This window comes from Salipaludibacillus sp. CF4.18 (genome assembly GCF_051262595.1).
GTDB lineage: Bacteria > Bacillota > Bacilli > Bacillales > Salisediminibacteriaceae > Salipaludibacillus > Salipaludibacillus neizhouensis.
Map to the genome: position 1 here is coordinate 1 of NZ_JBIMEV010000018.1, position 57,671 is coordinate 57,671.

Below are 57,671 nucleotides of genomic sequence, written 5' to 3' on the forward strand. Positions count from 1 at the left end.
CCCATTATTTGGATAAGAAAAACGGCATAGCTGTCTTCTATCCTTGTTTACTTGATAACAAAAAAACATGCACCCGCTAATGCGAGTGCATGTCAATGAAAAATAAAATTAATTTACTTTTACCCAACCGTTTTTAATGGCATCTACAACCGCTTGTGTACGGTCATTCATACTCATTTTTTGTAAAATGTTACTTACATGGTTTTTAACTGTTTTCTCACTAATATAAAGAGCTTCTCCGATTGACCGGTTACTTTTCCCGTCAGTCATCAGTTGAAGAACTTCACACTCACGTCGCGTTAATAAATGCAGTGGACGACGGTATTCTACTTCTCTAAAGCCAATTTCTGTTTCTGGACCATTATCTGATGCAAGACGACGGTATTCATTGATCAGGTTATGTGTCACTTTAGGATGAATGTACGCTCCACCGTCTCCAACAACCTTGACGGCTTCTATGAGCGCTTCTGTATCCATTTCTTTCAGTAGATAACCAGATGCACCTGTTTTCAGTACAGCAGTTACATACGTTTCATCATCATGAATGGAAAGGATAAGGACCTTAACGTTCGGAAATGTTTCAACAAGACTTTTCGTTGCTTCCATTCCGTTAACATTCGGCATGTTAATATCCATTAGAACGACATCTGGCTGATTTTGGCGCACTAAATCAACAACGTCTGAGCCGTCGCTTCCTTCCGCAACAACCTCAAAGTTCTCTTCCATAGAAAGGATTCGTTTTACTCCCTCCCTGAACAACTGGTGATCGTCAATCAAAACAATTTTTAATTTATGTTCGTTTTCCATGTTAATATCCTCCTAAAATTTATTAGTTATATAATGTCTATGATGTATTGTGTCTGTTGTAAAGTGCATTCTAGAGGTGATAAGGAAATGCTACATTTTCCTTTAGAAAAGTATGTCTAAACTAAGCAATTGCGCAAATCTCTCATGCATTTCTTCCCGACAAAAAACGGAAATACATAGTTCTTTTATACTAAAAAAATCACACTATTGCAAGAGGTATCTGAACAATAATTAACGTACCTACATTAGGTTTAGAGTCAATATTCAACTTTCCTTCTAACATATGAACTCGTTCCTTCATCCCAATAAGGCCAAAACTGCCTTCTTTTTTCGTGATAATATCGAATCCTTTACCATCATCTTTAATAACCATTGTAATTCTCTCAGCCTTCATTTCTAGCTTTACAACAATGTTCGTTGGGTCTGCATGTTTACAGGCATTTTGAACGGCTTCTTGTATAAACCGAAAAATAGCAACTTCCATATGAGTAGGGAATCGTTGTTCTTTTCCCATCGTTTTAAACGTTATTGAAATTCCTGTACGTTGCTCAACATTCCTTAAGTATTTAGCCAGTGTCGGCAGAAGTCCTAAATCATCTAGCGTCATGGGACGTAAATCATAAATGATTCTGCGGACTTCACTTAATGAATCCTTCACCATCACACGCAAATCACGAATTTCTATTCGAGCTTGTTCTATCCCTTCATTGTCTAATACTCGCTCAACAATTTCCGAACGCAGCATAACATTGGCCATTGATTGAGCAGGACCATCATGAATCTCACGGGATAGTTTTTTTCGTTCTTCTTCTTGTGCATGAATAATTTTCAAACCAAATTGCTGCATTTCTTCTGCATCAGCTACCATTTCAGAAACTTGCTGCAAATCACCCGTTAAATAGTTAATAACTACATTAATTTGATTTATTAGGTGATCTGCTCTTTCCATTGTTTCTCCCAATTTCATGAGCCGTCGTTCGATATGATTGCGACGTTCTCTCAGTTGCTTTTCTTCTTGTTGGTGAACAGCTAATTGAACTTGGAAGTCATTAGCTTGTTCGTAAGCTTCTTTTACTTCGACATCGGAATAATTGGAAAAATGTTTGCTCACTTCGGCTAGCCGGTTCCTAGCGAAACGGGAATGGAGCTCTGTTTTTTCCGATTTCTCTATCATGTGAATGACGTTTTTTTGAATATCTACTAGTTCTCTTTTCAAGGACTCATACTCTGTCCTTGAGTCTTCGCCAATTTCAAAAATATCGATTTTGCTTTGACCAACTGTTTCCATCATTTTATCTAGTATTGTTTCAATCGGTTGAACGGAATTCAATCCAAACCCTCGCTTTCTTCAGCTCTGAATCAAAGGAATCATCTATCTATTAAAAGTTTCTTCATTTTAGTAGACGAGCTCATGGCAAGTGAAAAAAGTTGTTTTTGAGCGGTATGCTCTAATGACTAATCGTACGGTTCGTTTGCTTTATGGGGGTAATCCGACAATTGGTTCACTCATTCCCCATAATTTTCTTTTGATGTATTTCCTCATCCTAACAACATGCCCTTTTTCTCACAAGAGTAGCTATTCTGATAAATAAATAATATATAGTTCTCATATACCACTTATTCGGATATGATACGATGATAGAAAGATGTCTACTTCAAGTTTTAGGCTGCGACGCTTGACATCCCCTAGTATTACATCATACCCTAATTTTATTAACTATCATCATATTTTGCCTATTTTTATATAATTTTAAACAATTTGTGAGTCTTACTACACATTTGCTTACCTGGGAGAGATTAAACATGCTACCGTCTTATTATACTGTAAAAGGCTATGGGGAACATGAATTAACCATTCAAAAGTCACGATTTATTGCTTATGTGCAAAGAGTTACCTCTGAGGACGAGGCTCGGAATTTCATAGACTCCATTAAAAAAAAGCATAGGGATGCGAATCATAACTGTTCCTGCTATATGATCGGAGAACAGGATTTAATCCAAAAGGCGAACGATGATGGAGAACCGTCTGGAACAGCAGGAGTACCTATGCTGGAAGTATTAAAACAGCGTAAGTTAAAAGACACAGTCGTTGTCGTTACACGGTACTTCGGAGGCATTAAACTCGGTGCCGGCGGTCTCATTCGCGCTTATGGATCTGCCACGAGTGAAGGCATTAATACAACCGGAGTTGTAGAAAGACAATTAATGAGCATTTACTCAAGTACGTTCGATTACACGTTGCTTGGTAAGGTGGAAAACGAAATCCGCTCCTCCCAATTCAAATTGAAAAAGATCGATTACCTAGAACAAGTCGCGTTAGAAGCCTTTGTAAAAGACGGTGACGAAGAGTCATTTCAAGAGTGGATGCAAAACCTAACAAATGGACAAGCCACCATTCAACAAGTCGGCCAAAGTTATATGGAAAAACAGGTTTGACATTAACAAACAACAAGCATGAAAACAAAGACGCTGACTCCTGCAGGAAGACAACTTCTGGTGGAAAACTTTTTTCTAGCGAAGGCTGAAGTGTTTACCCTGCGGAAAGCGTCCGCCCTAGAGCAAATTCGAGCAACCACTTCTAAGAAAAACACGTGTAGCGTCTTTTATTAAATATAGCGTGCTCTTCCACAGGAGTCTCGCGGATTTTCTCGCCTATGCTCTCGTTTTCGATGTGCTACTTTTGTAGGTGCTACGCCGGTAGCACCTACCTTTTTTTTCGACTTCTAAACTCTCTTATTCTCGCCTATGCTTTCGTTTTCGACGTGCTACTTTTGTAGGTGCTACGCCGGTAGCACCTACCTTTTTTTCGACTTCTAAACTCTTTTATTCTCGCTTATGCTCTCGTTTTTGACGTGCTACTTTTGTAGGTGCTACTCCAGTAGCACCTACCTCTTTTTTCGACTTTCAAACTCTTTTATTCTCGCTTATGCTCTCGTTTTCAACGTGCTACTTTTGTAGGTGCTAATTTTATAAATTCTTATCTATCCAAAAAGACGTCTCATTCCTTCACTAAGGAAAAATGAGACGTCTTTTTATGTACTAATCGAGTCACTATCAAACACTCATTAAATATGAAAAGAATCTTCCATAACCAATAGCTTCTTTTCACCAATCCCAGGGACTGCAAGCAACTCTTTTTTATCTTGAAAGTCTCCGTTGAGATTACGATAGTCAAGTATTTTAGAGCCCAAATCAGCGCCAACGCCAGGAAGTTTTAAAAGTTCCTCAAGGTTTGCGTGATTAATCGAAACACTAGCAACCTCGTCTAGGAAACTTTCTTCAGAAACACGCAAATCAGAGGGAGCTGACTTTTTCAAAAAAACTGCTTCCTCGCCGCTGTTAGGTTCGACTTCATCGTTTATCAACGGTCTTATTTTATCCAGTTCGTCTTGCTCAACAGCTACCTCCAACTGCAGCTGATTCTTTAAAAATGGAATAATCACTTTCCAAACCAAGAAACCTGTAACCAAAATTACAAACATCCTTTTAAACATGCCTTCCCCTCCAATCCATTTCATTTTTGGGGTCAGACCCCCCATTTTTTTACAAATGACTCAAAACCTATCCTAATATTGTTAAGATCAGCGTAATGGTAACGACGCTTAATAAGGTTGTGATCAGGGTGGTACTGGATACTAGTTTTGGTTCTGCATCAAACTCTACTGCAAACATGACGATTGTTGCTGCGGATGGCATCGCAGCAGAGACGATAAGAACGTCTGCCAGCAATGGGTCCATCGGCATCATCAAGGTTATTCCGTAAGCAATGATCGGTGAAATAACTAGTCTTACGATAACCCCGTAGGAAACCTTTCCCCATGCGGAATTTCCCCATTCAATTCTTGCTAACTGCATACCTAAAATCAACATGACAATTGGAATGGCAGCTTGGGAGATTAATTCAACCGGCTGCATGATGGTGCTCGGCATCGGTATATCAAAAACTTTTAGTGGTATCACTAAGAGCATGGAATATGTCACAGGCATTTTCATGAGAACTTTTAAAGCAGTTCTCATCCCAGATACTCCTCTGGCAGCATAGTAAATACCAAAGAAATTCATAATCACCGCTTGTAAAACCATGAACGAAATCGCAAAGGCAAATCCCGCCTCCCCATATGCAAAGAGGATAATTGGTGCCCCATAGTTACCAGAATTCATAAATGCCGTCGAGAGAATAAGACCACTTTCCGTGCTAGATGAATATTTCATTTTCCATGAATATACTTTTGTAATAATAATTAGTGCGAAAAGTAAGATCAACGCAAAAGCAATCATATAAGCATACTGAATATTCATTTCTGCATAATAGAACGTTTCAAATACAAGTGCGGGCGTCAAAATATAGATTGCTACTGTTGAGACTGGTTTAATGTCCACCTTACGCCACTTTTGCACCACAAAACCTGCAACAAACACAAGCAGCACAGGCAGCACAACCGTAATAAAAATTGTCATATCATCGCTTCCTAATTTCTGGGGGGTCAGACCTCCCATTATTTTCCTTTTATTTATTTTCAATAAATAGAAGGATTTTTGAGTTTTGTGTCGAATGCTATCTTTTAGAGCAATGACATTACTCTATTACTCGTTTTTATTTGTTATTTTACGACCGAATAAATGTTTTTCCCCAGTTTGACCTTCGTCTTACCCTTTAATTTGATTAACTTCCAAATGACTTACCATCTTTATCCCATTTCAGCAAGTGAAAGGTGTGAAATATGTATGGGTAGAAAACCGAGAATTTGGTACCCAGGTGCAACATATCATATTACAAGTAGAGGTAATCGTCGAAGTGCGATATTTTATGATGACGCTGATCGCCTTAAGTATCTCGCTCTTCTCTCAGAAGTACATCAGGAATTCCCGTTTAAAATTCATGCATACTGCCTGATGACCAATCACATTCATCTTCTTATGGAAACTACAGATTACCATAGTAAAAAAATTATGAAACGACTGCATTCCCTGTATGCTATCTATTTTAACAAACGTCACGACCTTAGTGGACATGTTTTTAGTGGAAGGTATCATGCGCGCCTTATTCGTAACACCAATTATTTTTTGGAAGTCAGTAAATACATTCATTTAAACCCATATATGGCAAATATCGTTGATTCTCCAGAGAAATATTATTGGAGCAGTTATAAAAATTATCTTGCTAAAACGAATCATTCGTTTTTAACCACCACAAAGGTTCTCCAGTTTTTCTCGGAAGATTCAGTGGTTCTCTATAAAGAATTTGTGGAAAAAGATCTTGATAACCATGTGAATCGAGATTTTTTAACAGAGTTTTATGATGACTATTTAAAGGAAGCCGCGAAAAAAAGTTTAGCGACAATTTCTGAAGAAAATACTAACCTCATCGTTGCTGAAAGTTTTTACACCGAAAATGACAAAAAAGAAACTCCTTTACTAGAATAACATTTCAAGGGGGTATTGCCCACCGAATTCAGGCATCTAGAGCGAATTCGAGCACCTATATTCAAAGAAAAACAACAATTTCTCTAAGACTAAGAGTTTTTCAAAAATAAAAGCGACGGAGGTTATTCCGTCGCTTTTACTCATAGAAAACTATTAATCTATCGGTTACTTAAGAATTACTAGGTGTATCCGTGTTCGTAACTTCCGAATTTGTGGATGCTTCACCACTTTGGTTTTGAGCCGATAGTTACTCTGTTAATTCATCCATGCTTTGTTTTACATTTCCTTTTCCAGAGAAATTCTCTAATAAATCTTGGACGTCAATCCCTGATGCTGCCTTAAGGTTCTCCGGTAGTGTTGCCATCAAATCTGTCACATAACTGGACATTTTTCCGGCTCCACCTCCACCATCTTTACTGCTTCCACCAGTATCAACAACGGTCACACTATCAATCGCACTAAGAGGTGCAGCAATTTCTCGCGCGTAAGCTGGCAGCATTTCAAGAATCATGCTGAGTTTCGCTGCATCGCCGTATTTATCGAATGCCTCTGCAAGCATTTTCTTCGCTTCTGCTTCGGCTTCACCTTTTTTAAGAATAACCGTTGCTTCCGCTTCACCACGGTTACGAATAACACTTGCGTCCGCTTCCCCGCGTAAACGTTCAGAATCCGCTTGAGCTCGTGCTTCTGTTTCAATTTGATATTGGGAAGCTTCAGCCGCACGCATTTGCTGCACTTTATTCGCCTCTGCTTTTTGCTCTTGCTCATAGCGATCGGCATCCGCTTTTTTACGAACTTCTGCATCGTATTGTTTCTCACGACGCTTAATTTCGCGCTCTTCCAGCTCGATCTGCTTATCACGTTCAATGATTTTGATTTGCATTTCTTCGCCTGTTACTTGCTGCTTGGATTTTGCAGTTTGAAGGTCATAAGCTTGATCGGCTTCCGCTTTTGCTTGATCTTGTTCACGAGTATATGTTGCAATCTTTAATTGCTTTTCTTTCTCAGAATTCGCAATTTCTGTATCACGCACTAATTCCTGCGCTTTCGCTTCTTGTTCCGCTCGTGCGTTCTCAATTCGCGCTTCTTTCTTTCGTTCCGCTTCTGCGACTGCGGCATTTCGCTTCACTTCAGCAATTCGCGGTTTACCAAGTGAGTCTAAATAGCCTTCTGTATCTGTTACTTCCTGAAGCGTAAATGACTTGATTTCCAACCCCATTTTATTAAAGTCGCGAGACGCTACCGATTGTACTTCTTGGTTAAAACGCTCCCGGTTATTATTAATATCTTCTACACTCATCGAACCAAGAATAGAACGTAAATGGCCTCGAAGCACATCCTGGACTTCTTCTTCAAATTCTTCCGTTGATTTACCTAAGTATTGTTCAGCCGCTGTTGCAATCTCTTCCATCGTTGACCCGACTTTGATAATCGCCACACCATCAACAGAAACCGGTACCCCTTGCTCTGTATAAGCACCTGTCGTAACAATATTCAAGCTGTAGTTCGCTAAACTGAATTTTGCATATTGCTGGAAGACCGGTACGACAAAGGCCCCGCCCCCACGCAAAATTTTCATCTTTTTACCATCGGAATCATCGGAAATATTTTTTCCTTTTCCTAAATAACTACCAGTAACCAGCAGGGCTTCGTTCGGCCCGGAAGTTTGGTATCGGGTAAAATAAACACCTATTAATACGAGAAATACAAATGCAACAACAATACCAATAATAACTGCAGAACTTAAAAACTCCATACATCCATCCCCTTTTTATCTTATAGTAGTCCACGCTTTCCTCTTTTTAAAAGTGCCCGAGTTTGAACCGAATTTCACTTTTTTTATAAAACTAGATACTTTGTTTCTTCCCTCAATTCCTCTTCATTCATAATGCTTGGAAACGAGAAACACACCTTCGTCATCAATATCAATGACAAGAATTTTTGTTCCTTCAGGCAAATGCTCACCATCGAAGCTTTTTGCCGGCTTACTCATCGTTCCATGCGTTCTCGGAATGACAATTTCTCCAAACCCATCAATCGGAATGGTTGTATATACTTCACCTATAGTTCCTTTCAATTCTTGAACAGAGTATGAAATATTTTTTTCCGACCGCTTCACGGGAATGACAATGAAAAAATTGACGAGTACGATAACAATAAGCGATATGACTGCATTTATCACAATGATCGTACCACTGTTCATGAATGTCACCGTCTCCAACACGTACCCTAGTCCACCAAATAAAGTGATATAACCTATTAACGTAATCGGGTTAATCACCCCATCGCCTGAAAGATTGAACAGCCCTTCGAGTATATCTCCCACGAACAGAAAGAGAACCGTTAGGATCACACCTAAAATAAGTACATACAAATACAGTGTTTCGATCGGGAAACCAAATACCTCCATACTACTCACCTAATTCCTTTTGCTTGAGTGATTTCTTAAGTTCTTCTAACCGTTCTTCCACATTAGTAACACCATGTTTTCCAGAAGTTTCATTAGCTGGTGTCGGACTCTCAGGCAGTTCATCACCTGAGTTTAGTGGCATTTCTTGCTCAGGATTTTCAATGTGTGGATGATCGGATAAAGAAGAAACTCTTTTCTCAGAACGCGTGGGATGTTCTAGAAAGAAATCTCTTTTCTCGTGCACTTTTAGTTCCTCTACTTCATGTACGGTTGGGGGTCGCGGTTGGTTCCGCTTCGTTTGTAAATGAAGCTTTTTTTCCTGTAATCGATGATAATTCGCAGTTTGCACATCCATGTGCTGAAGGAGCTCATTTTTATGTATTTGAGTTTGGGCTAATAACGTCTCCATTTCAGCTGCATGGTGCCGTAGCTCTTCTTTTTTTAACAACGCAAGCTTTGCAGAGTTTTCATCATCCTGTTGTAAAAACTCAAGCGCATCTGCTTCTCTTTGACCAACCTCCAGATGAGCTTCTTCCACTCTTCGTTTCAACCGTTTTTCACTCGCAATCTGTCTATTCAGCGATTCTCGCATGTGAGATAACTCTCGATCCATGTCCTTTAACAATTCATCGGCAATTGATACCGGATCTTGGTCTTCATGCTTTTCTACATCTACACCCTTGGCAAAATAATGTTTCACAGTTCTAAACAACCGAAGCATCCCCTACTCCCCCTTCCTCACACCACCCGACACACCTAATTATACAGAAAAAGTGTCATAAATAACCCTAATATGGAAAATTTTTGCGGGTCTGTCCCCCCATAAATTCCCAACAGGAGGTAATTGGCGACAGTCATGTTACCTAAGTGTTCCGAGCGTCACTATTAGACCCGTACGCCTACACTCACACTATACGCCTCTTCTGAGTGGCACTATCTTATCCTATAGCGACACTCGCACACGGATGCCCTTTTCCGAGAGTCGCCTTTATCATTTAGTATCACAGCCGTCATACGCCCCAAACAATCCTAACTCAAACAAAAAAAACAAGTGAAAGCCGGATAAACGATTCGGCTTTCGCTTGTTTTAAATATGATAAAGACTATTATTTTAAAATGTCGTGATCTACATATCGTTCTCCGTTGATGTCGCTAATCACATTAATTGCGACCGAGGCTCCATGACCAGCCGTGATGATCGTGTGAACACTTTGACCAGCACATGTTCCAGCTGCCCATATGCCGCTCACGTTTGTTTTACCTTGCTCATCAACTTTAACCACTTTCTTCACTCGTGGCTCTGTACCTTCTTTTGTGTCAATGCCAGAAGCTTCTGCTAATTCGACAATCATTCCCGTTGCCAAAATAACATGGCCTGCTTCATAGCTACCATTTTCTGTTTCTATTTTTACGTTGCCTTTCTCACCGGAAAGGTTAGAAACTTTATCCTTGACCACTTCTCCGCCAAAACTTTTCACTTGGTTTAATCCTGTTTCCACAAGATCCGGTCCAGTAATTTCACTTACCCCATAGTGATTTTTAAGCCATGCTTTTTTAGTAATACTTTGATCACTATCAATGACCAACGTTTTCTTCCCAGCCTTAGCAGCAAAAAGTGCGGCACTAGCTCCAGCAGGTCCTGCTCCAATTACCACGATATCATAAGCCATTTTTCATCATCCTTTCGTAATTCTTATCTCATTTTTATACTGCCTTCCGAAAAACGAGAATTCCACTGAAACGCACTGCAAAAATGGAAAATATTTGCGGGTCTGACCCCCCATTATTTGGAAGGCTCCCTCGATTAAAACAACTTCCCGTGTTTGTAAAGAAGGCTGAACAATCTTTTGGCGGCATGAAGATAACATGTTTTCCGAATTCCTTCGAGTTCTCGATAAAAGTACGAGGAGAATACTTTTTCACAACTCGCTGCCATGTGCTGATACATCTCATCTAAAGCTTCTTCTTTTGTATATAATTGGGTAATTCTATCCTGCTTCCACTCGAGGTAAGATACTGTCACACCACCAGCGTTTGCCAAAATATCAGGAATAACTACTTTTCCTTTTTGATGAAGATGAGTATCCGCAGCTACATTGATCGGGGCATTGGCTCCCTCAACCAAAATATCAGCCTTTATTTCTTTCATGTTTCCTTCCATGATTTGATCCTCGATCGCTGCTAAAACCAGCACATCCATTTCCATCGTCAGGATTGCATCTCTTTCTAATATTGCTGCTTTAACACCAACGCTTTCCAATGCTTCTTTTGTCCTTGGAAGGTGACCATTTTCTTCTTGATAGGAAACTAAATTCACGATTTCCAGTCCATCCGCATTAAACAGCGTCACCTGGTGATCACTGACCGAAATGACGTTATGATGTAACTTCTTATCCGTATACGCCTCCAATGCAGCAACCGAACCGACATTACCAAACCCCTGAATCGCAATCGAAATTTTCTCGCCACGGTCACTCTTTGTATACAAGTTTTTCAATTTCTCAAACTGAAGTTTGTGAATGTTTTTTCCATCATGCAAAAAGTCATCCGGTTGTTTTCTCGCCCACTCATTCACGAGCCAAGTGTAACTGTAATAGGTTCCTTTACCCGTCGCTTCTCTCCGACCTTGAGCTCCGCCGTTTTCAATGCTTTTCCCTGTAAAAGCACCCATGTAGTTTTCGCCTGGATGAATCGTTTTGTACTCGCCGACCATCCAATCCATCACTTGTTCGTTCGTCCCCATATCAGGGGCAGGAATGTCATGTGTCGGTCCAATATCCGGAGCAAATCTTTGCACATATTTTTTCGATATCAAATTTAACTCTCTCTCAGAGTAATCACTTGGATTAACGACAACTCCGCCTTTTGCACCTCCGTAAGGAAGATCATGCAGTGCGTTTTTCAACGTCATCAAGACAGCGAGATTTTCAACTTCCTCTTCGTTTACTAGCTCACTGTACCTGATCCCCCCTTTATAAAAACCAGCGATATCATTGTGCTGAATTCGATAGGCGGGAATCCGAACAATTCTTCCATCATCCTTCGAAACCCGTATGTAACTTTTAATCACCTTATCGGTCGTAGTCAAAATCTCTTTACCGGACTCAAAGGCATTTTCCCGAGCTTCCGCCGTCATCTTCGGAAGAAAAGTCGCATCTTCCTTTAACTCATTCATTACCTGTCCAATCGTCCGTTGTGTTTGTACTAAAGACATGCACGCACCACTCCTTATATTTTTTTAAGAAAAACGCAAAGCGTCTTTTGTTAAATACAGCGTTATCTTTCGCCACCATCATTTAAGTGTCAAGGGTGGGTTTCCCTTTACACGCGTGGCGTAAAGATAGCTCCCAACTAATGAAACCCTTTTCAAAATACAGCCTGTTTTTCTATACCCGAACAAAGCTTATGTAAATCAGCCTATATGAAAAGGGTACCGAAGATTTATCAAAATGACAAATAGTCCGATACCCAATTTTATACAATAACCACTATTTTCATTCTAAAAATACAACTCAAAAGAGCAAAGGATGGCGACTTACGCGAAAAAGGAAGCAATTTCTGTTGATTTATTTCCCCATATGTTAGTCACCAGTTCCCTCACCTTCTCCCATTTCCTATTCCTTCCAATCCCATTCCTCTAGAATCGCTTTTTTACGTGGTCCCCATCCATCTCCAGCTTCATCAATAAACTCTTCATGGATATAAAAGAACTCATTATCAAAACTTCCTAACGTTAACATTCCAGATTTCCCCTCTGAGTAATGGTAGTAAGCAATCGCCCACTCGGCGATATCCACCTCAATCTCATCGCTTGGAAATTCCTCAACTCCACCAAGTGGTTCCAGTTTGGCCTTCACCAGCTCTAGAGCCTCTTCCTCTGAAATCCCATCATCGAAAAACACGATTTCCATCATCATGACATCAGAATTCTCAGGCGAAAATTTGACTCCCGAACCATAGGCAACATCCATCCTTTCAGAGATAAAATTATCCGGAATATACGTCGTAAAAGGAAAATCCTCTTCATTAACTAATTGATACGTATTCGTTTCTTCCATCCCTTCAGGGTATGTCACAATCTCTATCGTTTTAGGGCGTTCCTCTTCATCTGGTGTCACTGGTTGCTCTTCTAGAGGTGAAGGTACGTTAGCTCCAGAAGTGAAAGTATCCTGAAAAATCTCAGTATTCACGATTAGCAGCATCATTATAGCAGCTGCTAATCCCGTGACGCCCATTCCTTTTACCCAGTTTTTCCTCTGAGCTTTTTGATGTCTATTGGAAGCTTTATTCCTGGCAAACTCGATTCCTTCCATAGCTTTAGAAAGACTATCTCGTTTCACACGTTCACTAGGATTTACCTTCGTTTTAGTCATCGCTTTTTTGATCTCATCGTCACTTAGGCTCTCTTTCCTATTATTGTTCTCATCGCCGTTAAATTTTCGCTTCACTATCCATCCACCTCATTTCTAACACGCTCTGCAATTTTTTCCTCGCTCTTTTTTGCAGTGACTTTACTGCAAACGTCGTTTTACCCATGATATTTGCTGTTTCCTTTGTCGTAAATCCTTCCATTAACCTTAAATGGAGCACCGTCCGGTAATCAGGTGATAACCGATTTAATTCTTGTGCAATCTGATCCATCATGCCGTTTTGTATGACTTGCTCCTCTGAAGATTTCACTCTGTCTGTAAAACTCTCTAGTTCCCGCTGCTCCATTGCCATCGTTTTTCTATGTTTGTCCCGCTTCCTGTAATAGTCAATCACAGTATTCCGACTTATCGAAAAAAGCCACGTTTTAAAACTCGACTTGCCTTCGAATTCCCCTAGATTTCTAGCCATTTTAAAGAAAACGTCCTGAATAATCTCTTCTGAATCATGATAATCACTAGTTTGCATATAAATATATTGAAATAATTGCTGAAAATATCTTGCATGTAATGTTTCCAAGGCACCGTCATCGCCATCTAACACCAACTCCACTAAATTTTCATCTTCCACACTAATCACCTCTCATTCGTTCTTATTTTAGACGCAAAAAACGAAAAAAGGTGTCACCTCATTTCACTTTTTATTTTCTTTTAGGGGTCAGACCCCCCATAATTTGGAAGATACAATACTATACAACACGATCAATGACGGGTTGTTCGGTTGGAGACAGTACTTTCTGCCCTTCCTGCAATGGAGCCTGTGGTTGACCTTCCTCCAAGTAATGAATATGCCATTTCGCCAACACATACAAAGCCCAGATTTTCCGGGCATGATCTTTTTTACCAGTTTGGTGCTCACGAACTAGCCTTTCTACATAATCTGCATGAATATATTTACTTATCCCACTCGATTGAATAAGAGACAAACACATATCTCCACGAGGCCCTTGTAACCACTTCCTTAAAGGAACCGGAAAGCCTAGTTTTGCTCGGTTCAGAACATGGTCAGGTACAACACCGTCCATCGCCTCTCTGAAAATTCGCTTCGTCGTCTTATTATCAACCCTGCTACTAGCAGGGATTTTCCGAGCTACATCAAACAACTCCCGATCAAGGAACGGCACCCTTAACTCCAATGAATGAGCCATGGACATTTTATCTCCTTTAGCAAGAATGTTCCCAGGCAGCCAAAGATTCATATCTATGAATTGCATACGAGTGACATCATCTAGCCCTTCTACTTCCGCGTAATATTGCTTTGTCCACTCGAATGCGTTATGGAAGGAATCATTTCTCTCTCGTAAAACATCGTATATATCCTCAGTAAAAAGTTTCGCATTGCCGATGAATCGATCCTCTAATGACGTTAGACCCCGGAGGAGAAAGTTTTTCCCGTAAAAAGATGGTGCATGCTGGACCACAGATCGTACCCTGGTTTTTAAAGCTGAAGGCATCCACTGAAAATGACGCAGCGCTTCTGGCTATTGATAGATTCTATAGCCACCAAATAGTTCGTCCGCACCTTCGCCGGATAAGACAACTTTTACATGTTTAGACGCCATTTTCGATAGTAAAAATAATGGAACCGCTGCCGGATCTGCCACTGGGTCATCCTGATACCAGACAACTTCTGATACCGCACCAAAAAACTCCGATTCACTCACAATCGATTCATGATGATCTGTTCCAAGTATCTCCGCCGTCCGCCTCGCAACGTCACACTCATTTTGTTTCCCTTCAAATCCAATCGAAAAGGTTTTAAGCGGTCCATGCTTTCGCATGAGAGATGCGAATGGCTGTTGAATCAATTCCACTGGACAGAAAACACCCAGTCGGGACGTCGCTTTGCATATGTAGCTGTACCGATTCTTCCATGGTCTCGAGAATGTTTTTGCGCATTTCTTTCTCTGATTGTTCCTCTTCTTCAAATGTTGGTTGCCAATACCGTTCTACTTTAACCTCGTTTCCTTGCACAATAAGACGGTGAGCCGGCAGAAGTTTGGAAACTCCTTTTATCATCGTCCTTGGATCAGGCACATACTGAAACGTTAGATAGTGCAACATACTTTGTGGATCCAACTCTTTTAAACTTCCCATTTCCTGGGCAATACTTTTTAGTTCCGAGGAGCATACAATCTTCTCGTCATTATAAAAATAGTAAAATGGCTTTATACCAAAATGATCCCGGGCCGCAAACAAGGTCTCTGTTTTCATATCCCAAATCATAAATGCAAACATTCCCCTTAAATGATCCACGCAATCCACGCCATATTCCTCAAATAGATGCAGGATCGTTTCCGCGTCCCCATTTGTTTTAAATTGATGTCCTCGAGTCTGTAATTCTTCTCTTAACTCTTTGTAATTATAAATCTCTCCATTACATATTAAAACTAATGTTTCATCTTCGTTTGTTATTGGTTGCTTCGCATGTTCCACGTCAATAATTGATAACCTACGAAAGCCCAATCCGACATTTCCCCCACCCAAATATCTTCCTCACCCGGACCCCGGTGAACCATTTGATTTCCCATGTTATGAAGCGAAGCCCGACAAACTTCCTGTTCATTAAAAAACATCATTCCATTAATTCCACACATGCTGTGAAGCCCCCTCAATTGTTTTATCTGCCTATCTACGCAATTCTCATTCGTCATGATCGTAGACGTAAACAAAAACAAAAGGAGTCACATAAGAAAAACGGCACAGCCGTCTTTTATTTAAATACAGCGTATTTTATGGGGTCAGCCCCCCCATTATTTGGAAAATACTCAACATAAGAAAACGCAAAAAACCGATGACCAAGGTTTAGTCATCAGTTTTATTGATAGAGTATTAAGTTTGTCTAAGCTTTAATTTATTAGCAATATAAACCTTTTTAGATATTTTGCGATTCTCATCTATTTTTTCCAAAAGAAGATCAACAGCTGTTTCACCCATTAACTCCGTATAAATCTTCACAGAAGTCAAAGACGGATACACATACTTGGACACAGTAATATCGTTGATTCCAATTAAACTTACTCTGTCGGGAACAGCAATCCCTGCTTCAAGAAGCGCCCTCAAGCATCCAATCGCAATCGGGTCGTTCGCCGCATAAAAAGCCTTGGGCAAATCATCTCCTAATTCTTCAATCGCCTTTTTCATTAAGCGATACCCTTCTTCGACTGAAAAATTACCGACATAAATAAATCGTTCATCCAGCAGGTCCTTTTCCATCATATAAAAACGATAGTATTTTTCTCTTGGATCCTGGATAGGTGAGATCGTGTCTTTGAACGTCTCATAGCCACCTATAAAACCAATTTCCGTGTGTCCTTTATTAATATAATAGTCAACAATTAACCTGGTGATCCGTTCGAAATCTACAACCACTGAATCGGAGGATCCCTCATCAGGATTCGAGTCAACAAAGACAATTTTTTTGGTAATTGCCTTCAGCTGCTTCACTTGTTGATCATTAAATCTTCCTACAGCAATGATGCCATCAATATCCGAATCTATGTTTGCGTAGTCATCTTCGACATATTTTAGTAGCTTGACATTCATAGCCTCTGCTCGTTTCTCAATCCCAAACCTGATGGCCATGTAGTAAATATCATCTAACTCTTCTTTTTCAGTGACCCAATGAAGGAAAGCAATTTTTCTTACTTGCGTTTTTCTCCCTCTGCCTTTTTGATAAGAGAGTTCCTCGGCTACTTCGAAAATTTTCTTTTTCGTTGCTACGGTTACCGATAGAGACTGGTCATAATTTAGTACACGGGATACGGTCGAAGCAGAAACGCCTACTTTTAGTGCAATATCTTTAATAGTAGCCATTTCTTCAAGAGTCTCCTTTCTCACATCTTAACTTTCTCTCACTAAATTTTATGGTACTTATTCCCTAAAAGCAAGTTACAGCTTCGAATCACCTTGAATAATTTTGCATTCAAAGGGTGCCAGTGGAGTATTCCTGAAAGTCGCATCTTCTCCAGAATGGTTCATCACCATAAAATAATATTGACCGTCTTCTGTCACACGCGGCATAACTTCTACCTGTTTTTCACTCGCTATTTTACTTATCTTTTGGGAGTCAGCTATTTCTTCCGCTATTTCATTTAATAACGTTGCCTCTATTCCTCCACCCACATAGTAGGCTTTCCCGTCGCCAAACTTATTCACCGTTACAGCAGAGTAGTTACTGTAGAACGTATCCGTGTATTTGTATAAAGACGTTGCCTGCACAGGACGGATCATCTCTCTCCATACCTTGCCAGTTCCTGTATTATTATCGTTTGAAACGACAGAGAACGTTTGACCCTCATGCAAGGATTCCACTTCCTCAATTTCAATCCCGAGAAGTTCAGCTAATGGTCCAGGCAGTTTTTCACCAAAACGAACATTATTTTCTCGATCCTTAAAGCCAGCCCGATAAGAGAAAACAACTGTTCCACCTTGTTTGACAAACGTTTCAATACGTTGCGTCAACTCATCATCCATCACTTTCATTACTGGAAGGAGTAAAACCTTGTAGCTTGAAAAATCGACATCGGCTCTAATCACATCAATTGGCGTGTTCAGCTTATAAAACGGTTCATACAAACGAACAACTTCTTCCGTGAAATTAAACTGTGAGCTTTCACGCTGGATTCTCCAAGACCAAACGCTGTCAAAATCATATAAAACCGCAATATCCGCTTTAATCGGCGAGTCCACCATCGTTTCATAGGCTGAAATATCCTTGAAAAATGCTTGAACCTCGTTGAATTTTCTAGTTTCCTGATTATTCGCATCAATGATCCCTAAACAATTTTGCTCTGCACCATGAGTCATACCTCTCCATCTGAAGTAAAGCATATTATTCGTTCCGTGAGCGAATGCATGATAAGACCATAGTTTTGCTTGATTAGGACGTGGTAGATAGCCTATGACGTCGTGTCCCTGTGCCCCCATTAATTGCTCTACAATCCAAAAGTTTTCCCCTTTTAATCCTCGAACAAAATCTAATGTCATAGAAAGCATCGCTGGTGAGACCGGTTCTTTTAACCCTCCCCAAACAGGATAGTTGTCATAAGAAACAAAATCTAAATCCCGGGAAAATTCATTATGATCAAACCACTTATCAAAGAATCCACCCGGAAGATTGGTTGTCACTGTTTGGTGACTTCCTTTCTGTTTCCTAACCATCTCGATATGTTTTTGCGCAAACTGATTCAATGAATGTGAGCGAAATCGCGCCCAGTCCAAACGCATGGAAGGGTTATGTTCTGTGATTGTCTGCGTTGGAAGAGGAATTTCAGCAAATTCACTATAGGTTTGCCCCCAAAATATCGTCCCCCATTGCTGATTCAACTCGTCAATAGATGCATATTTCGCTGCCAAATATTGTTGGAACGCATGTAAACAGTTTTCACAATAGCAATCGTCACTTCCTTCATGTCCAAGCTCATTATCAATTTGCCATGAAAAAATTTGATCCTCTTTTTGATAATGTTGCACGAGCTTTTCAACGATTCGTAACGAATAATTCATATATACGTCGGAGTTATAGCAGTATTGTCTGCGACCACCGAAAGCCAAACGGTTTCCCTCTTTTGTTCTATTAAAAATACTTGGTTCCCTTTTAGCTAACCATGCAGGAAAAGTTGCTGTCGGCGTTCCAAACATCACCTGTAATCCGTACTCTTTACATTTCTTAATCACATGATCAAAAAATGAAAAATCAAACGTTCCCGGTGATTTTTCCATCATAGCCCAGGCAAACTCACCAATTCGAACAGTATTCACGCCCATTTTCAACATTCTCGTTAAATCCTCATCTATCATCTCGATATCCCAATGCTCCGGGTAATAATCTACTCCTAAATGCATCCTTATAACCTCCATCACTTTCAGATCAACAACCAATTGGTCCATTACAAATGGATATTTAACTTTAGCCAGAGGAAACCTTTCCCCCTGCCTTTAGAAAAACGCGTAGCGTCTTTTTTTCTATTTTGTTGCCTTATTGTCATTTATTTTCAGCCTTCAAATAAAACACATCTGACTGAAAATCGCCATGACGTTCCGCAAACGCGTGATTAGCACCATTAAACTCCGTCTTCAACGGCACACCCCGGTTCATCAGTTCATCCCCAAAATAACTTTCTTCGGCAACCGCTTTTTCCTCAGTAACATTCAAAGCTGTCACAGCATAAGACGTTGATTCCTTCAAATGCGATAACCTTAACGTCTGGTTTTTCGGCGGATTAGGAATCGCAAGCACTTTGTAATACCCAACGAGTGCTTCCGAACGATCTTCGTTCACAATCATCCAGGCTGTCTCATTACCCTCAAATGGACTTTTAATACGAATAAACTCACCCTTACGAATTAATTGACGATACTCTTTAAAAAATCTAATTTGGTTTTTGACAATCTTTTTCTCTTCCTCACTTAGCTGCAGAGGATCCAATTCATACCCGAACGTCCCAAAGTAAGCAACATTTCCCCGAGTAGTTAATGAGGCCGATCTGCTAGTTTGATGATTCGGAGCTGCGGAAACGTGGGACCCCATACTGTTGATAGGGTACACAAGAGAAGTCCCATACTGAATTTTCAACCGTTCGACAGCATCTGTATCATCACTCGTCCAAGCTTGTGGCGCGTAATAAAGCATGCCTGGATCGAACCTGCCTCCACCACCTGCACAAGACTCAAACAATACATGCGGGTAGGCACTAGTTAATCGGTCATACAATTTATAGACCCCTAAAATATAACGGTGATAAAACTCTCCTTGTTGACTAATAGCAAGCGAAGAAGAGTATGCTTCGGTGATATTTCGATTCATGTCCCACTTTATATACGTCAATTTAGTATCTTCTATAATAGAAGCCATTCTCTCGAAAATATAGTCAACGACTTCTTCCCGACTAAAATCCAGTATAAGCTGATTCCTGCCGTATGATGGAACTCTTTCAGGTGTTTGTATAATCCAATCGGGGTGAGTTTTCATTAATTCACTTTCCTTGCTCACCATTTCCGGCTCAAACCATAATCCAAATTCAAGTCCCATTTCCCTGATTTTCTGTGCTAACGAATGTAACCCATTAGGGAGCTTCCGCTTATCTACAAACCAATCTCCAAGAGAACTAGTGTCATCATCCCGTCTACCAAACCAGCCATCATCTAAAACAAACAATTCAATGCCTAACGTCTGACCTTCTTGAGCAATATCTAAAAGTTTTGTTTCATTAAAATCAAAGTATGTCGCTTCCCAATTGTTTAACATCACTGGTCTGTCACGATCCTGCCAATAGCCTTTTATCAAATGCTTGCGATACAAGTCGTGAAAGGCAGCGCTCATTCCATTTAATCCTCTATCAGAGTAAACCATCACTACTTCAGGTGTTTGGAAAACACTTTTAGGCTTCAACTCCCATTTGAAGTTAAATGGATGAATTCCCATCGTCACTCGTGCGACGTCATAATGGTCTACCTCGACCTGTGCCAGAAAATTACTACTGTACACAAGATTAAACCCCATGACTTCCCCACTTACTTCCGTTGCCGATGGATCCGTTAAAGCAAGAAAAGGATTTTGCGCATGAGAGCTGGCCCCGCGTAAACTAGAGACAGCTTGGATCCCACTTTCTAACTTCCGCTTCTTCACATGGCGTTCTCTCGACCATGCACCTGAAAGCTGAACCATTTCATAATTGCTTTCAGGCAGGTCAAGACTAAGGCTCATCAGTCGCTTCACGTCTACTTTCTCTTTCCCCTTATTCTCCAGCTCCGTTGACCTTGTGATAACTGGTTTTCCTGTAAAAATAGTGTACGAAAGCCTTAACTCCGTTTGTATCTTCTCATCCCAGAGTGTCACAACAAGTGTTTGTGCCTCTTCCTCTTTTGTGACGTACGTAGAAGGCAAACCTTGTAAAGGCTTTTTACCAGAATAAATCTCATACGATTGATAGTTAAAATCACTGATGGTCGAACCATCTCTATTTTCCAAACTTATTGCCGGCTCACGGAAATCTGTCGTTCCAAAGGATGGATACTCCTGATTACTCGTTTCCAAACTAAAAGCAGGATCATCTGCGAACGGATGAGCAGTATTAGGAGTCGGCACGTGATACGGCTGCATATGAGAAAAACTTTTTTTATGTGTCAATGCTTTCCCATAATACAAATGACCAAGTTGACCATTTTTCATCACGTGAAAAATATAGCTCACGTGTCCATTTGATAAATGAAACTCTTTGCTGTCGTTGTTGACTTGAATCATGACGCCACCCCTAACCTAAATCAGCCTGTTTAACAAACGATATGTCTTTTGATGCAGAACCTTCTAGTTCTAAAATTTGAACCGTATTTGCTCCTTTTTTCAATAAAGGACCTGGTAAATATAGTGTTTTTTGCGGACCGATTTCCCAGTACCTTCCTAAATTAAAACCATTCACAAATACATTGCCTTTTTTCCAGCCTTCGAGCTTTACAAAGGTATCACCAGGTTCATTCACATGTAATACACCTTCGAAAAACTGTGGGAAACGCTGATCTTCTTTTTTAGAAAAATCAAGCTCAAAGTCTTCTAACTCGATGGCATACATTTCCCAATCAAACATAAATTGATTGTTAATCCACAAGTTTTCCTCGATTCCCTTTCGATCTTTCAAGTGTTTCCCATAGTTAACCCGTCCCATGTTTTCAACAAATATCTCAAGTGTATTCGTCTCTTCAGGAAAATCAAAACTTATCTCTTTTTCAGCGTCGTTACGATAGTAGGTTTTTACATATTCTCCGTTAATGTAAATAAAACCTCGATCTCTCATCGGCTCTAAATCAATCTTATACGTTCCCTTACCAGAGATGATTGTTCGATAAAGTACATAACCATACGACTGATCTAACCCCTCCATACTAAGAGGCGTTTTATGTTTGACATATCTACCGACAGTCGATAACGTATCAAACAGACTCACAGATTTACTCATCGTAATACTTGACTCCTTCAATAAAACAGGAGAAGCTGACTTTTCAGCAGGTACCGATTGTCCCTTAAAGCCATGTAGTACCTTTTGTACTTCCCGGTATTTATCAGTGATTTCACCAGATTCCGTTAACAAGGAATCGTAATCGTAGCTAGTAATTGTTGGATCATACGTTTCGTATCGATTGGCGCCATTGTAAAAATGAAAGTTTGTGCCTCCATGGAACATAAAGAAATTCATGGACCCACCAGCATACAACATTTCCTGAAGGACGTCTGCCGTGTTATCGGCCGTTCGCGTGTGATGATCGTTTCCCCAACTATCAAACCAACCAATCCAAAATTCAGCACAAAATTTCGGGCTTCCCGGCTTAAATTCGTCCAGCAATCCATACGCTTCTTTTACTTTAGATCCAAAATTTAATGTCGTTAAAACATCAGGCAAGGATCCGTCCTTAATCATATCCGGTCCATCGGACGTAAATAACAGGACATCAATTCCTTTTTCAAGATACAACTGCTTATTTTCCTCAAGATATTCTTTGTCGTTCCCATATGCTCCATATTCATTTTCGATTTGCATCGCAATTACCGGACCACCATTGGAAATTTGTAAAGGTGCCAGTTTTGGCAACAGCATATCAAAATAGTCTTTGAGGTGTCTCATATAATCTTCATTGACACAACGGACTTCCATGTTTTTATCCTTCAAGAGCCAGGCAGGCAAACCACCAAACTCCCATTCTGCACAAATGTATGGCGATGGCCTTACGATCACATACAATCCTTTTTCAGCTGCTAATTGAATAAATCTTTCAACGTCTGCCATTCCTTCAAAACGGAAGTCCCCCTTTTTAGGCTCATGGAAGTTCCATGGAATATACGTTTCTACTGTGTTAAATCCACATTGTTTCAATTTATCTAACCGGTCCTCCCAGTACTCAGGTACTACTCGAAAGTAATGAATACTACCTGATAGTATACGGAAGGGCTCTCCGTGGAGCATAAATTGCTCGCCTTTTGTTGTTAACATCGTGTTATACATCCTTTCTACTTCACCGCACTGCCAAGCATTCCAGAAATAAAATGTTTTTGCAGTACTAAGAAGAAAATCATAATTGGAATTGTTGCGATGGAAATACCCATCATCATTTGCCCATAATCCGTATAGGAAACCCCACTAAGTGTGGAAAGTGCTACAGGGAACGTGTACATATCAGCTGTTCTGATCGCAACTAGCGGCCACATAAAGTTATTCCATTGGTACATGAACAAAAAGATAGATGTTGCAGCAAGGGCTGGTTTCATCGATGGAAGAACAATTTTCATGAATATTTTAAACTCCCCAGCTCCATCTAATCTTGCTGACTCCAATAACTCTGATGGAAATGCTAAGAAATTCTGTCTCATTAAAAAGATTGCAAATGGATAACAAAGCTGTGGTGCAATAAGTGCAAAGTACGTATTTAATAAATTATAATTCGCCATCATTTGAAACAAAGGGATGAGTGTTGCCTGATATGGAATCATCATCGAAAGAAGAAAGATTGTAAAAATTACGTTTCTGCCTTTGAACTCAAACTTAGCAAATGCATACGCTGCTGTAGCACTGACAACTAACGCTAAAACAACATAGAGCCCTGAGACGAATAAGGAATTGAATAAAACTCTTCCTATGCCAACTGTCTCATCCAAATTCATTAAATTTGTCATGAATTGGTCGCCAGGTATTAATGTTGGCGGACTCGTAAACATTTTATCCGAACTATTCGTAGAGCCAACGAGCATCCAATAGAACGGAAAAACAGAAATCACTAAAAAGATCGAAAGAAGAAGGTACATGCCAATTTTTCCAAATGTCTTTTTTGTTTTTATGGACTGTCTCATTATTTATCACCCGTAAATTTAAATTGGACGTAGGATAAGATAGCAACTAACATAACAACTACGTATGCTATCGCACTACCATAACTGAAATCAAAGTACTCAAATCCGTTTTCATAAATATACAAACCTAGTGTCATGGTCGCATTTCCTGGACCCCCGCTTGTTAAGTTAAACGGTTCATCAAACAATTGCAAAGTTCCAATTGTTGATAAGATACCTGCGAATAGAATAATAGGTTTTAAACTAGGAACTGTAATAGAAAAGAACTGGCGGATTTTCCCTGCACCATCAATCGATGCGGCTTCGTACATTTCCTCAGGTATATTCTGTAATGCAGCAAGGAAAATGATCATATTATATCCTGTCCATCTCCAAGTCATAGCCATCACAATCGAAAACTTGGCCCAAAATGAATCGGAAAGCCATGGAATCGCATCAATACCAACATAGCTTAATATTTCATTAAAGAGACCATTATTTTGAAGCATGATAGAGAATAGTAACGAGTATGCTACTAACGATGTCACTGCCGGTAAAAAGAAAGAAACTCTGAAAAACCCTTTTAAGCGCAGCAACTGACTATTTAATACGGATGCCAAAATCATAGCAAGAATAAGCATGATTGGCACTTGGAATATAAAAATAAAAAAAGTATTACTTAATGCCGTCCAAAAGATTGAATCTCCCATCAGGCGAGTATAGTTATCAAGTCCAGCAAAAGTATACGTACCACCCTCGTAGGTTTGAAAGCTTAAATAGAGAGAAGCAAGTATTGGATATAAAGTAAAAATCGCAAATAATATCACTGCTGGAGCTATAAAGAAGTAAGGTACGCGTTTTGTTTGATCCACCATTATTAACCCAGCTTTCTCATCAACCAAATGATGTTAGTAATAGAAAAAATATGCCTAAGCTTGCAAAATTGCATGTATTTTTTATGAAAGGCGAGTCAAGTGACCACAATACATGATCACTGACTCACCTAAATAACCCTATTTCTATTTAATTCTGTTTTCCAATCGCTCTTGGGCATTTTGAAGTGCTTCTTCAACGTCCATACCACCGACAACTTCTGCTTGAGCTGTTTCTGCTTCATCTCGAGCAATCGCATAGTCTCCAGTGTAATTTGCAAAAGGAATATCATTCATCATACCTGCAAACATCTCCCAGATTGGTTGATCCGCAAAGTATGGATGAGGCTCCGTGAAGACTTCATTTTCATAGATCGTATTTAAAGATGGGAATAATCCACCTTCCATTGCAGCTAACTGTACCTCTTCGGAAGTAGAAAAGAATTCCATGAATTCATACGCTAAATCCGGATTTTCAGTATTAGCTGAAATCATGTAATTACTTCCACCTAAGTTTGCAGCACGATTACCGCCTTCTTCCATTGCTGGTAATGGCATAACTCCCCATTTCCCTTCTAACTCTGGTGCTTGCGCTATTAATGAACCAGTAAGCCACGCACCTGTAGGAGCAGTTGCAACGTCTCCGTTTGCTAATCCACCAAGCCATGCATCCCATCCAACAAGGTTTTCATTTAGTCCTTCTTCGTCCAGTCGCGCCACAACATCCATTGCCTTGACTGATTCCTCGGAATTCAAATTGATATTGTTTTCCTCATCAAAGTAGAAAGTTCCTTGCTGGTTTAACATAATACGATATGTTCCATCATCATTGTTTACATCAATACCTGTTATCGCAACATCTAGTTCGTCACGCAATGTATGACCTGCCTCGATGAAGTCATCCCATGTTTCAATGCTGTCTACATCAATTCCTGCTTCTTCAAACAAATCAACTCTATAGAATACTCCAGCAGGGCCCGCATCAAATGGAACACCATACATGTCACCATCTAAAGATAATAGTTCTGTTTTGAATTCCGGAAATTTTTCTCCGTGTTCTTCTTCAAAACCATACTCTGATAAATTCATAAATGAATCAGGGAAAGAATTCAAGTACCCTTGCAAGCGATCGTCTTCCACAAGCATGATATCTGGTAATCCTTCTCCGTTAGCTTGTAATCCAGTCGTAATTTGCTGATAAACATCTGGTGTACCTGTTTCAACAATATCTAATTCGAATCCGGGATTTTCTTCTGCAAATAATTCCGCCGCTTCCTCTAGGACGGGAATATTGATATTCCATGCCCAGGCTGTTAACGTTTGAGTTTCTTCCCCTCCACCGTTATCTCCTGCAGCATTATTACCTCCGTTATTGCCGCCATCATTTCCACTACAGCCCGCTAATGCAAGTGCTGTAACACCTAAAAACAAACCAATTTTCTTCATTTTTTAATTGCCCCTTTCTAAATTTAACGGGTAAATGTAAACCCTTTCTTTATAATATACTCGTTAGTAAAGCAAGTCAATACATTTTAGTAAATTGTTTACTAAATACTTTTTCTGGAGTTTTACTTCAGAGAAAAGCACGGTTTTTGCTTGTTATAACCTTGTCACAAATATATCTTTAGATAGTATAACCACAGATGCTAAATTGAAATAGAAAGAGCACCGAAAAGGTCAATGATGACTTCCAGCGCTCTTCCTTATTGGCATCTAGTTTTTCTATTTCTAACCTTATCTAATAACAAGTCGATCAAAAGGTATCCGACCCTTGTTTTTGCGAAATTCTCCTGGAGGTATTCCGACAGTTTTTCGAAAGGCTTTGTTGAAATAATTATCATTTGCATAGCCAACATTGACTGCAATATCCTTCATTGTTAACTCTGTTTGGACTAATAACTCCAATGATTTTTCCATCCGTTTTTTCGTCAAGTACTGTCCTGGTGTCATATCAGTCACTTCTTTGAATCGCTTAATGAAATAATACCTGGACATATTTGCAGCATCTGCGACTTCCTCCATGGATAAGGGAAGAGCATAATTTTTGTTCATATAATTAATCGCACCTGTAATGTTTTCCGGAATTTGCTCCGGAGATTTCACTTGTTTAAAATAACGATAAACTTCCATAAGAAAAGAGTAAGCTTGAGAGGAAGAAAAATACGAATCTACTAAGTCTTTGTCTATTGCTTGCTTGTAGATCTCAAAAAATTTATCTACTAATTCTGAGTTTCTTGCAATGTTCAGGACACGACCATGCCTACTTGTAATATTGCCCCAGCATTCCGACGCAACATCCCCTTTTAGCGTCAAATAGAAAAACTCCCATTCCTTGCTTGTTGAAGGAAGAAAATAGCGATGTCTGCTAGGTATTTCCACCATAAAAGCCTGCCCCTCCTTTAATCCATGTGTCTTGCCATTTATAGTGAGAGCTCCTTCACCGGAAAGAGTGTACTGAAACACAAAATTACGCTTCTCCTTTCTCTCTAATCCATGCCAATTATAATCCTCAGATTTCGTTTTTTCCATGCCAATTACCGAAATATCCACCGCTGTTTCCAGATTTTCGTTAGAGCGGAATCCAATACTTTCATAAGGTAAACCTTCATACGTGTCAAAAAACAATATCTTACCATCCTCTCATATTATATTACCATTGCAGGTGTTACCTTTCCTGTTTATTCTTAATATATAGGGATTCACTTTATTTTTCAATGAGAAATTCAAAACAACAATTTACCAAGGGGAGATGTTAGAATGTCAAAAATAACTTTTATTGGAGCAGGGAGCACCATTTTCGCAAAAAATGTGTTAGGAGATTGCATGTTTGTCTCAGCTCTCGAAGGTTTCGAATTCGCACTGCATGATATAAACGAGAAACGACTCAAAGAATCTGAGCAAATGTTACTTAATTTAGCAAAACAATATAATCCATCAATTACGATCACGGCAACATTAGATAGAAAAGAAGCCCTGACAAATGCAAAATACGTCATCAATGCGATTCAAGTTGGCGGGTATGAACCTAGTACCGTCATTGACTTTGAGATTCCCAAAAAATACGGACTTCGTCAAACGATCGGGGATACAATCGGAATTGGGGGGATATTTCGAACACTGCGAACCATTCCTGCTATGCTGGACATTGCAAATGATATGGAGGAAGTTTGTCCCGAGGCTTGGCTTTTAAATTACACGAATCCAATGGCTACATTAACAGGATTCATGCTTCGCTACACGAATATTAAAACAATTGGACTTTGCCATAGTGTTCAGATTTGTACGGACCATTTGTTCAAGGCCCTCGATCTGGATCATGAGGGAATTGACGAGAAAATTGCTGGAATTAACCATATGGCTTGGTTACTGGAAGTTAAAAAGGATGGAAAAGATCTTTATCCTGAAATCAAACAGCGTGCTAAGGTAAAACAAGCTGAAAAGCACGAGGATATGGTCCGCTTTGAACTCATGGACAAATTTGGCTATTATGTCACTGAGTCTTCGGAACATAATGCAGAATACCATCCATATTTTATCAAGAAGAACTATCCTGAACTGATTGATCGGCTCAATATTCCATTAGATGAGTACCCACGCCGATGTATCAAACAAATTAATGATTGGGAAAAGATGCGAGAAAGCATGATCAAGGATACGCAACTTTCTCATGAACGATCATTGGAATATGGTTCTCGTATTATCGAAGCAATGGAAACAAATGAACCGTTTAAATTCGGCGGGAACGTCCTTAACGATGGAGGGTTGATTTCAAATCTTTCTAGAAAAGCTGTAGTTGAAGTTCCTTGTGTTGCTGATCGAAATGGTATTATCCCTGGCTATATCGGAGAACTTCCGGAACAACTCGCCGCTTTAAATAGAACAAATATTAATACACAACTGTTAACCATCGAAGCTGCAGTCTCTTTGAAAAAAGCACATATTTATCAGGCTGCGATGCTCGATCCTCATACGAGTGCAGAACTGTCGTTGGATGACATTATTGCCATGTGTGATGAACTTATCGAAGCCCATGGCGACTGGTTACCGGAATATAAGTAAATTAGCTGAACCTAAAGGCATTGGAAAAGACAAATTTAACCTCATCAAGTTCATTCTCAACGGTTACCCATCTACAAAAAGATCCGCACCTTAAATGAAAGGTGCGGATCTTTTCAAGCTTATCTAACGCAGGGTTGGTTGCCAAATATATCTCAGTTTTGCTAATCTAGTCTAATCGCTGTTTGTTTTCATAATCTAATTGGACACGACTAGCTGTAGCGTGTTTCTGATCTAAGTATTTCCCTTGATACGGTGTCGCTTCTTGGTCAACTTCTGCAAGCACAAGCTGACAAATTCGCCGGTTTACATCTAATTCAATCGGCAGTCGGTTCGCATTGAAAAGTTCCAAAGTAATACGTCCGCGAAAACCAGGATCTACCCAACCTGCATTTTGAATAAACAATCCTAATCGACCGATAGAGCTTCTTCCTTCTACAAATGCAGTTAACGAAGGCGGAATTTCAATGTATTCCTTTGTTGTAGCGAGAAGGAAAGATTGTGGTGGTATGACAATAGAGCCTCTTTCTCCTACATCGATTTCACGATATGCAGCTTCCGACGTCAACGAAAGCTTCGTACTTAAATGATCGTCAATGACTAAGAAATGGTGTCCTAAACGTAAATCAACTGAGGCTGGTTGAATTTGCTCAGGGGTCATTGGTTCGATCACCACTGCCCCTTCTTTTATTTTTTCCGAAATGGTCTTTCCGCTTAAAATCATTGCTCCATACCTCCCTTTTTTAGTACCTATACTTATTATCAGTTTATCATGAAAAGTCAGATAATGAATGATTAAAAGGACAAGCGTATGGGGTATTGTCGCATGCAATTTAGAAGAAATATGATTTCCCCTAAGGAAGTGGAAGCATTTCCACCGAAAAGCAGCAGCGACCGGATTTTTGTTCTTGTGTTCGAAGGGAAACAACAATATCTAGGTCCAAATGAGGTATCGGTGACACTCGGCATGTAGGCCGACCTCGAGTGTCACTAAAGACATCACATAGTGACAATCCGAGGAGAAGTGATGCTCCTAGTGTCGTTAAACACGGGAGATGGGTCTACTCAATCTGACACGAGCACATGAGTGTCACCATATTTTCTTTTAAAATTTACGATTTATGATGACCGAAATGAGACTGCAGCGCTACCCGCATACAAAAAAAAAGGATTGAAAAAGTTTACTACACTTTTCCAATCCTTTTCCTCTAATAATATTCTTTTAAAGCAGTTACTAGTTCATTTACATACTGATCCTGATTGTTACGAAGCTTGTTAAGATCGGAAGAATTAGACATAAACCCTAACTCTACCAACACCGAAGGCATCCTAGTGCTTCTAATGACTTGCAGACTCATTTCCCTCGCTCCACGATTTCTGAGGTTCAATCCATTGGCCAATCGCGTTTGAATTACTTGAGCAAGTCTAGCACTTTCATCTCCAGCATAAGAGCGATTATACAATACTTCGACCCCATTAGGACCCGAATCATGCCATGAATTTCCATGAAGACTGATAAATACATCTGCCCCGGATTGATTTGCTTGATTTACTCGATTAGAAAGTGAAATATACGTATCATTAGTTCTACTCGTAACGACCTTTGCTCCTTCTTTCTCAAGAGCATACTTTAACTTATTTGAAACACTGAGTGCGATCGTTTTTTCATGGATATTCCCAATTGCAACCGCACCTGGGTCATTTCCCCCGTGACCAGGATCCAAAAAGATCGTTTTGCCACTCAAACTACCATTGCCACTACTTCCTGATGCCGAAGTGGAAGTCTTCACATAGGATCCATGAATAAACCCATCATTATTTCCTACCTTAATTTTAAACCATGAGCCGCTTTTCTCATACAGATCCACTTTCGTACCGCGGCTTAATTTGCTTATTATTTTCCCACTCGTTGATGCCGATGCTCTCACGTTCAAATTATTCACGGTGATTTCTCCGCTTCCTATCTGCGACGCTGGTGTATTGTTTCCGGAACCTGAACTTGATCCTCCACTTGAAGCCGTTGTTTTTTTCACATAGGAACTGTGAACAAATCCATAACTACTTCCTACCTTAACTTTATACCATTGGCCGCTCTTCGCGTACAGATCCACTTTCGTACCGCGACTTAAGCTACTTATAACTTTTCCACTCGTTGATGCCGATGCTCTCACATTCAAATTACTCGCGGTGATTTCTCCGCTTTCTATCTGCGACGCTGGTGTATTGCTTCCAGAACCTGAACTTGATCCTCCACTTGAAGCCGTTGTTTTTTTCACATAGGAACCGTGAACAAATCCATAACTACTTCCTACCTTAACTTTATACCATTGGCCGCTCTTCGCGTACAGATCCACTTTCGTACCGCGACTTAAGCTACTTATAACTTTTCCACTCGTTGATGCCGATGCTCTCACATTCAAATTACTCGCGGTGATTTCTCCCGTTCCTAGAGTCGAAGCTTGAGTCTCGCCACCGGAACTTGATCCTTCGCTTGAATTTAGTTTGTTCACATAAGAACTATGAACAAAACCTTTTACGTTATAATAGGAGATCCTATACCAATCTCCTGTTTTAGTCACTATAGTGACCTTATTGCCCTTTTTAAGACTGCCTACAACTTTTGAGCTTGTACTTGCTTTTTCTCTTACATTAAGCGAACTAGCCGTGATTTCACCTTTGTCGTTTGAATTTGCATATGTATCATTGCTGCCTTCTTGATTGTATAATAACGATGTAAAGATGATCACAAGAGATAAAGTAATCATGAGTAACTTTTTCATTCATCAACCTCCTCCCAATCTATGAATCAACCAAAACTTAAAAAATACTTCCAAATCGTGTCTAGTAATGTTGCTAAACCAAATAAAAACACACCCGCACAGGCAAAACTGATGGGAGAGCCCCAACGTATTTCCTTCATACATAATCCTCCAACAAATATTTTTTGTAAGTCTTTTAAAATTACCACAATTTTCTTTATAAATACATAGTCTTTTCCGACAAAGTTTACCAAAAAACAAGAAAAAAAGTAACATCTTGAATTTACACAAGATGTTACTTTCATTCAGTTACTCAGCAAGCTTACTATAAAATTTATTCGTTAAATCAACGACATAACCACTTCCACCTTTGTCTTGCACATCTTTTACCATGATTGTTGTTAACAGATCTTCCTCTTCTGTATCAAAGCTGACGAACCAACCGATTTGTTCCCCTTCTTCATCTGATTGATCCATTTTAAGTTCAGCAGTCCCTGTTTTTCCCGCAAGAGACCTGTCATGTCCGGGATTTGCACGGTTTGCTGTGCCATTACTATTTTGGACCACCTCTACTAACGTATCTCTAACGGTAGAAATCGTCTCAGAGGAAGCAATTGCTTCTTGGAATAGCTTCTCCTCTGTTTCCTGGAACAGCTTTGGCTGAACGATGGCCCCGTCATTAAGAAAAACAGTATACAATGCTACCATATGAATGGGTGACGCTTGAACCTGGCCTTGACCATAGCCTGTATCTGCAAGAAGGATTTCTGTATCGAATCCTTCATTCGTTAACGTCGAATGGTAGAGCGGGAAGTCAAATGGAAACTCTTCTCCAAACCCATATCGTTCTCCCCATGCTTCAAATGAATCTCCCCCCAGCCTTAATGCTTGTTGGGCAAAATAAATATTGTCCGACAGAGTCATAGCTGTGGTTAAGTCAATATTTGTCTCTCTGTCATTAACGCGAGTGACTTTATAGCCGCCCCATCCGCTGTCTTCGGGTTGCCACTGAAGTCCCTCAATCGTTAATTTTTCCGTTGGGTCCAGTTGTCCTTCTTCTAATCCGGCAATGGCTGTGAATGGTTTGAAAATGGAGCCAGGCGAATAGGTATGCTGAAAACGTTTTTCAAATAGGACAGCTGTATCTTCAAGATTTTCGGCTCTTGGGTCTGACAATTGCAAATAACGAAGATTTGAATCAAACGCAGGTTCACTGACCATTGCCAATACTTCTCCTGTTTTCGGATGCATGACCACGCCTGCTCCAGTATCTTCCCCGAGTGTCTCGGCCATTTTCCGCTGCATCACCACATCCAAAGTCAGGTGAATATCCTCTCCATCTACTTCAGGTTGATCTCCAATAAATTCCCTTGTCTCACCGTCCTCCGTCTCAATCGTTACACTGACTCCAGCTGTCCCTTTTAATCGCTCTTCATAAATATCTTCTAGTCCATCTTTCCCTAGATAAGAAGTGGTTGTATAGCCTTCTCCTTCATATTCCTCTAACTCTTCGGCGGTAATTGGACCGGTATATCCAATTATATGTCCTGTAATATCACCGTGTGGATAGACCCGTCCCTCCACTTTATCAAGAAGTATTCCATCTACTTCCGCAAGAAGTTCTTCCGATCGTTCATCTGTCATTGCCAATCGTTGAATAGATGCCGGCCAATCCGGGTGATCGGGAAATCGATTTGCAAGATTAATCGTTTGTTCCTCATCCAAATCCATAATTTCAGCAAAAGTAATGGCAGATTCCTCCACATCATCAGATATCTCCGGCACAATCTCTCCCGAATAAACCTCGCCATTTATTGCCAATCCTTCTCCATTCCTATCGAAGATCTCTCCTCTTATCGGATCTAGAATATCAATATTGACTACATCTGATATTTCTTGAATCCCAATCATCATATGACTTGGATCCCAAGCAACTTCCCACTCCTTTATTTCTTCTTTGTTTTCGGTGATTCGCGTTACTCTGCTTACATCGACTTCTATATTGGAGTTGAGTTCGCCAATGATCGAGTCCATTGACACCTGAACAGGATACGTTATTTGTTCTTCTTCCTCCAAGTCAATCTCTTCCTCTTCAAAATTTCTTGCTTCAAAATTCAATTCAATATTTTCGATACCCATATCAGCGTACATTTTTTCGTACCTTTCCTCAAAACTCCATTCTTCATTTGCTATCATTTGCTTCGACTCTTCTCCAATGACGTCTAACATTTCTGTGAAAGATTCACTTTCCCAAGCCGTAAGGTAGTCTTCCAACGGTTCTTCCGGATGCATTTCTTCTTCATTTGCACATCCGAATAACATAGCTCCCATTACTGAAAAAACGATAAGTATGCCTAATCTATTCATTGATTTCCCCCACATTTATCTGGATTCCTCCGCCATAATTACCATATTTAAGTAATACAATTTTATCACGTTTAAGAGGTCATTTCCATGAATCTTAGGTGGATTTTTTGAATATTTAATTTGATACTTCGCACAGCAAAAAAAGTTGAATGAAGGAGAACCCCTCATTTCAACCTTCAGCATGAATCACCGCCTTCGCTTTTTCGAATTTCTCCGTTTACGAAAGCGACTAAAACAATGCTAGTTTTTCAATTCGCTTCACTGCTTCTAATAGTCGGCTTTCTTCCGTCAAAAGACCCACTCGGATATATCCTTCTCCATACTCACCAAATCCATTACCGGGTGCCACTACGACATGAGCTTTTTCCAGGAGAAGGTCAGCAAACTCTTCTGATTTGAATCCATTTGGAATCGGGAGCCAAGCAAAAAAACTACCTTTTGGCGCTTCTGCTTTCCAGCCAATAGCATGAATTGCCGTCATAAACGCATCCCGTCTCTTTTCGTATGTTTCCCTAATTGTCTCTATAGCTTCTTCGGGTTCCTGCAAAGCATGAGCCGCTGCCTCTTGTATGGCACCGAATATGCTGACGTACATGTGATCTTGAATGAGATTCAAACTTTCAATTACCGATGGATTGCCTACTGCAAAAGCAATTCTCCAGCCAGCCATGTTAAACGTTTTCGACAGCGTATACATTTCAACACCGATATCTTTGGCCCCTTCCGACGCAAGAAAACTTGGCGGTTTTTCGCCATCGAATCCAAGTGCGCCATAAGCGAAATCGTGGACCACACAAATATGATGTTTCTTCGCAATTTCAACCGTCTCATCAAAAAATGAAGGAGTAGCAACTCCAGCAGTCGGATTATTTGGATAATTTAGAAACATCAGCTTAGCTTTATCAAGCGTTGCTGCATCTATATCTCCGTAATCAGGTAAAAAATCGTGTTCCTGAGTTAAGGGCATCGTCTCAATTTTTGCATGAGACAGAGCCATTCCGGAAAGGTAATCCGGATATCCCGGATCAGGAAGTAACGCGACATCCCCATTATTTAATAAACATTGGCTAATCTCTACTAAACCTGTTTTTGCCCCAAATAAAATAGCAACTTCTGTTTCAGGATCTAGGTCTACATTATATTCTCGTTTATAAAAGTCACATACAGCCTCTTTTAAAAAGGGTTGTCCTCGAAACGGGGAATACTTATGGTAATTTGGATTATCAGCTGCTTGTTTAAGCCTATCGACAATATGTTGCGGTGTTGGTTGATCAGGATTACCCTGTCCTAGATTAATAATGTCGTGCCCTTCATTCGCAAGACTCTGAACCTTTTTCACTAACTTCGCAAAAAACTGTTCAGGTAATCTATTCAATGCTTCCGAGGTTTCAAAGTTTCGTGTCATATGTATTGGAGTGCCTCCATTCATTATTACGTATTTGCCTAAAGGTGTTTTTGAAATAGTGTTGCTTTTAAAAGAGTTTAAGGAACAACCGTCTATTACCTAAACATAGAATATCATAAAAGATCATCTAACGAGGTCTAAACTAATTTTTCCGGTGTATAAGCTGCTCGTGTCGATTTACATGTCTAAAAAGCGTAGTATGAGGGAAGAAGATGTTATACAAGAATTGTTGAGAAGAGGAGTAGATAAGATGGGATTAAAACTAGCTTTGATCCAAATGAATATTGCTTTCGGCGAACCAAAAATAAATTACCGGACGGTAGAAAAAAGAGTCACAGAAGCAGTGAAAGAGAAAGTCGATGTGATCGTATTACCAGAGCTTTGGACAACAGGATATGACTTAAGCCGGTTAGCTGAAATTGCTGACCCCGGTGCGAAAGAAGCGATTCATTTCCTTTCCACACTGGCGAAGAAACACCGTACGAATATCGTCGCTGGTTCTGTTGCTAAACAAACAGAAAAAGGCACAACGAATACGATGCTTATGTTCAATCGAGATGGTAAGCTTGTGAAAGAATATAGTAAAGCACATTTGTTTCGTTTAATGAATGAAGAAAAATACTTGGTCCAAGGTGAAGAGGATGGACTGTTCGAATTAGAAGGAGAACCATGTGCCGGAGTTATTTGCTATGACATCCGATTTCCTGACTGGATTCGCACACATATGGTCGGTACTGGTCAGCAGCCAAAAGTGCTTTATGTCGTTGCGGAATGGCCTAAGAAACGGATCGACCATTGGCGCGCCTTGCTAATCAGCAGAGCCATTGAAAATCAATGCTATGTGATTGCCTGCAACCGGGTGGGGTCAGACCCCAATAATGAATTCGGCGGGCATTCCATGGTCATCGGTCCTTGGGGAGAAGTCATTTCTGAAGCACAAGAAGAAGAGACCATTTTATATAAAGAAATCGACATGAAGGCGGTAGATATAGTACGTGAAGAAATTCCCGTTTTTGAAGATCGACGACCAGCCATGTATCGTGTTTAATATAAGAAAAACGCGTAGCGTCTTTTATTAAATACAGCATTAGCTTCCGCAGGAGTCTGTCGGATTATCTCGCCTATGCTCTCGTTTTCGACGTGCTACTTTTGTAGGTGCTACTCCAGTAGCACCTACCTTTTTTATCGACTTTCAAACTCTCTTATTCTTGCCTATACTCTCGTTTTCGATGTGCTACTTTTGTAGGTGCTACTCCGGTAGCACCTACCTCTTTTTTCGACTTTCAAACTCTCTTATTCTCGCCTATGCTCTCGTTTTCGATGCGCTACTTTTGTAGGTGCTACTCCGGTAGCAATGTTTTCTGCGACGAGTAACCGCAGGAGCACCTACCTTTTTTATCAACTTCCAAACCCTCTTAATCTCACCTATACTCTCGTTTTCGACGTACTACTTTTGTGGGTGCTACTCGAATGAAGGGTGGGCTTCCCTTGATACTTGCGGCGTGAAGGTAGCTGCCAATTTTATAAATTCCTACCTTGCGAAAAAGAGGGAATCAACTAGCTTATTTAGCAATTGATTCCCTCTTTTTGCTGTGCGCGACTAGCAATATGTCTTTCCCCTTATAACGTACGGTAAATAAAATACATTTTTTTGAAAAATAGCCAGAAAATTCACTGACATTCTAGGTCTAACGATGTATAATAAATAAGTCACCATTTATAATAGTCAGAATATTCCATTATACAGTTATTTAAGAATTATTTACGCTAGGGAGGAACGTCCATGCCAATAAAAAATCAAAGACTTGTTTGGGTAATTTGGTTTACAATTTTTACACCTTTTCTTATATATTCCTTTTCTTCAAAGAGTGAGGTATTAGTGAACAATTGGCCAGACATTCTCGTGTTCCTTATTCTAATGCTCATAGCTTCCTTATTTCCTATTAAATTTTTCAATACACCTTTCATGCCTATTCAAGGTGTATCCTTAACATTATTTTTATTCTTTGGCATGGTCATCGAAGCACTGGTCATTCAAATAGCTATTTTCAGTATGTTATTAAGAGTCCGTGTTCCGAAAGAGGATGCTTACCGCTTTCCTCTCAATTCCCTCATATTCATTGGGACTTCTTTTGGGGCAGGATCATTATTTTACCTCACCGGTGGTACAGTTCCGATAAACGAAACCAATTCCATTTACAGTATGATTCTTCCCATCATTGTGTATGTTAGTAGCTACTTTTTATTAAATAACTACCTTATTTACATTCTAAAAAATACATTATCAACTGTAAAAATACCTAAATTTTTTAACCGAGCATTATTATTGCAAGCTTTAACCACTGTTCTCGTCGTTCCTGTCGGAATAACGCTAACCGTTTCTTACCATTGGTCAGGGTACCTAGCCATTATACTAGTCGGTATTCCAATTATTGCTTTCTTTATTATTTTACAGCTATACAATCGAAGTAGACGTGATGCTCGGCTACTTGAAAAAGTCAGTCAGTTTGGTCACAACATTAATGATACATCTACAATTAATGATATTTTGCTATTATTCTCCCAAAGCTGCCGTTCTATTTTCTCTTCGGAAAATATACTTCTATATGAAAGACAAAAAAATGGAAAACTTCACAGAATCAATGTTCCGTCTGAATTGCCCGAAGAGATGACATCGATTACTTTTCAAGATGGAGTCACTCTCGAAGTTTTTAATACAAAAAAGTCGCTTTTGTTTCACTCAAAAAACGCTTGGAAACATTTAGACCCTTTGAAAGAATTAACAGATACCCAATCTATATTATCTGTACCCGTATATCGCAAGCAAGTGGCTGGAATCATCACCTTAACCTCTTCTAAACCAAGAGTGTTTGGAAAAGTAGACTTACGCTTATTGGAGATAATGGGGAATTATACTGTCGTTGCATTACAAAATATTCGTCAGTTAGAACAAACGAAACAGGAAAGCATTATGTGTTCTTTAACTAAGATTTATAATTTCCGCTATTTTGATACACTTTTAAAGGAACAATACAATCAAGACTCTTTAATGTATTCGATGATTTTAATTGACTTAGATCATTTTAAACGAATCAATGATGCATACGGGCATTATAGTGGAAATAAAGTATTGAAAGAAGTCGCTTCCATTTTACGGGATTTAGTAGGAAACAAGGGTGTCCTGGCGAGGTATGGTGGCGAAGAATTTGTTATTTTGTTAGATGGACAGAACTCTCTAAATTCCACAGGTCTTGCAAATACGATAAGAGAAAAACTGGAAAATCATATTTTTTATGTAACAGAAGATTTATCCGATGGAAAAGATGCTGATATCTGCATCACTGCAAGTATTGGGGTCGCCACCAAGGAAGAACCAAGCCAGTCCCCTTTGTCAGTGCTTCGCAACGCAGACCGGGCTATGTATACCGGTGCGAAGGAACAAGGGCGAAATAAAGTCGCAGTATATGCCAGTGCATCATTCTAATAGAAAGAGTGGGAACATCATCAAGCAGTTTAGTTATCACTCATCCATTGTGTTCCTCTCTTCTATTTTATGTTTATGTATCTAACCGAACAAAATAAGGTTTACGGCTGCTACAGCAACAAATACAGCAGCTATTTTCTTAACATCCTCTTGTGAAACAAACGTGAAACAATAAATTCCAATGCGCGAACCTATAATAACGGTAACAACCCCTACAAAAAAGTACACAAGGAAACTCCCGGTAAAGTCTCCGTTTAATGCGTGAGAACCGATAGTGAAAAGACTTGTCAAAACGAAAGTTGCTTGTAAATTAGCACTGTATGCATATTTATCCTTACTAAAAATTAGCATCATAAAGAAAACAAAAAAAGGTCCTCCTACAGCAAAGACACCGCCTACTAATCCTCCAAAAAAACCAAGGACCACTGGTAACCAAGTCTCATTGATCACTTTTGTATCTTTTGGAGCTTTACTAGTAAACAAATAGATAACTACTCCGATAAGAAAGATTCCCAGTAGATTTTTCAAGAAGTCCATTTCTCCAAATCTATCAAGAACAAAAAAACCACATAATCTGCCTGTTAAAGCCGCTACTAACAAAATTTTTATTTTTTTCCATTGTATATGTTTATACATTTGCGCCACGATGCTTAGAGCGGTAATCAGTGCTAAAGATACTACCAACAATGTGCTCTCCTTAATCGTAAAAATAAAGGGAAGAAAACTCATAGCGATAATCCCGAAACCAAATCCGCTTACTCCCTGAATGAAGCTGCCGATAAATAAAATGATAAAAATTAGAAAAAGTTCTGTAAGCATGGAATGCAATCCTCTCAAAAACCGATATGTATTAATAAAAATGGCATAGCCGTCTTTATTATTCGAACCAAATTACATCATACACGAAAAACTTCGGCATACGAAATGAACAGTCCCTTTTTTGATTTATCTTTATATTATTTGCAAGTCACATAAATGACGACAACGAAAAATTGAGTTATCATGGAAGCAAAGAGGAGGAATAATACTATGACTATAGCTAAAGAATTAAGAGGGTACTTTTTATCACACCGTACGATCACGAACGAATTAATTAATAAAATAGACAAAGAACACTATAATTACCGACCAACTGAAACGTCTATGTCTGCTCAAAAATTGGTTCTTCATATGCTAACATCTTTCTATTCCATTACATCAGCTGCAGCAAAGCAACAACCAAAACAGCTTCATGATGCGACTGCAACCGATCTAAATTTATCTGAGCTCGCTAAAACCTATACCGAGGAGACTTTGACACTTTTAGATTCAATATCTGATGAAGGCTTTTCTGAAATCATTGATCTTTCGGATACTATGGGAATGAAATTACCTGCTAAGGCAGTTATCCATGCAGCTATCGACCATGAAATTAATCACAAAGGAAATTTATTTATCTACGTGAGAGAAATGGGACACACTGATTTACCGATGTTTGTTTTCAAAGGATAGTAAAATGCAATGAACAAAATCGCTTCATTTATTAAATGCCAAGGGCACTGAAAAGTCGTTTTTATTTTTCAGCGCCCTTATCATTCTTCCATAGGAGTCTCGCGGATTCTTATCTTTCCCCAACTGCCCATTCATTACGAATAGCATAGACAACTGCTTCCGTTCTGTCATTTACGCCTAAATTCTTTAATAATTTACAGATAATTGTACTTATAGTAGAAGGTGAGAAATGAAGTTCTGTTGCAATTTGTTTTGTACTTTTACCGTCTAATAATAATTGCAGAACATTTTGCTCATTAACTTTTAAAATGTGCGCAACTTTTTCTCTATTTAGAACAAAGCTTTTCAAAGGAGTTTTTGATTGTTTTTTTCTGTCAATCTCAAATGCTAGCTTTTTTTGAATGGCCGGGTCTACTAATAAACGTTCATTTCTTAGGAGTTCAATCACATTGTTCTCGTTTTGAAGTAAAAACTCATAGGAAATCATCCCATATACCGGTAACGCCAACAATGATACAAATTCTTCTCTTACTTTCGTTTTAGTAACAATAATTATTTTTTTCTTACCTTGAAGCTCTTCTTTGAAGTAAGCTAAATTTTCGTCATGAAAGTATGTACAGTCTTCCACTAAATATAAAAGGTAGTCATACGGTTCTTCACAATCCAATTTATTTGTTGTATACATGATTGTTACATCTATTAAATCCTTATTATGCTGAAAGATTTTTTCTTCGGTAAGTATCTTTTGACTATCAAAAAGTATGACTTTTAAATGTTTTTTTACTGTTTTTACATTATTCAACCCATCACACCTCCGTATTTATCGAATTATATATAAATAATTTACATATAATTAGATTAAATATAGTATATATGAATTAGTAGATCGAATACATATAAAGTTTTAGTATAAAACTATTTTGAATATAGAACTATTATTCCTGTATAATAGCCACTCTATAATACCTGGGTTTTTAACATTTTAAAGGGTATTTTTTTAATATTCGACAAGTTTCTCGAATATAAAAATCCACTTTTTGTCGATTTTCAGCATATTTTACGGTACAATGAGAACTAATCCAAACTAATACTTCACTAGAGTGAGTTTTTCAAACATTTTAAATAAGTCAAAAGACGCACGAATTAAACCTCACTCTTCTTTACTATATTAGGTTGCTTAAAAATTTAAATTTCAGTCCTACTAGTTTTATAGTTATTATTTGATAAAAAACCTGATTTTAAGCACTATAGGCCTATTATATAAAATATTATATAGGTCTTTATTCCAAAACTTAGTATAATCGATTCATTTTTTCTAACCTAACTGAGATAATAAGATATATTAAGAAAGCTATAAATTTCTGAAAAATAAATGAATCACAAAAGTGAAACCAAACAGCTATTCCGGTTGCTTTTATGAATCTACTTATAGGAATGGAGAATATTATATGTTTTGGACATCAACAAGAAAAAAGAAAATTTTGGAAGCCACACTAGCCGAATGCCCAATATGTAACGAAGCAAATGAAATTAACCTTTGGAATCAGTTAGTTTGTGATACATACGGAGATCATTCGCCAGACATTAGGACAGCAGCTTTGAATAAGAAGAATACTTTTCCATACCAGTGCCCTACATGTTTTAAAGGTTTTTCTGCACATCGTATTAAATTTAGTAAATCTAATGAGAATGGCTCCTTTGAAACCAAGGAATTTACATCGTCTTAATTTAACTTAAAAAGTGTCTATTTAAATATTCCTGGTTATTTCAGGCGTTATCTATATTACAATTGTTAGCGTTTTTGGAATAGTGCAAATGGGTGGTTAGCAAAAAATAAGTGGAGGAGTTCATGAACTTCCACTACACTTATTTATCGTCATTAAAGCATATTTAATCCTTACTCAAGTGATTCTTTTTAACCTTAAGTATTCTCATCCAATACCACTTCTCTTAAAATATTGCTATTAGCAATACTTAAATAGAAGCGCGTTCGTTCATACTTCCCCATCGTAATATTCAACTCTCTAACTTCAAAGTATCGAAACTCATCCGTATCGATTTCAGCTACCAGCTCCAGCCCTCCACTTGAACCTCGTACATAAACGCATATAGTTAAGTCATCTTGTATATCATTAGTATTTACTAAGCCTGCTAAGGTATATGTCCCATTTGGATTATGCTGAACACAGACAGTGAAAATATCCTGCAATGTTTCAATCATTCTTCAAAAACTCCTTTGTATGGAAAGGCTAAACTATAGAAATTAGAAGATTATTATAACATTCCTCCATATACTTTTACAAAACCATCTTTACTATTATCGTTTAGCTTTTAAAGATAGATCTTATCTTATATTAGAGAGACATGTAAGCGCAGGAGCGGAAAGAAAATTATTTCTTCCAGCGCCTGCGCTTATTTTTACATACAATATATACCCACGAAAAGGTGTGTGGAATAGATAAGATATAAATAATTAATTTTCTTGTACTTCATTGATAAAATAACTTGCAATATACTTCATCCATAGATCATGCCCTTGTTGATTAGGCATGCTTTCCCCCTCTTCCATAAAACCAAGTAAGTCGTCATCATCTTTACTAGGCCATGCTTCCCAATGATCTATATATTGAATTTCATTCTCCTCAGCGTACTCTGAAATAGTCTCCACATGTACGGGGTAATAGATTGCGCCATGTGCAGGCTGCGGTGGTTGAACAAATACTATTACCTCAGAATTTTCTTCTTTTAAAACATTTACCATCGTTTGTAAATTGGAAACCGTATCCTCAACTGGAACAATTGGACTTGCGTTATTGTCACTCCAATTAAAAGATTCAAGGATAACTATATCCGCATCTAACTCTGCAACATCAGTATGGTATCCAGCCTCTATAATTTCGTTACTAGTCAACTCACCAAAAGCCTGGTTATTCACAGCAAACAAGTCTTGACTATAACCCGAGTTTAAATGAGATTCCAATAACTCCGGCCAAGGAACTACATCTAGATTTAATGAATCTTCATTAGCTTTAGAACCAAAAATCACAAGCTCTATTTCTTCATTCTCTAATCCTTTTTCAAAAATTTTTGATTTAACGGAAGGTAAAAGTCCTTCTGTAAGTTTTTCCAAGTCCGCCATATGTTCATTATCAATATTGGACTCTTCTGTTCCGTCTTCATCACTCCCCGCAGAAACGTTCGATTCTGATAATTCACTTTTGGTAGCTCCTAGTTGCTCATGTGCGGAAGCAGATATGTCTTCTAATTTATTGCTATAATATAACCTTCCAAAAATAATTGCACTAAGAGATAAAACAATAACAGAAATAAAAATTATTTTTTTCAAAAGCTTACACTCCTTCGACAAATCTTGTATTAATCTACAACTATTATACTAATATCTTCATACTACGTATACAGAGAATTTACTATTTAATAGTCTCACAATTTCCTTCTCTTTGAAAACCACTCTGATATTGTACTTTTTAATATCGCCATACTAACACCAAAAATCCCTCCGGCAGTATCCAGCATTACGTCCTCTTTCAAAGGGGTTCTCGTTGGGAGTAAAGACTGACGGAATTCATCCAGAGCTGCGTATCCTGTCACAAATAATACCGTTAAAACAATGGATAAAATTTTCTGTCTACTATACTTGTAAATAATTAAATAAAAGAAAAAACCTAATAAACTAAATAGAAAGAAGTGGGCAAATTTCCTAATGACAAACTGTAAAAAATTTTCTACACCTAGGGTATGTACACTTATAGTTATGCCTGCGTAACTAAATTCAATATATAAAAGTATCGTTCTTAGCGTGTCAAAAGAAACAAATGCTCTAATTAATTCGCTGCTAGTTTCACTCCTCACTGCTATAAAGAAAATTAACAGGAAGAAAAATGAGAGCATTGTTAGAAGAAATGATTTGATAGTTTTTTTACTTCCTTGTTCCTTTTTTGGTGCTAATCGATAGAAAACTAGAAACACACATAAGCCCAGACTTGATAAAACCAAAAAACCAAGCAATGGATTTCCTGTGAAAAAAGTAACACTATGTTCTATGATGCTTTGGACAATATTTTTTAAAGAGGAAAGTGTGTTAGTTAAACTGTCCCTGTCACTAATTTCTTCAAGTATCGGACCTATATCCTGTTGTTCCGATCCCATGGAAGATGCAATAAAAATTGTTAATACAATAACCAACACTGCAAAAATATTAAACATGACTGCAAGTCACTTCCCTTATCTGTCTTGAGAAAGCTCGATTCTACTATCGTTACCTTTTCTACTCTTTATCATGTTGATTCTCTCCTCGTTTAGCGGAAACTTCAATAAAAAACTTGTTCCTTTATTTGAAGTAGATTTAAGTTCCAGTTTTCCGTTATGATTATCCAAGATTCGCTGTGCAATCGTTAAGCCTAATCCAGTCCCCTGCTCTTTAGAGGTTTTGAATGGATCAAAGAGGGTACTTTGAACTTTTTCCGCGATACCAGGACCATCATCTTGCAAAAGTACAACATAGTCGTTTTTATCGATGGAGGATTTTATCGAAATTGTTCCGTTTCCATCCATTGCCTCGATACTGTTGCGAATTAAATTATGCAGTACTTGTTTGATTTGTTTCGCATCTACCAGCAGCTTCGTTTTATCCAGATGCACAAGGAAATCAATATTATTGTTGGTAGAGGAGCCTTTAATTAATGGAAGAATGTCTTGTATAATGTCTTCTAAATAAACTGCCTGTAACTCTGGAGCACTTGGCTTCGTTAACATTAACATCTCTTCAATGATCGAATTAATACGTTTAAGTTCTTTTTTCAGCAGTGGAAGATGAAATCTCTCCTTGTCCTCTTTCGGTAAAGATTGGATCATCAAAGTTAGAAATCCATCGATTACCGCTAAAGGATTACGAATTTCATGTGCAGCTCCCGCCGACAATTCCCCAACTAAAGCTAGTTTTTCTGTTTGGTGCATCTTTTTTTCCATTTTTTCGGTTTCCGTAATGTCTAAAAAGTAAAAGATCTTGCCAATAACATGTCTGTCTCGATTCCAAAGATGCGTTTGGGATATGAGAAAAGAATGTTCTCTACCATTCATGTGAAATGGTACTTTTACATTCTGAAAAATGCTCATCGACAACATTTTATCCCAAAAAGCTGTGTTCCGATTGCTAGGTTCCTGTAAGATATTAATAAATTCACCATTATCTTTATCTAACAACTCTTTTGCAGTTGAATTTAAAGAAAAGTTTTTATTTTCACCATCGGAAGTGACGATCCCAACCGGTAATGAATTTAATATTTGTTCGTGATACGTTTTATCATTCATAATTGTTTCAAACGACTCATGAAGCTCTCGTGACATATGATTTATTGAATTTGTTAAAGACTGTAACTCTACTTGATCCGTGACATCAAGTTTTAAGCCATATTCCCCCTTGGCTATCTGCTGCATTCTTACTACCATTTTTTCAAGAGGGCGAGTTAAATTACCACTGATTCGATAAGCAGCTGCAATTGCCAGAATAATCATTGGAATCATAATTGCTAATAACAGGCTTAGTGATTTGTTAATGATGCCATTGAATCGGTCTGTATAAGAATCCATCGTTGAAAGAACTCTCTCCTTTGCGGCTTCGAGTTCTATCATCATATTTTGATGCATGACGAGGTATTCTGATTCCACGTATTCTTTAGCTGCTTCCGTATCGCTATATTCAAGCAAACCCTGGCTATTGTTCTCAATCATAAAGTCTAATAAATCCATGTCACGTTGGAAATGTTCGATACCATTTGGTGGTGATCCCTGCTCTTTTGTAAAACTTTCACTGGATTGTTGGTGGTAATCCATATAGGTGTCAACAAACTCACAACAAAATTCATTTTCTAACGCATCGTTAACCATGTATTCTTTTACACTCAGCTGTTCTTCCCAGTGAGCAATCCAAACAAGTTCCGGAATCGTCTCCTGGCTTATGTTACCACTAACTTGATTCATTTCGTTAATCGATTGAATGAGGATGAATGAAAAGCTACTTAGTAAAATAATGATTATAAGAAGGATAGACAAAATTTTACTGCGGAGTGTCATTTTTTTCAGAAAACTTTTCATTATCCTATTCCACACTTTCTTTAAAACGTAATTTCACCAGAATAAAACTTCCTTTTTTGCTTATCAATATAGTTTAACTCCTGCTCAGAGAACATCGGTCCGAACGGGGCTAATTTATAAACTTCATCGTCCTCATCCAGAATGTTAACCCCCGGCTGTATTCCTTCTACTGAAAAATAATCCCTCATAATTACCATATATACTTGGGGCACGTCATTAATCACACTAGTCAATACAAGATCTTTAGCCATATAGGATTGGTCTTCCACATATCCGATCACGAAAACACCATGTTTTTTAGCGTGTTCGATAACATTTTGATTGAATGCATTTCCTTTAGAATAAATAACGTCTACATCCTTTTCCAACAATTGATCCATAACTTCTACAGCTTCATTTCCATCATCCCTGCTGCCTGCCTCATAGTAATAGAGTTCAGCCTCTGGTTTATAATAGGAAATACCTTTTTCAAACTGAGGGTTTTGATGTTCATCTATCGAATCTATGACTCCAATTTTATTTGTTTTCGTTTTCATTCCGGCAGCTAATGCCGCAAAATACTCTATTTCTCCTTGATCAAATGTATATACGGCTTGGTTCGAATGTTTTGAATTTCCATGTATCGTAACAAATGTTGATTCAGGTTGATTCTCAGCAAATCTATTAAATACATCTGAAAACTCCCGTCCATGGCCTATAATAAGTTGTGAGCCCTCTTCCAAAGCCAGTTTCACTGCATTTTCTTTATCTTTGGGGTTCTTCAGTTCACTATAGAGTGTGGTATCAACAGGGAAATTCTCTTCTATCTTAATTTGCCCAGTGTATGCCAGGCTTCCCCAGCTTTGATCGACAATTTTATCAGAGGTAAGTATCGATACTTTTGTTTGTTCCCCATTTGCTTTGCTTTGAGCCTCTGCACCATCCATCAAGAATATTTTGCTAGCTTGATAGACCATGATAACAACGAGGATAAATGTCACAATGACAGAAATCGACAATATTCTTCGAGGTTGCTTTGATGGATGCATACAATAGTCCTCCTTTATCAGATTACACTCCTTTAGTTTACTCGTTATCGTCGTGTCTGTCACTCATCTAATTCATTGAATTTCCTAGTAATTACAAGGATTGTTCCCCTTTATTCTTTCCTTGTTAAAGGTAAGATGGCTAGACCCTGTGGGATAATTTGACGAATTAACTAAAATACTCTTTTTCGACAATATTTTTATTTTTTATTCTACTTTTTCTACATCAAGTGCCTAGTAAAACTATTTGGACTGTTTTTGGGGTGTGAGGAGTGTCCTAAAGGAGGTATTTTCTTAAATAAGAAAGTTGAAATTTACAATTAATAATAAAAAGATAAATTACCTTGTAAAAAGTCAAATAGCACCCTGTATGGTGTACTATTTGACCAATGGAACGAAAATAGTATAATTCGGTAATTATTTTATTAATCCCAATCTGGTTCATGTAACTGCCAAGCTAATTTTAGTGACTCAATAATATAGTCAGCTACTTCCTCCACAGATTGTTGATCAGTGTTATATCTTGAATGGTGAAGATTGTACATACCCTGTCTTTCATAAAATAAATCTTTCATTTCATTTTGAGACAACCCTTGTAAAATTGGCCGATTGTCTATCAGTATGTTTATTCTTTCTTTCCAAGACTCCCATGACATATCAAGAAAAAAGACAATAGAACTCGATAAACAAATGTCTCTGATCTCTTTTTGTTTAAAAGCACCTCCACCAACAGAAATCACTTTGAGTCTTTGGTTGCAGTAATCGATCGTTAACTGCTTTTCCTTATCACGGAAAACTTTCTCTCCATGTTCTTTAAATATTTCCGGTACACTCATTTCAAATTCTTTTTCTATCTCTTGGTCAACATCAATAAAACCTCTGTATAGTTTCTCAGCCACTAACTTACCTACAGAAGTTTTTCCAACTCCCATAAAACCGATAAAGATTATGTTTTTCTGTCGAAAAGATAGACCTCTGTTCATCATGTGTTTCCCTCTTTTCAGCTTTTTATTACATTATATGTAGGTATGAATTATATTGTATTCTATATCCTTCATTATATCATTTCTTGAGAAGTGGTAATAATATTATTTGATTGACTAAACAAATAATAGAACCTTCCTATATATTACGTTATAATATAGTATAATCATTTTAATAACTGAAATTTATTTTCTATGCAAGTAAACTACAACCAAATGTAATCGTCTTCAAAATAATTTATTTAGCTGGTGATAAATATGACAAGTAAACGTGTAACATTGTTAGACGTTGCAAAGCATGCTGGTGTTTCTCGAGCTACTGCATCGCTGATCGTGCGCGGAAAAACAACAATTAAAGACTCTACAAAAGAAAAAGTCCTGCATTCTATTAATGAATTAGGTTATGTATATGATCGTGTAGCAGCAAATATGAGATCTCAAACATCGACTACTATAGGATTAATCATCACTGATATTGCCAATCCGTATTACTCTGAATTACTAGTTGGTGTTCACAATGCATTGGACGAAGCTGGATTTAACGTATTTTTAGGAACAACTTTTGATTCCGACAAAAAGCAAGTGGCTCTTATTTCAACAATGCTTGAACACAGAGTTGGTGGAGTAATCCTATGTCCGGTTTCTGATAGCTCTCACGGAACAATTGAGCGAATGAGAAATATGGATATTCCGTTAGTACATGCCGTAAGAGAAATACCACCCTTGAATGTTGATTATATAGGTATTGATTATAAATATGGTGCAACTCTTGCCGTAAAGCACTTAATTAATCATCATCATCGAAGAATCGCTTTTATAGGTGGTACATCCGAATCATCTGCCTGGCAACTGAGAAAAGAAGGGTACTGTACAGCACTTACTGACGCAGGTATCGAGTTTGATCAATCTTTAGTAATCGAGAGCTCTTTGACAAGAGAAGGTGGAAGGTCAGCACTAAAAAAAGCTTTACTTAATTCAATACCTCCGACAGCTATTTTTTGTTTTAATGATCTAGTTGCATTTGGGGTCATGCAAAGCTTACGTGATGAAGGATTAACACCCGGTAAAGATATCTCTGTAGTGGGCTTTGATAACGTTAAAGAAGCTACATTGTCCAATCCTCCACTTACAACCATTGAGTCCTTCCCGCGAACTATTGGCTCGCAAGCAGCTGAAATATTACTTCAACGAATCGGAAATCCAAACACCAGCTTACAACGAAATATATTACAGCCAAATTTAATAAAACGGAGCACCTAATTTTAGGGCTCCGTAACAAGTATTTATATAGAATCTTTAATAACTTGTATCACTGACCTCAACTTTTCAATTGGCATCTGCCCCGGTGCAGAACTTTTCGCACCTATAGCAAAGGTAATTGTTGAACCGAATGCCCAGCCTACTATTCTTGTAATTGCTCCGTGTTCCCCCATTGAAATTGTTACAAGAGGAATCTTAACTGTATTTGAAGCATCATTCGTTGCGGTTAATAATAATAGCACATCTTTTTTATGGTGAGACATAACAGATATTTTAACTTTGTCCGCCTCAAGAAATTCGGCCTCCATACATTTAGCAACAAGTTCCTTGTGATCAGGTGTCTCTTGAAAGTTGTGATAGGATAACATTAACTTAACGCCATTGCGCTTTGTTATTTCTCTAACTAATTTAATGTTTTTTTCTCCATTGAGTATTTCATAATCAAGAATAGCTATACCTTCTGTACAGACTTTTTCAAAAAGGTTTATTTTATCTTTTTCAGATAAGACTATTTTTTGACCGCCTTCTTTTTCGGATCGAATGGTAAAAAGGATTGGTGTTCCCGGTATCTTTACTTTAAGAATAGATAAAACCTCTATCACTTTACTAGAGTTATTTAAATTTTCAAAGAAGTCCGCACGCCACTCGATCATATCAGGTTTTTTAGGTTGAATAAATTCAACTTCACTTATAATTTCATCCACATTTCTTCCAACTAAAGGTACACAAATGCTTGGCTCTTCTCTGTCTTTATTTACATCTGTCACCGAATTAAGAACATTCTCTATTTCATACATCAAATAAACCATCCCTTCACTATTCTATATAAGACTCAAAACGGCTATTTTCCCATTCTATGTCATTCCACGGTTGTCTGTTTGCGATCCAACGCTTCTACGCTGTTACGCTTTTATGTATTAAAGTATATAATATTATGTATGAAAAGGCAACTAATAAAAAAAGCAAAATATCTAAAAAAGTGGTCTTTCAATACACTGCAAGATTTTCATAAAAAAATAGCTACACTCTAAGGTAACATAACTTACACCTCTATAACATACAAGGGTGAAAATTATGAAAGCTTAGATGTAACTATTATTATATCTATAAAATGTTATTAATCTTTAGGTAGTTCCCCTAATGGTGAATAGCTCCAAAGAAGCCATAATGGTTCGTCGCCCGTATTTATATGTTGATGATACTCCCCTTCCGGAATAAACATATAATCTGTTTCCTTGAATGAGCGGCGATTGCCTTTATCATCTACTACTTCACCTGAACCTCTAATTACAACATCTAATTCCTCTGAATGAGCATGATTATGCAACGAACTTGCTTCACCAGGCTCAAAGATCGTTAACCCTGCCATTATTTGCTTAGAACCCACATTATCAGGTGATATTAATTGAAAGACTTTTCTTATTTGATTTAGTTCTGGTTGCTCCAGTCCTAACCATTTAGGCTGAGAATCTTTGAAAGGATCTAATACTTTGATTTTCATAAATGACTCCTCCTCATATTTTTATAAATTTATGCAAGAATTCCTATTTAACTTCCACATGATGAACTTTGCGACCAGGAGAATAAATATCCATAATGTTCCAATGGCCATCAGTAGGAACCGGGCTATTAATCATAGCAACATCTATTACACAAGGTTTGTTTGATTCAATTGCTTCTTCTAAAGCAGGTTTAAATTCCTCAGCTGTCTTTATCTTCACTCCATCGACCCCATATGCTTTGGCTATCATCGCGAAATCAGCTGATTCTTCGAATACCGTTCCGAATGTTGTACCATAATGAGCCTTTTCCAAGCCAGCAATTGTACCGTAGGCTGAATTATTCATAACAACCCATATTACTGGGATATTTTCCGCAGCAGCTGTTGCAAGAAGAGCGGGATTCTGTCCAAATCCTCCATCCCCTACTAAAGATACGACCACCTTATTTGGTTGTGCAATTTTCGCGCCTAGCGCAGCAGGGGCACCAAATCCCATTGTTGCAAAGCCGCCAGGTGTAAATATTGTCCCTGCTTCATAGATCGGAAACTGTTGTCCTACACCGTTTTTATTCCATCCTACATCGGTCGTAATAATGGCATCTTTAGGCAACACCTGCCGTACCTCATGTAAAATACGTTGTGGTTGCATCGGGAAGCAATCATCTTCAATGAATTTAGAATTACTCTGTTTAAATTCTTTTCTATCCTGAAGGATTTTTTCTTTTAAACCTTGATTATCATATCCTTTTGGTAAGATCTTTTTGGCAACCCGATTTAATACAGTAAGTGCTTGTTTAAGATCAGCAACAGCACCGATTTCAACTGGATAATTTCGACCAATTTCACTTGCATCAATATCAATTTGAATGACTTTAGTGGTAGGGATATTAAATGTGTATTCATTTTCCCATGAACTACTGTCTGCTTCCGCGAATCGCGTTCCTAATGCAAAAATATAGTCTGCAGTTCTACACTTTTCATTAATGAATTTAGTTCCCCAGAAACCAGTCATTCCTAAAGTTAAAGGATTATCGTCTGATACAGCTCCTTTACCCATCAAAGAATGGGCTACAGGAATACCAAGATGATCTACTAATTCCCTTAGCTCTTTCGCTGCATCAGCTAACATAATACCTCCGCCTACAAAGAAAATAGGGTTTTTAGCATTTACTAGTGTTTTAATCATGTGTTCAGCTGTAAGGTCGTCTATTGATGGTTTTTGAATACTTTTTGTGTGTTGTTTTTGTTTTTCGAATAACTCTGCTTCCATTTCTTTCGAAAAGATATCCATAGGCACAGAGACTAGTACCGGCCCTGGATTACCACTTTCAGCAAGTTGAAATGCTTTTTCCATAATTTCAGGAAGCAAGTCTGGTCTCTCCACTCTCCATGCACGTTTAACAAAGGGTTTATAAACTTCGTATTGAGAGGCATCTGAATGTAAATTAATTTCCTGGTGAGGATGCTTGCCATAGAAATGACTAGGAATGTCACCTGCAATGACGACCATTGGAATCGAATCCAACGCAGCATTTGCAACTCCAGTTGCCGCATTAGTGAGTCCAGGTCCAACGTGACTTAAAACAACAGATGTCTGCTTCTTCGCTCTTGCATATCCATCTGCTGCATGAGAAGCAATTTGTTCGTGTCTTACATTAATAAATCTAATAGAACTTTTCTCAATTTCAGCTAAAACAGCAATATTTGTGTGACCACATAATCCAAAAATATGCTCAATACCCCTGTATTCAAGATAATTAACTAATAAATTTGATACTAATTTTTTCATGTATTATTCCTCCTTGAAATTTAGTACAATTTTTCCAAATTGACCTGAGATAGCATCTTTATAAGCCTTCTCAAAATCAGTAAAATGATATATTTTAGAAATGACCGGATCCACATTGAACTTATTATCTTTAAGAAGATTCATACTTCTTAAAAAATCTTCCGGGACATTATAAATAATCGACCCATATAAAGTAATTTCTTTTCTCACTACCTTTATTACAGGTATCGTTGCCTCAGGTGCCATTCCTATTAATACCATCGCACCTCCAGGCTTCACCAATTCTACTCCTTGTTCAAATGCCGCACTTACGCCCGCTGCTTCAACAACGACGTCATATAACCCTAGTTCTACCTCATCTGGTTTTAATGTTTTAATATTATGATAGCTGCTTTTCACTTTATCTAGCTTTTCTTGATTAATATCAATTGCTGTAATATTAGCTCCGAGGTACTCCGTTAGTGCAATTGACAACATTCCTTCTGTACCACACCCGATGATAGCTACATTAGTATCTTTTTTTATGTCTACTTTTTTCAAAGCATGAACAATAACTGACAAAGGCTCCACCAGTACAGCTTTTTCGTCTGAAAGAGTGTCTGGAACTTCTAATAAGTATTTAGCAGAAATTACAAACTCCTCAGAAAATCCACCATTTGTATTTACTCCAAGTGATTCTTTGTTCGGGCATATATTTGTCCTGCCACTTTCGCAATATTCACATGTACCGCAGTATGAATTTGGCTGAACAATGACTCTATTGCCTATCTTTACATCTGTGTCTTTCCCACTTTCCAGAACTATCCCTACTAATTCGTGACCTGGACGGATAGGATAGACGGCATGGGGTAATCTCCCATTAAATACACTAATATCGGAACCGCATATTCCACCATAAACAAGTCTAATTTTCACTTCATCATCTTTAATAGGTGTATCAAATACAAACTCTTTTAATCCAAGATCACTTGGTTCTTTTAGATATAGACCTAACATACTATTCACCACAATTCTTTTATAAGATTATTAATAAATTTCATTTAGTAAAGACATTCAGTTGATATGCTACGCAGATACATTTGAAAAGAACCGAAAAATACCCTTCTCTTTTACTATCAACCAATAATTAGATCGATCTAATAGTATTTAAAAAAATATCCTCTTGTGCTATTAGATCGATCTAAAATACTGGAAGCGTTAACAAAATTTTATCGTATTGTTTTAAAAAAAGCAACACATATCTTTTTAACTTATCAGATTACTATCATTTGAATCTTACATTCTAAGAAGTATTCTTTTATTTTTTCTGTAGTTACATATGTAAGAAATCAAGAAATATTGCAAAGAAAGGATTATTAACTATGATTATTTTTATTTACTCTTCCCTTGTAGCAATGTATATCGTAACTAGGTTTTTTGATAATCCCCTTTTATTGGCTATCACCGGTTCCATAGCAATAATTGCTTTGTCTATTTCATTTGTACATGCTAAAGGCCTCTATCTCATTTCAGGGCTTATTTTCTCTCTCATTGGCCTGGTTTTATTTATTCAAAATGACCTATTGTGGTTTCAATTGCTTTTTCAATTCGAATCTATGTTGGGCGTACTCTCGTTATTTTTGTTTCTCCCCTTTATTAATTCATTAATCCGTGTTGGTAAATATGATTTGAATTTAAGTTTATTTCTAAAACAAGGGGTAGCTCGATTAAACAAATTATATACTAGGAGTTTTATCGTTTGTCACCTATTAGGTTTATTTTTAAACATTGCAACAATACCCTTATTGGCAAAGTCATTGAAGAATTCACTCGATCCTCTTCCAAGAACCGTCACTGATAAATTCTATTCCCAAAATTTATTAAGAGCATACGCTTTATGTCTTACTTGGAGTCCGATGGAAATGATGGTGAGTACTTCATTAGATATAACTCAAACGAATTATTTACAGGTTTTCCCTATAATGATCACTATTGTTTTCATTGCAATTATGTCTGATTGGATTCTTTCTTATTTTAAATTTAAAGAGCCTCTCATTGCTTCTCAAAGAAATGAACATATCTCTATCAATAAAAGAGTTTATAAGAAAATAGTTGAATTAATCATTTTATTATTGTTTCTCATTTTTTCGGTATCCTTCTTACAGCAAATTTTAGATAAAGGCTTTCTATTGTCCATCGTTATTTTAATCGTCCCCATTTCCATTTTTTGGGCTTTTGTTATTCGAAGACCTAAAAGATATTTCTCTCTAGCTATACCTCACTGGAAACAAAGAACAAAAGGGCTCTCTAATTACTTTTTCATGTTTCTCAGTGCAGGACTATTTGTACAGATGTTATCGATCTCTGGGTACTTAGCATTTCTGCAAGCAATATTCATCTCAACATCTACTAACACCCTTTTATTTTTTCTGCTTATTGGAGCATTCTTTTTACTTTCTGCATTCATTGGATTTCACCCCTTGGTTTCCATTACACTTATTGCTGAATTGCTGAACCCTATATTATCTGAGATTTCCAGTGTTCCATTGACGATTGTATTAATATCTTCAAGTTTATCCACCGTGATGTTTAGTCCTTACAATCTTTCTGTTGCAATACTTGCTGATCACCTTAAAATAAATTCTTACAAACTAGGATTATATAACTTGCCATTTTCTATTTATTACATCCTGCTTGGTATTTTCACTGCATTCGCCATCGATTTAATTTTATATTAAATTGAAATCTATCTCTAAAAACAGGATATAAATTAAGTATAAGTATGTTTAGTTCTAACTAAAATAGCGTAAATATATTCACTATTTAAAAAATATTCAAAAAAGATGTTGATAATTTTGAGAACTTTATGTAGTATTAGATCCAATAAACCGTTTACATTAGATCGATCTAATTATTTTAAAAGGAGGAAATAAATTAATTTATTTTTGTATTAAAGAATTATCTGAAAGCGTTATCTTTTAATAAATAATTATAAAAAGGTGGGATTTTTATGAAAAGGTTTTCAATTACAGTATTAATGTCAAGTTTACTTCTTCTAGCAGCATGTGGTGACGATACAACTAGCGTTAACAACGGAAATGAAAATCAAAATAATAACGCAACTAACAATGAAGCCAGTCAAAATGATAGTGAAGCAACAACCGGAGAATCCAAGGTTATGAGATTGGCTGTAGCAACACCCGAAGAAAGATCGCTAACTAAAGGATTGGTTAGATTCGGTGAAATCGTTGAGGAAGAGTCGGATGGTGCAATTACTGTCGAAGTATTCCCTAATGGACAATTAGGTGGAGATCGTGAAGTTTTTGAAGGTCTCCAAATGAATTCTATTCAAGGAACAACTATTTCTACTGGCCCTATTGCTCCCTTTGCTCCGCGGTTTTCAGTATTTGACTTACCATTTCTCTTTCCTGATTCTGAAACAGCATATGCTATTTTAGATGGTGAAATAGGAACTGATTTATTGGGTGATCTCCCCGAACAAGGAGTCATTGGCTTGAATTATTGGGAAAATGGATTCAGACACTTAACTAACAATGAGCGAGAGGTAACCACCGTTGAAGATATTGAAGGACTTGATATTAGAACATTAGAAAATGATCTGCATATTGACATGTGGCGTGAACTGGGTGCTAACCCTACTCCAATGGCTTTTACTGAACTATTCACAGCTTTAGAACAAGGCGTTGTAGATGGTCAAGAGAACCCAGTAGGAAATGTTACGACAACAAACTTTTATGAAGTACAACAGTATATTACCAAAACAAATCATATCTATAACGCTAGTCCATTTATGGTTAGTGCAGCCTTTTGGGAAAGTTTAACTGATGATGAAAAAACAATAATACAAAGTGCTGCAGATCAAGCTAGAGATCATCAAAGAGAATTGAATCAACAGGAAGATATCGATGCTTTCGCGTTTTTAGAAGAAGAAGGCATGACAATCACAGAGTTTAGTGAGGAAGAATCGGAAAAACTATTCAATGCAGTTCAACCAGTTTATGAGAAATATGCACCTGAAATAGGCGAAGAATTTGTAAACGAGTTACTCGAAGCTGTTGAGCAACAGTAAAGTTATTTGTATTAGGGGCAAGGGAGTATTTCTAACTCCCTTGAACCGCTTTGCCATAGAGACTGACCAAAAAGTAGCAATAAAAACATTCAAAATCTATCAAATACTTTACTGAAATGATCTATTGCTTCTTTTTGAACAGTCTCTTAATAAAAAAATTTTACGATCAACCAACACTATTTAGTCACAAGACGAAATATAAAGCGAGGGCTCAGTATGAAAATTATTAAATGGTTAGATGATCATTTTGAAGAATATTTGTTAATTATATTATCAGCTACGATGGTTTTTGTCATTGCTTTACAAGTATTTATGAGATTCATAATTGGTTCTTCCCTAATTTGGTCGGAAGAATTAGCAAGATACTGCTTTATATGGCTCGTATATATAGGGATTAGCTATGGAGTGAAAAAACAACGGCACATAAAAGTTGATATTGTCCTATTGGCGTTGAAAGATAGAGGGAAAATCATATTAGGCATTCTTGCAAATATTATCTTTTTTGTTTTCGCTATATTCATAATCATTAATGGTTATGTATTGTCTTCTGAATTACTTTCATGGGGGCAAACCTCACCTGCACTAGATTTTCCTATGGGTGTTGTATATTTGGCT

The 57,671-nt window shown here is 38.0% G+C and carries 49 protein-coding genes and 1 pseudogene (1 of these 50 running past the window's edge); 12 read left to right on the forward strand and 38 right to left on the reverse strand.

Annotated elements, in window-relative coordinates; translation table 11 throughout:
- Positions 1–108: 108 nt before the first annotated feature.
- Both ACHABW_RS12560 and ACHABW_RS12565 read right to left on the reverse strand, forming a co-directional pair.
- A complete protein-coding gene (locus tag ACHABW_RS12560) occupies positions 109–807 on the reverse strand; it encodes a response regulator (RefSeq protein WP_435755629.1) in 699 nt (232 codons plus the stop codon).
- A 199-nt stretch (positions 808–1,006) separates the two neighbouring features.
- Complete coding sequence (locus ACHABW_RS12565) at positions 1,007–2,137, reverse strand: sensor histidine kinase (protein WP_435755630.1); 1,131 nt, start codon at positions 2,135–2,137, stop codon at positions 1,007–1,009.
- A 473-nt stretch (positions 2,138–2,610) separates the two neighbouring features.
- On the opposite strand from ACHABW_RS12565, the gene ACHABW_RS12570 reads away from it, so the two are divergent.
- Complete coding sequence (locus tag ACHABW_RS12570; RefSeq protein WP_435755631.1) at positions 2,611–3,243, forward strand: YigZ family protein; 633 nt, start codon at positions 2,611–2,613, stop codon at positions 3,241–3,243.
- 629 nt (positions 3,244–3,872) lie between these two features.
- On the opposite strand, the gene ACHABW_RS12575 is transcribed toward ACHABW_RS12570, so the two are convergent.
- Both ACHABW_RS12575 and ACHABW_RS12580 read right to left on the reverse strand, forming a co-directional pair.
- Complete coding sequence (locus ACHABW_RS12575; RefSeq protein WP_435755632.1) at positions 3,873–4,325, reverse strand: ComEA family DNA-binding protein; 453 nt, start codon at positions 4,323–4,325, stop codon at positions 3,873–3,875.
- Positions 4,326–4,368: 43 nt separating this feature from the next.
- Positions 4,369–5,265: an AEC family transporter gene (locus ACHABW_RS12580; RefSeq protein WP_435755633.1), complete on the reverse strand. Its 897-nt coding sequence runs from the start codon at positions 5,263–5,265 to the stop codon at positions 4,369–4,371.
- 267 nt (positions 5,266–5,532) lie between these two features.
- Between ACHABW_RS12580 and ACHABW_RS12585 the strand changes: the two genes are divergently transcribed.
- Positions 5,533–6,231 (forward strand): REP-associated tyrosine transposase, encoded by a 699-nt coding sequence (locus ACHABW_RS12585; RefSeq protein ID WP_435755634.1) that lies wholly within the window; start codon positions 5,533–5,535, stop codon positions 6,229–6,231.
- Positions 6,232–6,478: 247 nt separating this feature from the next.
- Here ACHABW_RS12585 and ACHABW_RS12590 read toward each other — a convergent pair whose 3' ends face one another.
- The 18 genes and pseudogenes from ACHABW_RS12590 to ACHABW_RS12675 form a co-directional block, all read right to left on the reverse strand.
- Entirely contained in the window at positions 6,479–7,987 is a 1,509-nt protein-coding gene (locus ACHABW_RS12590) for an SPFH domain-containing protein (RefSeq protein WP_435755635.1), read from the reverse strand.
- 123 nt (positions 7,988–8,110) lie between these two features.
- Positions 8,111–8,641 (reverse strand): hypothetical protein, encoded by a 531-nt coding sequence (locus tag ACHABW_RS12595; protein WP_435755636.1) that lies wholly within the window; start codon positions 8,639–8,641, stop codon positions 8,111–8,113.
- Between the two features lies 1 nt (position 8,642).
- Entirely contained in the window at positions 8,643–9,362 is a 720-nt protein-coding gene (locus ACHABW_RS12600; protein WP_435755637.1) for a PspA/IM30 family protein, read from the reverse strand.
- 385 nt (positions 9,363–9,747) lie between these two features.
- On the reverse strand, positions 9,748–10,311 hold the full coding sequence (locus ACHABW_RS12605) for an FAD-dependent oxidoreductase (RefSeq protein ID WP_435755638.1): 564 nt from the start codon (positions 10,309–10,311) through the stop codon (positions 9,748–9,750).
- Positions 10,312–10,445: 134 nt separating this feature from the next.
- On the reverse strand, positions 10,446–11,855 hold the full coding sequence (locus ACHABW_RS12610) for a Glu/Leu/Phe/Val family dehydrogenase (RefSeq protein WP_435755639.1): 1,410 nt from the start codon (positions 11,853–11,855) through the stop codon (positions 10,446–10,448).
- A gap of 400 nt (positions 11,856–12,255) precedes the next feature.
- Complete coding sequence (locus ACHABW_RS12615) at positions 12,256–13,089, reverse strand: hypothetical protein (RefSeq protein ID WP_435755640.1); 834 nt, start codon at positions 13,087–13,089, stop codon at positions 12,256–12,258.
- Positions 13,073–13,639: an RNA polymerase sigma factor gene (locus ACHABW_RS12620; protein ID WP_435755641.1), complete on the reverse strand. Its 567-nt coding sequence runs from the start codon at positions 13,637–13,639 to the stop codon at positions 13,073–13,075. The genes ACHABW_RS12615 and ACHABW_RS12620 overlap by 17 nt, the downstream gene beginning before the upstream one ends.
- 118 nt (positions 13,640–13,757) lie before the next feature.
- Positions 13,758–14,849: pseudogene (locus tag ACHABW_RS12625) on the reverse strand (asparagine synthetase B family protein).
- Positions 14,827–15,534 (reverse strand): asparagine synthetase B family protein, encoded by a 708-nt coding sequence (locus ACHABW_RS12630; protein WP_435755642.1) that lies wholly within the window; start codon positions 15,532–15,534, stop codon positions 14,827–14,829. The pseudogene ACHABW_RS12625 and the gene ACHABW_RS12630 overlap by 23 nt, the downstream one beginning before the upstream one ends.
- A complete protein-coding gene (locus ACHABW_RS12635) occupies positions 15,480–15,665 on the reverse strand; it encodes a hypothetical protein (protein ID WP_435755643.1) in 186 nt (61 codons plus the stop codon). The genes ACHABW_RS12630 and ACHABW_RS12635 overlap by 55 nt, the downstream gene beginning before the upstream one ends.
- Positions 15,666–15,900: 235 nt before the next feature.
- On the reverse strand, positions 15,901–16,884 hold the full coding sequence (locus ACHABW_RS12640) for a LacI family DNA-binding transcriptional regulator (protein WP_435755644.1): 984 nt from the start codon (positions 16,882–16,884) through the stop codon (positions 15,901–15,903).
- A gap of 75 nt (positions 16,885–16,959) precedes the next feature.
- Positions 16,960–18,915: a beta-galactosidase gene (locus ACHABW_RS12645; RefSeq protein WP_435755645.1), complete on the reverse strand. Its 1,956-nt coding sequence runs from the start codon at positions 18,913–18,915 to the stop codon at positions 16,960–16,962.
- 139 nt (positions 18,916–19,054) lie between these two features.
- The gene (locus ACHABW_RS12650) at positions 19,055–21,313 is read right to left on the reverse strand and encodes an alpha-galactosidase (RefSeq protein ID WP_435755646.1); all 2,259 of its coding nucleotides are present in this window, start codon (positions 21,311–21,313) and stop codon (positions 19,055–19,057) included.
- 10 nt (positions 21,314–21,323) lie between these two features.
- Positions 21,324–23,051: a beta-galactosidase gene (locus ACHABW_RS12655; protein WP_435755647.1), complete on the reverse strand. Its 1,728-nt coding sequence runs from the start codon at positions 23,049–23,051 to the stop codon at positions 21,324–21,326.
- 17 nt (positions 23,052–23,068) lie between these two features.
- Entirely contained in the window at positions 23,069–23,905 is an 837-nt protein-coding gene (locus tag ACHABW_RS12660) for a carbohydrate ABC transporter permease (RefSeq protein WP_435755648.1), read from the reverse strand.
- Complete coding sequence (locus ACHABW_RS12665; protein WP_407690429.1) at positions 23,905–24,759, reverse strand: carbohydrate ABC transporter permease; 855 nt, start codon at positions 24,757–24,759, stop codon at positions 23,905–23,907. The genes ACHABW_RS12660 and ACHABW_RS12665 overlap by 1 nt, the downstream gene beginning before the upstream one ends.
- A gap of 144 nt (positions 24,760–24,903) precedes the next feature.
- Positions 24,904–26,202, reverse strand: a complete 1,299-nt coding sequence (locus ACHABW_RS12670) for an ABC transporter substrate-binding protein (RefSeq protein WP_435755649.1) — start codon at positions 26,200–26,202, stop codon at positions 24,904–24,906.
- Between the two features lie 288 nt (positions 26,203–26,490).
- The gene (locus ACHABW_RS12675; protein WP_435755650.1) at positions 26,491–27,381 is read right to left on the reverse strand and encodes an AraC family transcriptional regulator; all 891 of its coding nucleotides are present in this window, start codon (positions 27,379–27,381) and stop codon (positions 26,491–26,493) included.
- A 132-nt stretch (positions 27,382–27,513) separates the two neighbouring features.
- Here ACHABW_RS12675 and ACHABW_RS12680 point away from each other — a divergent pair, with 132 nt between their 5' ends.
- A complete protein-coding gene (locus tag ACHABW_RS12680; RefSeq protein ID WP_435755651.1) occupies positions 27,514–28,815 on the forward strand; it encodes an alpha-glucosidase/alpha-galactosidase in 1,302 nt (433 codons plus the stop codon).
- A gap of 166 nt (positions 28,816–28,981) precedes the next feature.
- On the opposite strand, the gene dcd is transcribed toward ACHABW_RS12680, so the two are convergent.
- Entirely contained in the window at positions 28,982–29,536 is a 555-nt protein-coding gene (dcd, locus tag ACHABW_RS12685; RefSeq protein WP_110938642.1) for a dCTP deaminase, read from the reverse strand.
- A gap of 102 nt (positions 29,537–29,638) precedes the next feature.
- Here dcd and ACHABW_RS12690 point away from each other — a divergent pair, with 102 nt between their 5' ends.
- Positions 29,639–29,785 carry a hypothetical protein gene (locus ACHABW_RS12690; RefSeq protein WP_435755652.1) on the forward strand — a complete coding sequence of 49 codons (147 nt, stop codon included), beginning with the start codon at positions 29,639–29,641 and terminating at the stop codon, positions 29,783–29,785.
- 235 nt (positions 29,786–30,020) lie between these two features.
- Here the strand turns inward: ACHABW_RS12690 and ACHABW_RS12695 are convergent, their stop codons facing one another.
- From ACHABW_RS12695 to ACHABW_RS12705, 3 genes are all read right to left on the reverse strand, one after another.
- The gene (locus ACHABW_RS12695) at positions 30,021–31,592 is read right to left on the reverse strand and encodes an SH3 domain-containing protein (RefSeq protein ID WP_435755653.1); all 1,572 of its coding nucleotides are present in this window, start codon (positions 31,590–31,592) and stop codon (positions 30,021–30,023) included.
- Positions 31,593–31,880: 288 nt separating this feature from the next.
- Positions 31,881–33,938 (reverse strand): penicillin-binding transpeptidase domain-containing protein, encoded by a 2,058-nt coding sequence (locus ACHABW_RS12700; protein WP_435755654.1) that lies wholly within the window; start codon positions 33,936–33,938, stop codon positions 31,881–31,883.
- Positions 33,939–34,167: 229 nt separating this feature from the next.
- Positions 34,168–35,343, reverse strand: a complete 1,176-nt coding sequence (locus tag ACHABW_RS12705) for a pyridoxal phosphate-dependent aminotransferase (protein ID WP_435755655.1) — start codon at positions 35,341–35,343, stop codon at positions 34,168–34,170.
- Positions 35,344–35,593: 250 nt separating this feature from the next.
- On the opposite strand from ACHABW_RS12705, the gene ACHABW_RS12710 reads away from it, so the two are divergent.
- Positions 35,594–36,391: a carbon-nitrogen family hydrolase gene (locus ACHABW_RS12710; RefSeq protein ID WP_435755656.1), complete on the forward strand. Its 798-nt coding sequence runs from the start codon at positions 35,594–35,596 to the stop codon at positions 36,389–36,391.
- Positions 36,392–37,126: 735 nt separating this feature from the next.
- Entirely contained in the window at positions 37,127–38,827 is a 1,701-nt protein-coding gene (locus ACHABW_RS12715) for a sensor domain-containing diguanylate cyclase (protein ID WP_435755657.1), read from the forward strand.
- 81 nt (positions 38,828–38,908) lie between these two features.
- Here the strand turns inward: ACHABW_RS12715 and ACHABW_RS12720 are convergent, their stop codons facing one another.
- Entirely contained in the window at positions 38,909–39,646 is a 738-nt protein-coding gene (locus ACHABW_RS12720; RefSeq protein ID WP_435755658.1) for a sulfite exporter TauE/SafE family protein, read from the reverse strand.
- Positions 39,647–39,856: 210 nt separating this feature from the next.
- Between ACHABW_RS12720 and ACHABW_RS12725 the strand changes: the two genes are divergently transcribed.
- Positions 39,857–40,318 (forward strand): DinB family protein, encoded by a 462-nt coding sequence (locus ACHABW_RS12725; protein ID WP_435755659.1) that lies wholly within the window; start codon positions 39,857–39,859, stop codon positions 40,316–40,318.
- A 109-nt stretch (positions 40,319–40,427) separates the two neighbouring features.
- Here ACHABW_RS12725 and ACHABW_RS12730 read toward each other — a convergent pair whose 3' ends face one another.
- Positions 40,428–41,120 carry a LuxR C-terminal-related transcriptional regulator gene (locus ACHABW_RS12730; RefSeq protein ID WP_435755660.1) on the reverse strand — a complete coding sequence of 231 codons (693 nt, stop codon included), beginning with the start codon at positions 41,118–41,120 and terminating at the stop codon, positions 40,428–40,430.
- A 646-nt stretch (positions 41,121–41,766) separates the two neighbouring features.
- On the opposite strand from ACHABW_RS12730, the gene ACHABW_RS12735 reads away from it, so the two are divergent.
- Complete coding sequence (locus tag ACHABW_RS12735) at positions 41,767–42,045, forward strand: hypothetical protein (RefSeq protein ID WP_435755661.1); 279 nt, start codon at positions 41,767–41,769, stop codon at positions 42,043–42,045.
- A gap of 194 nt (positions 42,046–42,239) precedes the next feature.
- On the opposite strand, the gene ACHABW_RS12740 is transcribed toward ACHABW_RS12735, so the two are convergent.
- The 6 genes from ACHABW_RS12740 to ACHABW_RS12765 all read right to left on the reverse strand — a co-directional run bounded on the left by ACHABW_RS12740 (position 42,240) and on the right by ACHABW_RS12765 (position 48,440).
- Positions 42,240–42,539 carry a hypothetical protein gene (locus tag ACHABW_RS12740; protein ID WP_435755662.1) on the reverse strand — a complete coding sequence of 100 codons (300 nt, stop codon included), beginning with the start codon at positions 42,537–42,539 and terminating at the stop codon, positions 42,240–42,242.
- 252 nt (positions 42,540–42,791) lie between these two features.
- Positions 42,792–43,664 (reverse strand): SGNH/GDSL hydrolase family protein, encoded by an 873-nt coding sequence (locus ACHABW_RS12745; protein ID WP_435755663.1) that lies wholly within the window; start codon positions 43,662–43,664, stop codon positions 42,792–42,794.
- A 95-nt stretch (positions 43,665–43,759) separates the two neighbouring features.
- The gene (locus ACHABW_RS12750; RefSeq protein ID WP_435755664.1) at positions 43,760–44,542 is read right to left on the reverse strand and encodes a VanZ family protein; all 783 of its coding nucleotides are present in this window, start codon (positions 44,540–44,542) and stop codon (positions 43,760–43,762) included.
- A gap of 18 nt (positions 44,543–44,560) precedes the next feature.
- On the reverse strand, positions 44,561–46,429 hold the full coding sequence (locus ACHABW_RS12755) for a sensor histidine kinase (protein ID WP_435755665.1): 1,869 nt from the start codon (positions 46,427–46,429) through the stop codon (positions 44,561–44,563).
- A gap of 20 nt (positions 46,430–46,449) precedes the next feature.
- Complete coding sequence (locus tag ACHABW_RS12760) at positions 46,450–47,457, reverse strand: BMP family ABC transporter substrate-binding protein (protein WP_435755666.1); 1,008 nt, start codon at positions 47,455–47,457, stop codon at positions 46,450–46,452.
- A 422-nt stretch (positions 47,458–47,879) separates the two neighbouring features.
- The gene (locus tag ACHABW_RS12765) at positions 47,880–48,440 is read right to left on the reverse strand and encodes a shikimate kinase (protein WP_435755667.1); all 561 of its coding nucleotides are present in this window, start codon (positions 48,438–48,440) and stop codon (positions 47,880–47,882) included.
- A gap of 255 nt (positions 48,441–48,695) precedes the next feature.
- Here ACHABW_RS12765 and ACHABW_RS12770 point away from each other — a divergent pair, with 255 nt between their 5' ends.
- A complete protein-coding gene (locus ACHABW_RS12770; RefSeq protein ID WP_435755668.1) occupies positions 48,696–49,697 on the forward strand; it encodes a LacI family DNA-binding transcriptional regulator in 1,002 nt (333 codons plus the stop codon).
- 23 nt (positions 49,698–49,720) lie between these two features.
- Here the strand turns inward: ACHABW_RS12770 and aroD are convergent, their stop codons facing one another.
- From aroD to ACHABW_RS12790, 4 genes are all read right to left on the reverse strand, one after another.
- Entirely contained in the window at positions 49,721–50,494 is a 774-nt protein-coding gene (gene aroD / locus ACHABW_RS12775) for a type I 3-dehydroquinate dehydratase (protein WP_435755669.1), read from the reverse strand.
- A gap of 320 nt (positions 50,495–50,814) precedes the next feature.
- Positions 50,815–51,198 carry a cupin domain-containing protein gene (locus ACHABW_RS12780; protein WP_435755670.1) on the reverse strand — a complete coding sequence of 128 codons (384 nt, stop codon included), beginning with the start codon at positions 51,196–51,198 and terminating at the stop codon, positions 50,815–50,817.
- Positions 51,199–51,241: 43 nt separating this feature from the next.
- On the reverse strand, positions 51,242–52,987 hold the full coding sequence (locus ACHABW_RS12785; protein WP_435755671.1) for a thiamine pyrophosphate-binding protein: 1,746 nt from the start codon (positions 52,985–52,987) through the stop codon (positions 51,242–51,244).
- Between the two features lie 3 nt (positions 52,988–52,990).
- The gene (locus ACHABW_RS12790) at positions 52,991–53,983 is read right to left on the reverse strand and encodes a zinc-dependent alcohol dehydrogenase (protein WP_435755672.1); all 993 of its coding nucleotides are present in this window, start codon (positions 53,981–53,983) and stop codon (positions 52,991–52,993) included.
- Positions 53,984–54,348: 365 nt separating this feature from the next.
- Between ACHABW_RS12790 and ACHABW_RS12795 the strand changes: the two genes are divergently transcribed.
- The 3 genes from ACHABW_RS12795 to ACHABW_RS12805 all read left to right on the forward strand — a co-directional run.
- A complete protein-coding gene (locus ACHABW_RS12795) occupies positions 54,349–55,704 on the forward strand; it encodes a hypothetical protein (RefSeq protein ID WP_435755673.1) in 1,356 nt (451 codons plus the stop codon).
- A gap of 272 nt (positions 55,705–55,976) precedes the next feature.
- A complete protein-coding gene (locus ACHABW_RS12800; protein WP_435755674.1) occupies positions 55,977–57,056 on the forward strand; it encodes a TRAP transporter substrate-binding protein in 1,080 nt (359 codons plus the stop codon).
- A gap of 216 nt (positions 57,057–57,272) precedes the next feature.
- Positions 57,273–57,671 carry the 5' portion of a TRAP transporter small permease gene (locus ACHABW_RS12805; protein WP_435755675.1) on the forward strand. The gene runs 132 nt beyond the window's last position, so only the first 399 of its 531 coding nucleotides appear in the window; it begins with the start codon at positions 57,273–57,275; its stop codon lies off the right edge, out of view.

Coding starts and splice junctions, on each gene's coding strand:
- ACHABW_RS12660 (WP_435755648.1), bottom strand. CDS start 23,905: ATGAGACAGTCCATAAAAACAAAAAAGACATTTGGAAAAATTGGCATG.
- ACHABW_RS12560 (WP_435755629.1), bottom strand. CDS start 807: ATGGAAAACGAACATAAATTAAAAATTGTTTTGATTGACGATCACCAG.
- ACHABW_RS12585 (WP_435755634.1), top strand. CDS start 5,533: ATGGGTAGAAAACCGAGAATTTGGTACCCAGGTGCAACATATCATATT.
- ACHABW_RS12570 (WP_435755631.1), top strand. CDS start 2,611: ATGCTACCGTCTTATTATACTGTAAAAGGCTATGGGGAACATGAATTA.
- ACHABW_RS12575 (WP_435755632.1), bottom strand. CDS start 4,325: ATGAAATGGATTGGAGGGGAAGGCATGTTTAAAAGGATGTTTGTAATT.
- aroD (WP_435755669.1), bottom strand. CDS start 50,494: ATGTATGAAATAGAGAATGTTCTTAATTCGGTGACAGATGTAAATAAA.
- ACHABW_RS12725 (WP_435755659.1), top strand. CDS start 39,857: ATGACTATAGCTAAAGAATTAAGAGGGTACTTTTTATCACACCGTACG.
- ACHABW_RS12735 (WP_435755661.1), top strand. CDS start 41,767: ATGTTTTGGACATCAACAAGAAAAAAGAAAATTTTGGAAGCCACACTA.
- ACHABW_RS12770 (WP_435755668.1), top strand. CDS start 48,696: ATGACAAGTAAACGTGTAACATTGTTAGACGTTGCAAAGCATGCTGGT.
- ACHABW_RS12670 (WP_435755649.1), bottom strand. CDS start 26,202: ATGAAGAAAATTGGTTTGTTTTTAGGTGTTACAGCACTTGCATTAGCG.
- ACHABW_RS12780 (WP_435755670.1), bottom strand. CDS start 51,198: ATGAAAATCAAAGTATTAGATCCTTTCAAAGATTCTCAGCCTAAATGG.
- ACHABW_RS12640 (WP_435755644.1), bottom strand. CDS start 16,884: ATGGCTACTATTAAAGATATTGCACTAAAAGTAGGCGTTTCTGCTTCG.
- ACHABW_RS12740 (WP_435755662.1), bottom strand. CDS start 42,539: ATGATTGAAACATTGCAGGATATTTTCACTGTCTGTGTTCAGCATAAT.
- ACHABW_RS12610 (WP_435755639.1), bottom strand. CDS start 11,855: ATGTCTTTAGTACAAACACAACGGACGATTGGACAGGTAATGAATGAG.
- ACHABW_RS12720 (WP_435755658.1), bottom strand. CDS start 39,646: ATGCTTACAGAACTTTTTCTAATTTTTATCATTTTATTTATCGGCAGC.
- ACHABW_RS12655 (WP_435755647.1), bottom strand. CDS start 23,051: ATGTTAACAACAAAAGGCGAGCAATTTATGCTCCACGGAGAGCCCTTC.
- ACHABW_RS12590 (WP_435755635.1), bottom strand. CDS start 7,987: ATGGAGTTTTTAAGTTCTGCAGTTATTATTGGTATTGTTGTTGCATTT.
- ACHABW_RS12710 (WP_435755656.1), top strand. CDS start 35,594: ATGGGATTAAAACTAGCTTTGATCCAAATGAATATTGCTTTCGGCGAA.
- ACHABW_RS12760 (WP_435755666.1), bottom strand. CDS start 47,457: ATGCATCCATCAAAGCAACCTCGAAGAATATTGTCGATTTCTGTCATT.
- ACHABW_RS12635 (WP_435755643.1), bottom strand. CDS start 15,665: ATGTGTGGAATTAATGGAATGATGTTTTTTAATGAACAGGAAGTTTGT.
- ACHABW_RS12785 (WP_435755671.1), bottom strand. CDS start 52,987: ATGAAAAAATTAGTATCAAATTTATTAGTTAATTATCTTGAATACAGG.
- ACHABW_RS12605 (WP_435755638.1), bottom strand. CDS start 10,311: ATGGCTTATGATATCGTGGTAATTGGAGCAGGACCTGCTGGAGCTAGT.
- ACHABW_RS12755 (WP_435755665.1), bottom strand. CDS start 46,429: ATGAAAAGTTTTCTGAAAAAAATGACACTCCGCAGTAAAATTTTGTCT.
- dcd (WP_110938642.1), bottom strand. CDS start 29,536: ATGATTTTAAGCGGAAAGACCATTTCGGAAAAAATAAAAGAAGGGGCA.
- ACHABW_RS12595 (WP_435755636.1), bottom strand. CDS start 8,641: ATGGAGGTATTTGGTTTCCCGATCGAAACACTGTATTTGTATGTACTT.
- ACHABW_RS12765 (WP_435755667.1), bottom strand. CDS start 48,440: ATGATGAACAGAGGTCTATCTTTTCGACAGAAAAACATAATCTTTATC.
- ACHABW_RS12600 (WP_435755637.1), bottom strand. CDS start 9,362: ATGCTTCGGTTGTTTAGAACTGTGAAACATTATTTTGCCAAGGGTGTA.
- ACHABW_RS12665 (WP_407690429.1), bottom strand. CDS start 24,759: ATGGTGGATCAAACAAAACGCGTACCTTACTTCTTTATAGCTCCAGCA.
- ACHABW_RS12650 (WP_435755646.1), bottom strand. CDS start 21,313: ATGATTCAAGTCAACAACGACAGCAAAGAGTTTCATTTATCAAATGGA.
- ACHABW_RS12795 (WP_435755673.1), top strand. CDS start 54,349: ATGATTATTTTTATTTACTCTTCCCTTGTAGCAATGTATATCGTAACT.
- ACHABW_RS12800 (WP_435755674.1), top strand. CDS start 55,977: ATGAAAAGGTTTTCAATTACAGTATTAATGTCAAGTTTACTTCTTCTA.
- ACHABW_RS12695 (WP_435755653.1), bottom strand. CDS start 31,592: ATGAAAAAGTTACTCATGATTACTTTATCTCTTGTGATCATCTTTACA.
- ACHABW_RS12700 (WP_435755654.1), bottom strand. CDS start 33,938: ATGAATAGATTAGGCATACTTATCGTTTTTTCAGTAATGGGAGCTATG.
- ACHABW_RS12580 (WP_435755633.1), bottom strand. CDS start 5,265: ATGACAATTTTTATTACGGTTGTGCTGCCTGTGCTGCTTGTGTTTGTT.
- ACHABW_RS12705 (WP_435755655.1), bottom strand. CDS start 35,343: ATGACACGAAACTTTGAAACCTCGGAAGCATTGAATAGATTACCTGAA.
- ACHABW_RS12790 (WP_435755672.1), bottom strand. CDS start 53,983: ATGTTAGGTCTATATCTAAAAGAACCAAGTGATCTTGGATTAAAAGAG.
- ACHABW_RS12690 (WP_435755652.1), top strand. CDS start 29,639: ATGCAATTTAGAAGAAATATGATTTCCCCTAAGGAAGTGGAAGCATTT.
- ACHABW_RS12715 (WP_435755657.1), top strand. CDS start 37,127: ATGCCAATAAAAAATCAAAGACTTGTTTGGGTAATTTGGTTTACAATT.
- ACHABW_RS12680 (WP_435755651.1), top strand. CDS start 27,514: ATGTCAAAAATAACTTTTATTGGAGCAGGGAGCACCATTTTCGCAAAA.
- ACHABW_RS12645 (WP_435755645.1), bottom strand. CDS start 18,915: ATGCATTTAGGAGTAGATTATTACCCGGAGCATTGGGATATCGAGATG.
- ACHABW_RS12750 (WP_435755664.1), bottom strand. CDS start 44,542: ATGTTTAATATTTTTGCAGTGTTGGTTATTGTATTAACAATTTTTATT.